Annotated in this window: 46 protein-coding genes and 1 pseudogene; 36 read left to right on the top strand and 11 right to left on the bottom strand. The window is 31.8% G+C overall.

Annotated features, from left to right (window positions below):
• Window positions 1-172: 172 nt before the first annotated feature.
• Window positions 173-1,102, bottom strand: a complete 930-nt coding sequence (locus tag CD032_RS00270) for a DMT family transporter (protein WP_019468418.1) — start codon at window positions 1,100-1,102, stop codon at window positions 173-175.
• A 250-nt stretch (window positions 1,103-1,352) separates the two neighbouring features.
• On the opposite strand from CD032_RS00270, the gene CD032_RS00265 reads away from it, so the two are divergent.
• Window positions 1,353-1,598, top strand: coding sequence for a hypothetical protein (locus CD032_RS00265; protein WP_019468417.1), 246 nt, complete (start codon window positions 1,353-1,355; stop codon window positions 1,596-1,598).
• 195 nt (window positions 1,599-1,793) lie between these two features.
• On the opposite strand, the gene CD032_RS00260 is transcribed toward CD032_RS00265, so the two are convergent.
• On the bottom strand, window positions 1,794-2,012 hold the full coding sequence (locus CD032_RS00260; protein ID WP_019468416.1) for a DUF2922 domain-containing protein: 219 nt from the start codon (window positions 2,010-2,012) through the stop codon (window positions 1,794-1,796).
• Between the two features lie 14 nt (window positions 2,013-2,026).
• Window positions 2,027-2,233: a sigS mRNA-stabilizing protein SroA gene (sroA, locus tag CD032_RS00255; RefSeq protein WP_019468415.1), complete on the bottom strand. Its 207-nt coding sequence runs from the start codon at window positions 2,231-2,233 to the stop codon at window positions 2,027-2,029.
• 146 nt (window positions 2,234-2,379) lie between these two features.
• Here sroA and CD032_RS00250 point away from each other — a divergent pair, with 146 nt between their 5' ends.
• The 9 genes from CD032_RS00250 to CD032_RS00210 all read left to right on the top strand — a co-directional run bounded on the left by CD032_RS00250 (window position 2,380) and on the right by CD032_RS00210 (window position 11,226).
• Window positions 2,380-2,931 (top strand): tyrosine-type recombinase/integrase, encoded by a 552-nt coding sequence (locus tag CD032_RS00250; protein ID WP_019468414.1) that lies wholly within the window; start codon window positions 2,380-2,382, stop codon window positions 2,929-2,931.
• A 23-nt stretch (window positions 2,932-2,954) separates the two neighbouring features.
• The gene (locus CD032_RS00245) at window positions 2,955-5,351 is read left to right on the top strand and encodes a DUF4040 family protein (protein ID WP_103211095.1); all 2,397 of its coding nucleotides are present in this window, start codon (window positions 2,955-2,957) and stop codon (window positions 5,349-5,351) included.
• Complete coding sequence (gene mnhB2 / locus CD032_RS00240) at window positions 5,338-5,763, top strand: Na+/H+ antiporter Mnh2 subunit B (protein WP_103211094.1); 426 nt, start codon at window positions 5,338-5,340, stop codon at window positions 5,761-5,763. The genes CD032_RS00245 and mnhB2 overlap by 14 nt, the downstream gene beginning before the upstream one ends.
• On the top strand, window positions 5,760-6,107 hold the full coding sequence (mnhC2, locus tag CD032_RS00235) for a Na+/H+ antiporter Mnh2 subunit C (protein ID WP_019468411.1): 348 nt from the start codon (window positions 5,760-5,762) through the stop codon (window positions 6,105-6,107). The genes mnhB2 and mnhC2 overlap by 4 nt, the downstream gene beginning before the upstream one ends.
• A complete protein-coding gene (mnhD2, locus tag CD032_RS00230) occupies window positions 6,097-7,599 on the top strand; it encodes a Na+/H+ antiporter Mnh2 subunit D (protein ID WP_103211093.1) in 1,503 nt (500 codons plus the stop codon). The genes mnhC2 and mnhD2 overlap by 11 nt, the downstream gene beginning before the upstream one ends.
• Window positions 7,599-8,081 carry a Na+/H+ antiporter Mnh2 subunit E gene (gene mnhE2 / locus CD032_RS00225; protein WP_040029960.1) on the top strand — a complete coding sequence of 161 codons (483 nt, stop codon included), beginning with the start codon at window positions 7,599-7,601 and terminating at the stop codon, window positions 8,079-8,081. Before mnhD2 ends, mnhE2 begins: the two co-directional genes overlap by 1 nt.
• Window positions 8,078-8,380, top strand: a complete 303-nt coding sequence (gene mnhF2 / locus CD032_RS00220; RefSeq protein ID WP_019468408.1) for a Na+/H+ antiporter Mnh2 subunit F — start codon at window positions 8,078-8,080, stop codon at window positions 8,378-8,380. The genes mnhE2 and mnhF2 overlap by 4 nt, the downstream gene beginning before the upstream one ends.
• Window positions 8,355-8,804, top strand: a complete 450-nt coding sequence (locus tag CD032_RS00215) for a Na+/H+ antiporter subunit G (RefSeq protein ID WP_019468407.1) — start codon at window positions 8,355-8,357, stop codon at window positions 8,802-8,804. Before mnhF2 ends, CD032_RS00215 begins: the two co-directional genes overlap by 26 nt.
• Window positions 8,805-9,174: 370 nt before the next feature.
• Window positions 9,175-11,226, top strand: a complete 2,052-nt coding sequence (locus CD032_RS00210; protein WP_064264347.1) for a cation:proton antiporter — start codon at window positions 9,175-9,177, stop codon at window positions 11,224-11,226.
• A 489-nt stretch (window positions 11,227-11,715) separates the two neighbouring features.
• Here the strand turns inward: CD032_RS00210 and mntC are convergent, their stop codons facing one another.
• The 3 genes from mntC to CD032_RS00195 are packed head-to-tail and all read right to left on the bottom strand — an operon-like array spanning window position 11,716 to window position 14,234.
• Window positions 11,716-12,648 carry a manganese ABC transporter substrate-binding lipoprotein MntC gene (mntC, locus tag CD032_RS00205; RefSeq protein WP_064264349.1) on the bottom strand — a complete coding sequence of 311 codons (933 nt, stop codon included), beginning with the start codon at window positions 12,646-12,648 and terminating at the stop codon, window positions 11,716-11,718.
• Window positions 12,648-13,478, bottom strand: a complete 831-nt coding sequence (locus CD032_RS00200) for a metal ABC transporter permease (RefSeq protein ID WP_019468404.1) — start codon at window positions 13,476-13,478, stop codon at window positions 12,648-12,650. Before CD032_RS00200 ends, mntC begins: the two co-directional genes overlap by 1 nt.
• Before the next feature lie 21 nt (window positions 13,479-13,499).
• Complete coding sequence (locus CD032_RS00195) at window positions 13,500-14,234, bottom strand: metal ABC transporter ATP-binding protein (RefSeq protein WP_103211092.1); 735 nt, start codon at window positions 14,232-14,234, stop codon at window positions 13,500-13,502.
• 121 nt (window positions 14,235-14,355) lie between these two features.
• Here CD032_RS00195 and CD032_RS00190 point away from each other — a divergent pair, with 121 nt between their 5' ends.
• Window positions 14,356-15,000 carry a metal-dependent transcriptional regulator gene (locus CD032_RS00190; RefSeq protein ID WP_019468402.1) on the top strand — a complete coding sequence of 215 codons (645 nt, stop codon included), beginning with the start codon at window positions 14,356-14,358 and terminating at the stop codon, window positions 14,998-15,000.
• Window positions 15,001-15,171: 171 nt separating this feature from the next.
• Here CD032_RS00190 and CD032_RS00185 read toward each other — a convergent pair whose 3' ends face one another.
• Window positions 15,172-15,921: a M50 family metallopeptidase gene (locus CD032_RS00185; RefSeq protein ID WP_019468401.1), complete on the bottom strand. Its 750-nt coding sequence runs from the start codon at window positions 15,919-15,921 to the stop codon at window positions 15,172-15,174.
• Between the two features lie 254 nt (window positions 15,922-16,175).
• Between CD032_RS00185 and tarA the strand changes: the two genes are divergently transcribed.
• Window positions 16,176-16,922: an N-acetylglucosaminyldiphosphoundecaprenol N-acetyl-beta-D-mannosaminyltransferase TarA gene (tarA, locus tag CD032_RS00180; RefSeq protein WP_019468400.1), complete on the top strand. Its 747-nt coding sequence runs from the start codon at window positions 16,176-16,178 to the stop codon at window positions 16,920-16,922.
• Between the two features lie 157 nt (window positions 16,923-17,079).
• Here the strand turns inward: tarA and tagH are convergent, their stop codons facing one another.
• Window positions 17,080-17,874, bottom strand: a complete 795-nt coding sequence (tagH, locus tag CD032_RS00175) for a teichoic acids export ABC transporter ATP-binding subunit TagH (protein ID WP_019468399.1) — start codon at window positions 17,872-17,874, stop codon at window positions 17,080-17,082.
• 366 nt (window positions 17,875-18,240) lie between these two features.
• Between tagH and CD032_RS00170 the strand changes: the two genes are divergently transcribed.
• From CD032_RS00170 to tagD, 4 genes are all read left to right on the top strand, one after another.
• Window positions 18,241-19,041, top strand: coding sequence for an ABC transporter permease (locus CD032_RS00170; protein WP_019468398.1), 801 nt, complete (start codon window positions 18,241-18,243; stop codon window positions 19,039-19,041).
• A 129-nt stretch (window positions 19,042-19,170) separates the two neighbouring features.
• A complete protein-coding gene (tarB, locus tag CD032_RS00165) occupies window positions 19,171-20,262 on the top strand; it encodes a teichoic acid glycerol-phosphate primase TarB (protein ID WP_026034763.1) in 1,092 nt (363 codons plus the stop codon).
• The gene (locus CD032_RS00160) at window positions 20,259-21,317 is read left to right on the top strand and encodes a glycosyltransferase family 2 protein (protein WP_103211091.1); all 1,059 of its coding nucleotides are present in this window, start codon (window positions 20,259-20,261) and stop codon (window positions 21,315-21,317) included. Before tarB ends, CD032_RS00160 begins: the two co-directional genes overlap by 4 nt.
• A gap of 91 nt (window positions 21,318-21,408) precedes the next feature.
• Window positions 21,409-21,807 carry a glycerol-3-phosphate cytidylyltransferase gene (gene tagD / locus CD032_RS00155; protein ID WP_019468395.1) on the top strand — a complete coding sequence of 133 codons (399 nt, stop codon included), beginning with the start codon at window positions 21,409-21,411 and terminating at the stop codon, window positions 21,805-21,807.
• A gap of 202 nt (window positions 21,808-22,009) precedes the next feature.
• Here the strand turns inward: tagD and pbp4 are convergent, their stop codons facing one another.
• The gene (gene pbp4 / locus CD032_RS00150) at window positions 22,010-23,302 is read right to left on the bottom strand and encodes a penicillin-binding protein PBP4 (RefSeq protein ID WP_103211090.1); all 1,293 of its coding nucleotides are present in this window, start codon (window positions 23,300-23,302) and stop codon (window positions 22,010-22,012) included.
• A gap of 241 nt (window positions 23,303-23,543) precedes the next feature.
• Between pbp4 and CD032_RS00145 the strand changes: the two genes are divergently transcribed.
• The 12 genes and pseudogenes from CD032_RS00145 (at window position 23,544) to CD032_RS00090 (ending at window position 37,105) form a co-directional block, all read left to right on the top strand.
• Window positions 23,544-25,262, top strand: a complete 1,719-nt coding sequence (locus CD032_RS00145) for an ABC transporter ATP-binding protein (RefSeq protein ID WP_103211089.1) — start codon at window positions 23,544-23,546, stop codon at window positions 25,260-25,262.
• 338 nt (window positions 25,263-25,600) lie between these two features.
• Window positions 25,601-26,830 (top strand): NupC/NupG family nucleoside CNT transporter, encoded by a 1,230-nt coding sequence (locus tag CD032_RS00140; RefSeq protein ID WP_019468392.1) that lies wholly within the window; start codon window positions 25,601-25,603, stop codon window positions 26,828-26,830.
• Window positions 26,831-27,430: 600 nt separating this feature from the next.
• The gene (locus CD032_RS00135) at window positions 27,431-28,267 is read left to right on the top strand and encodes a YitT family protein (RefSeq protein ID WP_019468391.1); all 837 of its coding nucleotides are present in this window, start codon (window positions 27,431-27,433) and stop codon (window positions 28,265-28,267) included.
• Between the two features lie 313 nt (window positions 28,268-28,580).
• Complete coding sequence (locus CD032_RS00130) at window positions 28,581-29,384, top strand: ABC transporter ATP-binding protein (protein ID WP_019468157.1); 804 nt, start codon at window positions 28,581-28,583, stop codon at window positions 29,382-29,384.
• Window positions 29,385-29,392: 8 nt separating this feature from the next.
• The gene (locus tag CD032_RS00125) at window positions 29,393-30,394 is read left to right on the top strand and encodes a FecCD family ABC transporter permease (protein WP_019468158.1); all 1,002 of its coding nucleotides are present in this window, start codon (window positions 29,393-29,395) and stop codon (window positions 30,392-30,394) included.
• Window positions 30,391-31,407 carry a FecCD family ABC transporter permease gene (locus tag CD032_RS00120; RefSeq protein WP_019468159.1) on the top strand — a complete coding sequence of 339 codons (1,017 nt, stop codon included), beginning with the start codon at window positions 30,391-30,393 and terminating at the stop codon, window positions 31,405-31,407. Before CD032_RS00125 ends, CD032_RS00120 begins: the two co-directional genes overlap by 4 nt.
• 245 nt (window positions 31,408-31,652) lie before the next feature.
• Window positions 31,653-32,622: pseudogene (gene dhaK / locus CD032_RS00115) on the top strand (dihydroxyacetone kinase subunit DhaK).
• A gap of 33 nt (window positions 32,623-32,655) precedes the next feature.
• On the top strand, window positions 32,656-33,231 hold the full coding sequence (gene dhaL, locus CD032_RS00110; RefSeq protein WP_019468161.1) for a dihydroxyacetone kinase subunit DhaL: 576 nt from the start codon (window positions 32,656-32,658) through the stop codon (window positions 33,229-33,231).
• 1 nt (window position 33,232) lies between these two features.
• Complete coding sequence (gene dhaM, locus CD032_RS00105) at window positions 33,233-33,598, top strand: dihydroxyacetone kinase phosphoryl donor subunit DhaM (RefSeq protein WP_019468162.1); 366 nt, start codon at window positions 33,233-33,235, stop codon at window positions 33,596-33,598.
• 184 nt (window positions 33,599-33,782) lie between these two features.
• Entirely contained in the window at window positions 33,783-34,283 is a 501-nt protein-coding gene (locus tag CD032_RS00100; RefSeq protein WP_040029953.1) for a hypothetical protein, read from the top strand.
• Window positions 34,284-34,861: 578 nt separating this feature from the next.
• Window positions 34,862-35,929 carry a YkvI family membrane protein gene (locus CD032_RS00095; RefSeq protein ID WP_019468164.1) on the top strand — a complete coding sequence of 356 codons (1,068 nt, stop codon included), beginning with the start codon at window positions 34,862-34,864 and terminating at the stop codon, window positions 35,927-35,929.
• A gap of 144 nt (window positions 35,930-36,073) precedes the next feature.
• Window positions 36,074-37,105, top strand: a complete 1,032-nt coding sequence (locus CD032_RS00090) for an alpha/beta hydrolase (protein ID WP_019468165.1) — start codon at window positions 36,074-36,076, stop codon at window positions 37,103-37,105.
• Between the two features lie 364 nt (window positions 37,106-37,469).
• Here CD032_RS00090 and CD032_RS00085 read toward each other — a convergent pair whose 3' ends face one another.
• Window positions 37,470-37,976 carry a GNAT family N-acetyltransferase gene (locus CD032_RS00085; RefSeq protein ID WP_019468166.1) on the bottom strand — a complete coding sequence of 169 codons (507 nt, stop codon included), beginning with the start codon at window positions 37,974-37,976 and terminating at the stop codon, window positions 37,470-37,472.
• A gap of 122 nt (window positions 37,977-38,098) precedes the next feature.
• Here CD032_RS00085 and CD032_RS00080 point away from each other — a divergent pair, with 122 nt between their 5' ends.
• The 5 genes from CD032_RS00080 to CD032_RS00060 all read left to right on the top strand — a co-directional run bounded on the left by CD032_RS00080 (window position 38,099) and on the right by CD032_RS00060 (window position 43,100).
• Window positions 38,099-39,016 carry an NAD-dependent epimerase/dehydratase family protein gene (locus CD032_RS00080; RefSeq protein ID WP_040029952.1) on the top strand — a complete coding sequence of 306 codons (918 nt, stop codon included), beginning with the start codon at window positions 38,099-38,101 and terminating at the stop codon, window positions 39,014-39,016.
• A gap of 13 nt (window positions 39,017-39,029) precedes the next feature.
• The gene (locus CD032_RS00075; RefSeq protein WP_019468168.1) at window positions 39,030-39,704 is read left to right on the top strand and encodes a response regulator transcription factor; all 675 of its coding nucleotides are present in this window, start codon (window positions 39,030-39,032) and stop codon (window positions 39,702-39,704) included.
• Window positions 39,697-40,722 carry a sensor histidine kinase gene (locus tag CD032_RS00070; protein ID WP_103211088.1) on the top strand — a complete coding sequence of 342 codons (1,026 nt, stop codon included), beginning with the start codon at window positions 39,697-39,699 and terminating at the stop codon, window positions 40,720-40,722. The genes CD032_RS00075 and CD032_RS00070 overlap by 8 nt, the downstream gene beginning before the upstream one ends.
• A gap of 739 nt (window positions 40,723-41,461) precedes the next feature.
• The gene (locus CD032_RS00065) at window positions 41,462-42,079 is read left to right on the top strand and encodes a DUF47 domain-containing protein (protein ID WP_019468170.1); all 618 of its coding nucleotides are present in this window, start codon (window positions 41,462-41,464) and stop codon (window positions 42,077-42,079) included.
• 13 nt (window positions 42,080-42,092) lie between these two features.
• The gene (locus CD032_RS00060) at window positions 42,093-43,100 is read left to right on the top strand and encodes an inorganic phosphate transporter (RefSeq protein ID WP_103211087.1); all 1,008 of its coding nucleotides are present in this window, start codon (window positions 42,093-42,095) and stop codon (window positions 43,098-43,100) included.
• Between the two features lie 594 nt (window positions 43,101-43,694).
• Here CD032_RS00060 and CD032_RS00055 read toward each other — a convergent pair.
• Window positions 43,695-44,504, bottom strand: coding sequence for a LysM peptidoglycan-binding domain-containing protein (locus CD032_RS00055; RefSeq protein ID WP_019468172.1), 810 nt, complete (start codon window positions 44,502-44,504; stop codon window positions 43,695-43,697).
• A gap of 451 nt (window positions 44,505-44,955) precedes the next feature.
• Here CD032_RS00055 and CD032_RS00050 point away from each other — a divergent pair, with 451 nt between their 5' ends.
• The 3 genes from CD032_RS00050 (at window position 44,956) to CD032_RS00040 (ending at window position 46,429) form a co-directional block, all read left to right on the top strand.
• On the top strand, window positions 44,956-45,618 hold the full coding sequence (locus tag CD032_RS00050) for a Bax inhibitor-1/YccA family protein (protein ID WP_040029951.1): 663 nt from the start codon (window positions 44,956-44,958) through the stop codon (window positions 45,616-45,618).
• A 96-nt stretch (window positions 45,619-45,714) separates the two neighbouring features.
• On the top strand, window positions 45,715-45,906 hold the full coding sequence (locus CD032_RS00045; protein WP_040029950.1) for a hypothetical protein: 192 nt from the start codon (window positions 45,715-45,717) through the stop codon (window positions 45,904-45,906).
• Window positions 45,907-46,072: 166 nt separating this feature from the next.
• Window positions 46,073-46,429: a transcriptional regulator, SarA/Rot family gene (locus tag CD032_RS00040; protein ID WP_019468175.1), complete on the top strand. Its 357-nt coding sequence runs from the start codon at window positions 46,073-46,075 to the stop codon at window positions 46,427-46,429.
• The last annotated feature ends 183 nt before the right edge of the window (window positions 46,430-46,612 follow it).

The following is a 46,612-nucleotide window of genomic DNA, read 5'->3' as shown; positions in this document are numbered from 1 at the left end:
TCCCTTCAAAGTTTACATTTTTAAGTGTCTACTTTGAAGGGAGCATATCAAATTAATTGTCTTAGCTTCTTATCATTAAAACAAACCCAAGGACTATTATTATGAGTAAGGTAGAGGGTATAATTTTTTTGAATATATTAAAATTGTATTTTACGTTCTAGGCTATTATTAATTAAAATAATCTTAAAAGTACGATACCAATCATCATAGCTACAATGCCAATGATTTTTCGCTTCGTAATTTTATTAACATAAGTACCTAACAATCCAAAGTGATCAATGATTACACCCATTAACATTTGACCTAACATCACAATAATTGTAGTTAAAGCAGCACCTAGGTGTGGCATCAATATAATATTTGTAGTGACAAAAATCACTCCAAGAATGCCACCAATGAAATAAATTGGTTTTAATTTGCCTTTTTGCTGATCATAAGCTTTCATCTTAAGTGTTCTATTGAAGATTAAAGTTAGGATGAATAATGCTATTGTACCAATCGTAAATGAAATTAAAGACGCTAAAATGGATGAATGTAATTGTTGTCCTAATGCGCTATTAATCGCAGTTTGTATTGGTGGACAAAAGCCGAATACAAAACCGATGATCAACCAAATATATACTTGAGCATTCATGTTTTTATCTTTGGGATTACTACGTACATAATTCATAAGTATAATGCCAAGCATTAAAAAGAGAATACCCAATACTTTAAACATAGTAAAAGGCTCTACATCTGCGCCAAACCAACCAAAAGTATCAATTGTAACGCCCATAATAATTTGGCCAGCAACTGTCATTACGACGGTTAAAGATGCACCTAATCTCGGCAGTAATAATAAATTCCCTGTAAGAAAAATAACACCTAATATACCGCCGACAAACCATATGTAACTCAATGATTGATTACTATAAAAATCAGTAGTAAAAACATGTGGGTTGGTAATTAAATTGATTAAGATTAAAAAGGTAGTTCCAGTAGCAAAAGAAATTGTAGATGCATAGAATGAAGACTTCGTATAAAGACTTAATCTTGAATTTATCGAAGTTTGAAAAGGAACGACCATCCCAGCAACAATTCCTACTAAATATAAAAAAATCATTAAATCACGCTTTCTCCTAAGATAATTATATTATATAGGAAAAGGTGTGGATTTTCCTATGCTCTTTTCTATTTATAAAAGAGGGAAGTATAAAATAATGTACACAACTAATGAAATATAATAAAATACTTATGTTGATGTTATAATAAAAGGAAAATTATTAGATTTAAATTGAAAATCAAGACCTATAAAAATTAGTAAGATGAATTTTTGGTGGTTTAAAAATATATAGAAGTGGTGACAATTTACATTGAAACAACTTTCAATCATACGCTTATTAGATGAAGAAACTTTTTTTATAGGTGCAGGAAGTAATGAAGGAATTCAAAAAGAACAATTTATAGAAGTATTAAATCCTAGGAAATCATATAAAAATCTTGCTCAAGTGACAGAAGTTTTTGGACAATATGCAATGTGTAAAAAATTAGGCAAAAGTAAGATTTTTTTCGGTGATACAGTTAGGTTAAGACCGATTAGAAACAAAAAACATCATTAATAATATCGTATAAGTGATAAAAAGCGAATGCAATTTGATTCGTTGATTGTCACTTTTTTTATTTAAAACAAGGTAGCAACCTAATACTTATGTGTATCAGGCTGCTACGATTGTTTATATAATTTATTTACTTCAGTTTCGCTGACTATACAAACTCACTAGAAAAATGATACGTGTGTTTGAAATTTTATTGATTTAACTTTCAAAAATTAATTTTGTAGATTTATCTATGATTTGTGCTGCACGCACTGTAGTAGGAATACCCGCTTTAGGACGCAAGATATCTAGAGCGACTAATTTGTTCATTCCATCTTTTACTGTGCTTTCATTGATGAAGTGCTCTATTTTGGGTAATTGTAATTTAATGTCTTTGTTAACAGCATCGTTGAATATAAGTTCTAAAGTTTGACTCATAATATTTAACCTCCTTAATTAACTGTTTCAGTTTTAATGATTTCCACTGTTTCAAATTTTTCTCCAGTGATTTGTTCAATGATAGATTTGAAACTTTTAATTTGATCAGTTGTTGCTTGGGTATTCAGATTTGCAAAGTGACGTTTAAATTGTGTAGCTTTTCCATCTTTGTCATATGTTATTCGTGACATAGTGACGGCTAAGTGACTGATTTGGTTCATTTGTCTAACCTCCTTTCACTATATATATCGTTATTAAATTTCAAATGGGTCAAAAAAATTTGAAAAAATTAGACAAAATACTTTCATGTGACAAAAACATGCTATATCATTAAATATGCAACATTAATTAATTCAGAGGTGAATTTATGAATCAAGTAGACCCTATTAGGAATACTAATGAGATAAAAGCGATGTATGAGGTTTTAAAAGCCAAATCCATGCGTGATTATCTGTTGTTTAAGTTTGCAATACATACTGGTGTGAAGCTTTCCTCATTATTAAATTTAAATGTAAGTGATGTGAAAATAGAGGACGATGATATCAAACACTATTGGATAGAGTCGCATGCACCTAAAATTCAGATCAGATTACCAGAAACTTTGAGAAATGAATTAATGACATATATATCAGAACAACAATTGAAGAATGATGAGTTATTATTTCAGTCTAATAGGACATTAAAAGGTCTATCACGCCAGCAAGCTTATCGCATTATTCATCTTGCTGCAGAAGATTTAGGAATGTTACATATTGGTTTGACGACGTTGCGTAAAACATTTGCCTATCATGCTTATCAATCAGGTATTTCAATATCGATTATTCAAAAGTACCTAGGACATCAAACAACCTTTGAAACAATGAAGTTTATAGGTATTTCTACAAAATCTAGCAAAACAACGATAGCTTTAAATTTGTAAATTATAGTTAAAGGGGGTATAAGATGAGTTTAGTTTATTTACTGAGTGCGATCGTTTTAATAATGATGGTACTTTTGCTCACAATGACGAAACGAAAATTTCATAAATTTGCTGGGCCGATCGCTTTAATCGCTCCAATCATTTCTTCTATTTACTTTCTATGGCAGTTGCCACAAGTAATGAAGGGGCAATTTGTATCAATTAAAATCCCTTGGCTCACATTATTAGATATAAATATAGATTTTAGACTAGATGGATTAAGTTTATTTTTTAGTTTGTTAATATCGCTCATTGGACTAGCAGTGTTTTATTATGCTACACAATACTTATCAAAAGAACATGATCATTTGCCACGTTTTTATATATACTTATTGTTATTTATGTTCAGTATGCTTGGTATTGTTACAGCAAATAATACAATTTTGATGTATGTATTCTGGGAATTGACGAGTGTATCATCTTTCTTACTCATTGCTTACTGGTACAGTAAAGGCGCAAGTCAATTTGGTGCTATCCAATCGTTTATGATCACAGTATTTGGTGGTCTTGCACTATTAACAGGTTTTATCATGATTTATATTGTTACGGGTACAAATTCTATTACATCGATTATTGCGCAAAGTGACAAAATAGCGGATAGTCAGTTGTTTATACCGATTATTATACTGTTGCTTTTAGGTGCATTTACTAAATCAGCACAATTTCCTTTCCATATTTGGTTACCAAAAGCCATGGAAGCACCGACACCCGTGAGTGCTTATTTACACTCTGCCACAATGGTAAAAGCAGGTATATTTTTACTATTTAGATTTACGCCTGTTTTAGGGCTAAGTGATTTTTATATTTATTGTGTCACTTTTGTTGGATTGATAACAATGATTTTTGGGGCGGTTAATGCCACTCGACAATATGATTTGAAAGGGATTTTAGCTTATTCTACAATCAGTCAACTAGGTATGATAGTTTCTATGGTCGGCCTCGGTGGAGGCTTTGCACAACATGCCACTGGTGAACTATCTAAAGTATACAGCCTTATTCTCTTCGCAGGTCTTTTCCATTTGATGAATCATGCGTTATTTAAAGGTGCTTTATTTATGGGTGTTGGTATCATTGATCATGAAACAGGTACGAGAGATATACGTAAATTGTCTGGATTGAGAAAAGTACTGCCAATTACACATGTAGTTATGTTACTTTCAGCTTTATCTATGGCTGGTATCCCATTTCTTAATGGTTTCTTAAGTAAAGAAATGTTTTTTGATGGTTTGGTAAGTTCATACCAATTACCTCAATTTAATATCACTTTAACAATTATTATTGCAGTGATAGGTGTTGTTGCTAGTATTTTCACGCTTATTTATGCAGTTTACATGATTAAGGAAGTTTTCTGGGGAGACTTTAAACATAATGATTCACCAGTACAAAGTCCCCATGAACCATTTTTATTTACACTACCTTCTGCAATTATGATGATTTTGTTGCCGATTGTGTTTTTTGTGCCAAATTTATTTGGACATCATATTATTTTACCGGCATTACGAAGTATCACAATTGGAGAAAAAGTAGATAATATTGCACCGCATATTTCACAATGGCACGGATTTAATTTACCACTGTTGTTAAGTTTCATTGTGATTGTTGTAGGTTTTATAGCAGCGCTTAAAATTGATTGGAAAAAACAATCCGAAAAAATCAGGGTCAAATCTATAACAGATGTTTATTTAGACTCATATAAACAGTTTGAAAATTATTCAGGTTATAGTATTCGTACATTGATGAATAACCGTTTAAATCATTATATTATATTAACGTTAGCGGTTTTCATCATAGTAGTTGTTTATGGAATCATCCAAGCTGGATTTCCTGACGTTAAACAGATACATGTCAGTGAATTTGGCCCATTAGAAATCATCACGTTAATTGTTGTTTTTATTTTAGGTATTGCTTTAACGTTTATTCGTCAACGTTTAACGATGGTAATATTAAACGGCATTATTGGTTACTGTGTAACGATATTCTTCATTTTAATGAAAGCACCAGACTTAGCGCTGACGCAATTAGTGGTAGAAACAATAACTACAATATTGTTTATTGTAAGTTTTTCACGCTTACCAAACGTACCACGTTCAAAAGTTCATAAGAAACGAGAAGCTGTTAAGATTGTTGTTTCATTAATGATGGCGATTACTGTAGTTACACTAGTTTTCATTGCTCAGCAAGGCCAAACTATGCCAACGATTTCAACTTTTTATCACGACGCATATAAACTTGCAGGCGGTAAAAATATTGTAAATGCTATTCTTGGTGATTTTCGTGCTATGGATACCTTACTTGAAGGTATGGTATTAATCATCGCTGGTTTGGGTATCTATACATTACTTAACTTTAAAGAACGGAGGGCTCAAGATGAAAGAGAATGATGTAGTCTTACGAACAATTACTAAAATTGTTGTATTTATATTGTTAACATTCGGGTTCTACTTATTTTTAGCAGGACATAATAATCCTGGCGGTGGATTTATCGGTGGTCTTGTATTCAGTTCTGCATTTTTACTTATGTTCTTGGCCTTCGACGTTAAGCAAGTATTAGTCGCTTTGCCACTTGATTTTAGAATATTAATGATCATCGGCTCCTTAGTATCATTTGCTACTGCAGTCATACCAATGTTCTTTGGTAAACCGTTCCTTTACCAAACAGATGCATACGTTCAATTACCGATATTAGGTGAAGTACATTTAACAACTGTTACGCTTTTCGAAGCTGGCATTGTTTTAGCGGTCGTAGGCGTTGTAGTAACAGTTATGCTATCCATAAGTGGTAGTCGCTCATGAATTTGATATTGTTAATGGTGATTGGCTTCTTAATATTTATAGGAACGTATATGATATTATCAGTCAATTTAATCCGTATCGTCATAGGTATTTCAATTTATACGCATGCAGGAAATTTAATTATCATGAGCATGGGTCGTTATGGTAAGAATATGGTAGAACCACTTATTGGTGAAGGTAGTAAAAACTTCGTAGATCCATTGTTGCAAGCTATTGTATTGACTGCTATTGTGATAGGTTTTGCCATGACTGCGTTTTTACTTGTACTCGTATATAGAACGTATCGAGTTACTAAAGAAGATGAAATTGATGTGTTAAGAGGTGATGACGATAATGATGAGTAATTTGTTAATTCTGCCATTACTTCTGCCAGCAATTTGTGCGCTTGTACTGGTATTTATTCGCACGCATAGCAGATTATCAAGGATTTTTTCAATTGGCACAATGTCGCTTACGACAATCATATCTTTATTGTTATTGATTTATGTAATGCAACATAAGCCAATTGCTTTAGATTTTGGTGGTTGGGAAGCACCTTATGGTATTCAATTTGTTGGTGACTCATTGAGTTTACTCATGGTCACGACATCTAGTTTTGTCGTGACGTTAATTATGGCATATGGTTTTGGTAGCAGAGAAAAAAGAGCAATTCGTTATTACTTACCGAGTTTTATTCTGTTTTTAACAGTAGGCGTTATTGGTTCGTTTTTAACTGCAGATTTATTTAATATATATGTCATGTTTGAGGTAATGTTGCTTGCGTCGTTTGTGTTAATTACGTTAGGACAATCAGTAGAGCAGTTACGTGCAGCTATTATTTACGTTGTACTTAATATTTTAGGTTCTTGGTTGTTATTATTAGGCATTGGTTTATTATACAAACTTACTGGTACTTTAAATTTTGCTTTAGTAGCACAAAGAATAACTGAGATGCAAGGGGAAAGTTCAGTAGTAATTATTTCAATGGTGTTTTTAATTGCATTTGGTGCCAAAGCTGCGCTTGTATTATTCATGTGGCTTCCTAAAGCATATGCTGTTTTAAACACTGAATTAGCAGCATTATTTGCTGCATTAATGACAAAAGTAGGCGCTTATGCTTTGATACGTTTCTTCACATTGTTATTTGATAATCATAGTGGTATTACACATCCGCTATTAGTTGTCTTATCTTGTATAACGATGTTAATTGGTGCATTTGGTGTCTTAGCTTATCGAGATATTAAAAAAATAGCAGCATATCAAGTTATTCTTTCTATTGGTTTTATAATTTTAGGCCTAGGATCAAATACAATTTCAGGTGTCAATGGTGCTATTTTTTATCTGACAAATGATATTGTAGTGAAAACACTGCTGTTCTTTATCACTGGTAGCTTGGTATATATTACTGGTTATCGACAATATAAAAACTTATATGGTTTAGCTAAAAGAGAACCATTCTTTGGTGTAGCATTTGTGGTAATGATTTTAGCAATTGGTGGCGTTCCACCATTTAGTGGTTTCCCTGGAAAAGTGTTTATTTTTAAAGGGGCTGTTGAAAATGGTAATTATATTGGTTTAACTTTGATGATTTTAACTAGTCTGATTGGTATGTTTAGCTTGTTTAGAATTTTCTTCACAATGTATTTAGGTAATTCTGATAAAGGCGAACATATAGACTTCAAACCAATTCCTAGATATCGTAAAGGCTTAATCGGCATTCTTGTAGCAGCAATTATCGGTATGGGCCTAGCTGCACCATTGATTTTCAAAGTAACTGATAATGCTACCCATTTAAATATGGATGATGGATTATATGAAAAAATGGTCAATCCTCATTTAGTGAAGGAGGAGAAATAATGAGACAAGTCTTACTTAATATGGTCATTGCATTTTTATGGGTGCTATTTCAAGATGAAGAATCATTTAAAGCTTCTACCTTCTTCTCAGGTTATCTTATTGGTTTAGTAGTTATTTATATACTACATCGTTTTTTTGGCCAACAATTTTATTTAAAAAAAGTTTGGGTAGCATTTAAATTTTTAACAGTATACTTATATCAGTTAATTACATCAAGTATGACCACAATAAACTACATTTTATTTAAAACGAAAGACTTAAACCCTGGTTTAGTTAGATATGAAACGACTTTAGAAACAGATTGGGAAGTTTCCTTCTTAACGATTCTAATTATAATTACACCTGGTTCCACAGTCATTAGAATTTCAAAGGAAAGAAAAAAGATTTTTATACATGCAATTGATATCTCTGAAAAAGAAAAACAGAAACTGCTTAAAAGTATTAGACAATATGAAGGTCTCATATTGGAGGTGGCAGAATGATCGAATCACTGATAAATTTCTTTATAACAAGTTCAATTATTTTGTTTGGTATCGCACTTATTTTAACGTTGTTTAGGTTAGTAAAAGGACCAACGACGGCTGATAGGGTGGTTGCATTTGATACTGCTAGTGCTATATTAATGTCAACGGTCGGTGTGTTAAGTATTGTTTTTGGTACTTTTTCTTTCTTAGATTCTATCTTGTTAATTGCGATCATTTCATTTGTAAGCACCGTTTCTATTTCAAGATTTATAGAGGGGGGGCATGTCTTTAATGCAAATAACAAGCGAAATCGTTAATTTAATTGCAGCTTTTATGATGTTCTTGGGCAGTATTATAGCTTTGATTAGTGCAATTGGTCTTATTAAGTTCCAAGACGTATTTTTAAGAAGTCATGCCTCTACGAAAAGTTCTACATTATCGGTATTGTTAACACTTGTAGGTGTTGTCATTTATTTCATTTCTTCACAAGGTTATTTAAGTGTTAGGATGATTTTAGCATTGGTATTTATCAATTTGACTTCTCCAGTAGGTGGACACTTAATATCCAGAGCAGCATACCGAACAGGCGCTTATATGTATAGGAAAAGTGATGCACCTAAACAAACAAGTATCTTATTAAGCGCTTCGGAAAATGACACATTTGAACAATTGAAAAAACGTGCTCAAATTCGTGAAGAGCGTAGACATAAAATTAATGAAAAAGAACAAGATAAGTATTAAGTTAAATACAATCTACTTGTTGGTTATGTATTAGACTAGGCGGGTTGGAAATCAAAATTAAGTTTGATCTCTAATCCGCTATTTCTATATATAACGTTTTAAAAGTTTTGTTAGTGTTTATGATTGTGGAATAACAAAATTTAATCATGATTGAAGTGCAATACATTTTAGTGGCTACTAAAAAAATGATAAAATTATATATATTTGTAATTGTGTTAATGTAAAAAAATATATATCAGGGAAACATCATTGCTCATATAAACAATGATATATAAGAGTTTGAGACACAATATGTTCATAAATAAACGATTGTATTTTTGTTTTAACCTCAACAATTATGAAAGTTTAAATGTTGAAAAGAGGTGAAACCATGCAAATATTCGAAACGATACTTATATTTTTAGCGGTAGTAATCGCAAGTTCTTTAGTGCATATACTATTACCTAAAATTCCTTTAGCTTTTATTCAAATTATCCTCGGTATGTTATTGTATATTACACCAGTTCCCGTAGAGTTCCATTTTGATTCGGAATTATTTATGGTTGCCTTGATAGCCCCGCTATTATTTGTTGAAGGTGTAAAAGTCTCTCGTGTGCATTTAAGGCGTTATATCAAACCGGTTTTAATGATGGCATTAGGTCTTGTAGTAACTACTGTAATCGTAGTTGGCTTATTTGTACATTGGATTTGGCCTGATCTTCCATTAGCTGCTGCGTTTGCGCTAGCTGCAATCTTATGTCCCACTGATGCTGTTGCTGTTCAAGCAATTACGAATGGTAAACTACTACCCAAAGGCTCTATGACAATTTTAGAGGGTGAATCATTATTAAATGATGCTGCTGGTATCATATCTTTTAAAATTGCTGTAGCTGCATTGATTACGGGTGGCTTTTCGATGGTGAATGCAGTTGAACAATTTTTAGTATCCTCAATTGGTGGATTTATTGTTGGTTTAATTATTGGCGTAGCACTCGTTAGGTTTAGAGTATCACTTTCCAGAAGAGGTATAGAAAATATAAATATGTTTACATTTATACAGCTTGTGACGCCTTTTATTACATATCTTGTTGCTGAAATGTTTCATTCTTCAGGTATTATTGCAGCTGTAGTAGCAGGTTTGGTACACGGTTTTGAACGTGACCGAATTGCACAAGCACGTACTAGATTACAAATGAGTTATAACCATACCTGGAATATATTGGGCTATGCATTAAATGGTTTTGTTTTTTCTATTTTAGGATTTTTAGTTCCAGAACTTGTAGGTCGAATTATAGAAAATGAACCCCATAATTTTATTTTTCTAATTGTAGTTACAGTTTTAATTGCTTTAGCAATATATTTATTTAGATTTTTATGGGTTTTTGTTTTATATCCTTATTTTTATTTACCAATCAGTCCGTTCCAAAAAATACTTACGAATTATGAAGATAATACGAAAGTCACTGAGAAACCACCGAAGCGTGGTATGTATGCTTTTATCATGACGTTGTGTGGTGTACATGGGACAATTTCTTTAGCGATTGCCTTAACATTACCTTATATGTTGGCAGATCATCATTCGTTTGTATTTAGAGATGACTTATTATTTATCGCATCTGGTATGGTCATTATAAGTTTAATTATTGCACAATTTGTGTTACCTATTGTGACACCTAATGCGGTTCAACCAAAACAACACGGTATGAGCTTTAAAAAAGCAAGGGTATATATTTTAGAAAATGTTATAGAACACTTAAATAAATTATCCTATGAAGAATCAAGTTATCTATATGGTAATGTTATTAAAGAATATCATGATAAATTGGCATTTCTTAAAACTGTTGAGAACGAAGATGAAAATACCAAAGAGTTAGAACGGTTACAAAAAATCGCTTTTGATGTTGAAAATAATACGTTGAATAGTTTGGTATCTAATGGTGATATCACAACCAATATCTTAGATAACTATATGCGCTATGCGGAACGTACTCAGGTTTATAAACAATCTTCTCTAATTCAACGTATTAAAGTGGAATTAAAAACATTTATTTTAAAAAGTAGAATTAAAACGAAAGTGAGAACAAACGCAGCTTCCTCATTATCAGTGATTGAAAACTTGAGAGAAATTTCTAATGTTATGAGAACCGTGCACTATCGTGTAGTTAGTCGTTTAGGTAAAGAAACAACTGAAGAAAATAAATTAGAAGTAGGCATGATTTGTGATAGTTATTTAATGAGAATTGAAAACTTAACCCCATCTAACTTCTTTAATCCAAAAAGTGAAACTTCTATTACTAAAATTAAATTGGGTGCACTTAGAGAACAGCGTCGTGTTCTAAATGAACTTACTGAAGACGAAGAAGTTAGTGAAGTTACTGCGCTAAAATTACGTGAAGCGATTAATTATGATGAAATGATTATCGTTGATAGTTTAACAGACTAAAGTAAATGGTTGGCAACTTTACTTCATGCACAGATGAAAAAAGTTGTGAGATACAACTTCTATTAAAAAATTAATACTAATCCATTTTGATATGCTCCCTTCAAAGTAGACACTTAAAAATGTAAACTTTGAAGGGAGCTTTTTTTATTACGATTTTGTTTGTACATAAGTCTTACTAATTCAGCAAAGCTGAAAAGTAAAAAGGGGAACGCCTGAGCAGAGCACATGCATAAGTCTTACTAATTCAGCAAAGCTGAAAAGTAAAAAGGGGAACGCCTGAACAGAGCACATGCATAAGTCTTACTAATTCAGCAAAGCTGAAAAGTAAGACTAAAAAAAATCTCCATCAATGGGGGGAGGAGCCAACCATTGATGGAGTTAAGGGAGATAGATGATTTAAGGCTTGAATACCACCATACCGTACGTCATTAGGAGGGAAACGTACGGTATGGGGCTACTCACCTACAATGTAGGTTAAATAGCCTTATTTTATTCCATACTTCCGTGAACAGTGTTGATATTTTCTTGCATCATATTAAAATATGAATCTCCTTTAGTGCCTTTCTTACCTATAGAATCGGTATAAACCTCTCCATAAATATCTAAGTTTGTTTCTTCACTTAGACTTTGCATACTTTTCTTATCTACACTCGTTTCTACAAGTAAATGTTTAAGGTTATTGTCTTGCACAAATTTTACAGCTTGTTTCATTTGTTCAGGTGTACCTTGTTTCTCGGTATTGATTTCCCAAATGTAACCAGGTTTAATATCAAACTGTTTTGAGAAATATTTAAATGCACCTTCACTTGTTATCATTGCACGTTGTTCTTTTGGTATATCATTGAATTTATCGTGACTTTCTTTTTTCAAATCTTCTAATTTAGTTATGTAATCTTTGGTATTATTTTGGATATCATCTTTATAGTTGTCATTCTTCTTAATCAAGGCTTTGCTTATTTCTTCTACATACTTAATACCATTATCTAAACTTAACCAAGCATGTGGATCCTGTTTTGATTCATCGCCTTCTTTAGCACTGTTTAAGTATAAAGGTTTTACATTTTTTGAAACTTTAACAACAGAGCCATCTTCATATGACTTATTAGCTTGTGATAATGCGTTTTTAAACCAACCGTTACCTGTTTCTAAGTTTAGTCCGTTATAGAATACTACGTCAGCATCAGTTAATGCTTGAATATCTTTTGGTTTTACTTCATATTCATGTGGATCTTGACCGATTGGAACGATACTATGAATTTCTACGTTATCGCCACCAACGTTTTTAACCATGTCATAAAGAATTGAGTTTGTTGTTACCACCTTTATTTTTTCATTGGATTGCGATGTAGAATCGTTGTTTCCTTTGCCACATGCACTTAAAAATAATATAAGAATCATTGTAATTGTTAATAACTTTTTCATTAAATTGCTCCTTTTTTTGCGAAAAATTGCATTTTATTACAAGTGAAAATAATAATATAAATGATAAACGCACATAAGACGATAGTTGCACCACTTGGAATATTATAAATGTAACTAAAGTACATACCGACGATTGAACTTATAACACTAATAAGACTGGAAATGATCATCATTGTATGTAGTTTTTTAGCGATTAAAAATGCAGCTGAAGCAGGTGTAATTAATAATGCGACAACTAATATAATACCTACTGTTTGTATGCTTGCTACTGTAACGAGTGAGAGCAATAACATTACAAAATAGTGTAAGAATGTAGTGTTTAAACCACTCATTCTACTGAAAATTGGGTCGAATGTAGAAATCATTAATGGTCTATAGAAAGTTACGATTAAAACCATAACAATCAAACCAACTACGACAGTGGACCAAAAAGTAGCGTGTGTAACTGCTAATAGATTTCCAAAAAGAATATGATATAAGTCGGTGGTACTATTAATTAAACTAATTAAAATGACCCCGGTTGCTAAAAATGCTGTAAAGCTAATACCTATAGCCGCATCAGGCTTGGTTTTACTACTTTTGGTAATGAATCCGATAAAGATACTAGCAATCATACCTGTCACTAACGCACCCACAAACATAGGAACGCCGAATAAAAATGATAATGCAACACCAGGTAAAACTGCATGACTCATTGCATCTCCCATAAGGGAAAGACCTCTTAGTACAATGAGGCAACCTACTGTACCACAAACGATTCCTACAACAATTGAAATAATCAATGCATTGCTTAAAAATTTGTATTCAAATAGGTGTTGAAAAAATTCCATATCGTGTTACTTCCTTTCTATTTATGCCGGTTCTGACTTTTCTTGATCTTCTTGTGTGGGGTTTAAGAAAGTTTCGTTTAAATGATCTGGTTGCATAGCAACATGACTTTCTCCAAAGAAACGAATTGTTTTGTTTAAAAGAATAACACGATTAAAATACTTTTCTGCTTTAGATAAATCATGATGAACAATTAAAAGTAATTTCCCGGCTTTTTTAAGCTCGTTTAATTGAGACATTATGATTTGTTCACTGTGGAAATCGATGCCTACAAATGGTTCGTCTAAAAGATAGAGCGTACTTTCTGTCATAAGTGCTCTCGCTACTAAAACTCTTTGTAATTGACCGCCACTGAGTGCAGAAATTTGTCGATTTCTTAAATCTTGCAATTCTAATGTTGTTAGCAGCTGATTAAGCCTAGCTCGCGTTTTAGGGGTAACAAACCTAAACCATCCAATATCTTTGTAAGCACCAGAAAGTACAACATCTTCTACCTTGATTGGGAAGTCTAAGTCAATATGCGCTTTTTGTGGGATGTATGTAACATTTTTAAGTGTTTGTTGTATAGCAATGTTATGTAAATTAGCAATACCTGTTGACTTGAATTCACCAATAATTGATTTGAGTAAGGAAGATTTACCAGATCCATTGGGTCCCATAATACCTATAATTTCACCTTTTACGGGAATTTCTAAATTGATATTATCTAAGACATGTTTATTCCCTAAAGTGAGATTTAAGTTATTAATTTCTAACATTTTTCTGCCTCCTTAAATTAAATTTTAGGCTAACCTAATTTAATTTATAATATAACATTAACTTTTAGCGTGTCAAGTAGATTCGTGATACAATAAAGTGAATGACTTGAGAGGTGAAACCATGCTAACTGAAGAAAAAGAAGATTATTTAAAGGCAATTTTAACCCATAATGGCGATCATTCTTTTGTTTCAAACAAGACATTATCCCAGTATTTAAATATCAAACCACCATCTGTAAGTGAAATGGTGAATCGTTTAGAAAAATCAGGATTTGTAGAAACGAAGCCATATAAAGGTGTGCAGCTGTCCGAGGAAGGATTGACATATACCTTAGATATCATAAAAAGACATCGATTATTAGAGTTATTTTTAATTAAGATATTAGAATATAACTGGGAAGAGGTACATCAGGAAGCTGAGGTACTAGAACATAAAGTTTCACACTTATTTGTTGAACGGTTAGATAAATTATTAGATTATCCAATAACTTGTCCACACGGTGGTGTTATCCCTAGAGATAATAAATACAAAGAGATTTATACTACAGATTTATTGTCATTTGAAGCGGGTGATTTAGTGACGATAAAACGTGTGCGAGATAGAACAGAATTATTAGTTTATTTATCAAGTAAATCTATATTGATTGGTGAACAAATAAAAATATTAGATAAAGATGATACGAATAAAGTGATGATGGTGCAAAAAGAAGAAAAAGTGACTGTACTAAGTTATGACAATGCTAAACATATTTATGCCGAAAAATAAAAAATTGAATACGAGCATTTTTAAGTTGGTATTTAGACTGATTTAGTAAAATTATTTGTCTAAAGTATAGAAAAAAGCGTGACATTGTAATCATATTTAAAAATTAACAGTTTAGTTGAAATGAAAAAGCGAAATCTAAATAAAAATTAGATTTCGCTTTTTTGAAGAGGTCTAAGGAATAAAATACACTCGGAATAATTGATAAATCGTAAATAAATTGATGGCTATCCAAATAAAGCTATAGATAAAAGTTGGGATATGAGTCAATGTTTTTAAAGTACTGCCATCCCAAGTGATGTCATCTGTCGATATTGTTAATTTGAATATTGTCCAAGAAGATTGAAGTACTTCTCCTAGTAAAACACCTAATATAAAATGTTGTGTGATGGTTACAACATAAAGTATCGCCAATTGGTTTTCACTTTTAAATAAGCAATATAGTAAAAAAATTAAGAGCATTACGATGAACATCGGTAACAATTTTCTAGAAGTTAAGCATACAAAATATATAAATATTAATAGATACGCAGTGATAAATAAACTTGGATATTGATATTGCGTTGATAGAAAACCTATATATAACATAAGCGGGGGCATAATGTAGCCACCAAATGTGGTAATGGACTGCCCGATGCTATTTTTTGATTGTGTTATGGCGAAGCCTTGTTGAGATGTTGCAAGACGTTCTGATGGTCTTGCGACAATCACTAAGTCTCTTGCTTTACCTCCGCTTAATTTATTAAATAATATATGGCCAAATTCATGTGTTAAGACAGGAATATAATTAAAATAGATATCTAAAAGTTGGTTTATGGATTTATTTCGATAAGTATGTATAATGATATAGATTATGGCAACCAATATAATCCAATAAAGATGTAATTGAATAGACGAGCTGAAAAATGCATGTAGTTTAGACATGAAATACCTCATTTGTATAATACGATTATTTGATGTTTTACGAGATACGGTATCGGTGAACAGCATCTCACATATAACAGTATAAAGTAAGAACACCCATAAAGCATTTGGACTTTTGTCGTATATTATCGTATAACACTGTTTGACCTAGGTTTTATGGATATTGTAATATATGCGAGAATGAATGTATTCATATTACAAGAAAAATACTATAGCGTATCGAGAAAAAGAGTTGAGTTAGGAGATAACCAATCATGACAAGAGCTAATAAATTAGAAAAGGTAAACGTATTATCTGTATTATTTGATAATGTAACACTGACAGAAATGCGTGACCGCATAAAACTTTTTTTTGAATCAGAAACGGATAAAAATTTATTTATTGTAACTGCTAATCCTGAAATAGTTGATTTCGCTACCGAAAATGCAGATTATCGTAAGTTAATCAATGGGGCAAATTATGTAATTCCAGATGGTACAGGTGTAGTTATGGCTTCAAAATTGCTTAAAAAACCATTGCAAGAGCGTGTACCAGGTATAGAATTGATGGAAGCGTGTTTAAAGATTGCTAATGCGAATTATCAAAAAGTCTTTTTATTAGGTGCAAAAGACGAGGTTGTAGTGAAAGCTGTAAAGCAATTAAGTGAAAAATATCCCAATATTTATTTTGATTACCATCATGGCTATTTTAACTTAGAAGATGAAACGGTAGTGAAACACGTTAGTTCATTTAATCCAGATTATGTTTTCGTTGGTATGGGTTATCCAAAGCAAGAACAATGGATTAAACGTCATGATGATCATTTTAAACAGGCGTTGCTGATGGGTGTCGGCGGATCTATTGAAGTTTTTAGTGGAACGAAAAAAAGAGCGCCAAAAATATTTCGCAAATTAAATATAGAATGGGTTTATCGTTTTATCATTGATTGGAAGCGGTTGGGTAGAATGAAAGCAATACCGAAATTTGTATTTAAAGTGATTAAACAAAAAACCAAGAAATAATAAAAACCGGTTATAGCATCGTTTGCGCTATAGCCGGTTTTTACTAAAATGAGCTTGATACGTTTTACCATTATTAGTCTAACTAGATGATTAACAATCCATTAAAATTGCTATGCAATTGGCAGTTGTTATCTATTACATTTAATATGCAATAATACTATTTAACTTCAAATCTTGAATTATCTAATTTATTTCTAAATGCTTTTTGTTCCTCTTTGGAATATTTTTTAAAGCCATTCAGGAATTTTTCATATTTAGGTAGGACCTCGTCTAATTTCCCAAATTCTTTTAATTTCCCAGCTTCTATCCATGCGATTTTAGTGCAAAATTCACGGACTTGTTTCATATTATGACTAACGAAGAAGATGGTTTTACCTTGCTTTTTATACTCGTAAATTTTATCTAAACATTTTTGAGCAAAAGTTTGGTCTCCAACAGATAATGCTTCATCAATGACAAGAATGTCAGGATTTGTCGTAATATTAATGGAGAAACCTAACTTTGCGCGCATACCACTGGAATATTTTTTAACAGGTTGATAAATGAATTCTCCTAATTCACTGAATTCAATAATATCAGGTGTTAATTCTTTAATTTGTTTTCTTGTGAATCCCATGCATAGCATTTTGAATTCTATGTTTTCAATACCTGTTAACTGTCCATTTAAACCAGCATTAATTGCAATTACGCTAACTTCACCGTGGCGATCAACATCTCCAGCAGTAGGAGATAGGGATCCACCAATAATATTACTAAGCGTAGATTTGCCTGACCCATTGATGCCTACGAGACCTATAACATCACCTTCGTATGCAGTTAGTGACAAATCGTTCAGCGCATAAAAGGTTTTATTTTTATTAAAAGGGACTAAAGCATCCTTTAAACGCTCTTTATTATTGCGATAGATACGGTATTCTTTAGTTACATGTTCAATGTTAACCGATACATTCATAATTTTACCTTCCTTATTTGCAGATAGTATATAGTATATTATATTATATATTAGTTGTTAAATTTATTAACCTATTGTAAAGTAAGTGAGTACAAATTTTAAGATAACGTTCTTATACAATTGTTAAAGTTTACTGAATTTAAGTTATAAAATCAACTAAAATGAAGTCATTTTAGCATAGTTGTTTTTCTATTATACAACAATCATATGTGTAAGCACATTCGCTTTTACCACATGAAATATTTAATTTACTTAATTAAATATAGGTTGTTAAGATTAATAACAAAGCGTATATTAGATTTGAATGTAATCTTTTTTATAACATAATTATGATTAGCAAATTGATTGAAAGTGTGGTTTATTTAAATGAGTGCAGTGTGGGTAGTCTTAAAAGAGCATTTTAAAAATTTCTATCTAATTCAAAGGTTAGCACAGTTCCAAGTTAAAATTACTAACACCAATAATTACCTTGGTATGGCTTGGGAATTAATTAACCCAGCAATGCAAATTATGGTTTATTGGTTTGTATTCGGCCTTGGAATTAGAACTAATAATCCAATCGAAGGTGTGCCATTTATTTATTGGTTACTCGTTGGTATTAGTATGTGGTTCTTTGTGAATCAAGGTATTTTAGAAGGTACAAAATCCATCGCAAGTAAATATAATCATGTCGCTAAGATGAATTTCCCGTTATCAATTATACCATCATATATAGTGATGAGTAGGTTCTATGGGCATATCGCACTATTAGTTGCTGTTATTTTATTATGTATGCTAGGCGGATATTATCCATCAATCTATACATTACAATTATTTTTATATGTGCCGTTTGCACTAATTTTTACTACAACAGTAGCACTGTTTACTTCTACATTAGGTGTACTAGTAAAAGATACACAACCAGCAATACAAGCATTAATGAGAATGGTATTCTTTGCTTCATCTATTTTAATTGTACCGCCAGAAGGTATCGTTAAAGATGTTATGCAACTAAATCCAATATATTATCTTGCTGAGGCGTATCGTGCATCTGTTCTATACAATGAATGGTATTTTGTTACACATTGGGAATTAACATTCTATAACTTCTTTATCATCGTATTTTTATTTGTTATAGGATCAATTTTGCATATGCGTTATAGAGATCATTTTGCAGACTTTATGTAATGGAATTTAGACAATAACGTGTTATATTAAATCCTTTGATGGCTTAAATGTCGTTAAAGGATTTTTCTATAATTTTAAATATAAAATAGCTATAATAAAAGAGAATAAATAATAACCGGCGGTGGAAATTTGAGACAGTTAATAAAAAAGCTTTATATGACAATCATTAGCTTTTTAAATTTGATATATGTAAAGAAAGAAATAGATCCACAGCATATTGTGGTCATGATGACATTTGTTGAAGATGTACTTCCAATTATTGAAGCATTAAATCAAAAATCTTATAAAGTGACAGTGATTGCCAAGGAAATAAATAGAAAACATGTTGAACGATTAGACAATGTAGCATTTATACCTGCAGGCAACAAACAAGTCTTCAAACATATAAAGGCGATGAGTACGGCAAAAATCATAGTGATAGATACATATTATTTATTGTTTGGTGGGTTCAAAAAGAAATCACAACAGACAATGATTCAAACCTGGCACGCTGTTGGTGCTTTGAAAAATTTTGGACTTACTGACCACCAAGTAGATTTAAATAATAAAAAAATGGTGAAACAATATAAAAAAGTTTATCAGGCTACTGATAAATATTTAGTGGGTGGCGAACCAATGGCGGATTGCTTTAAAGCTTCATTTGGTGCACGAGATGATCAGTTTTTAAAAACTGGATTGCCACGTCTTGTTCCATATGTGAATTTAGACATCAAACAGAAGCAACAAGCATTAAAATTACAATATGGTATCAAGGATAAATTAGCACTTTATGTACCAACGTACCGAGAACACCATCAAGCCAATCAAGTTATTGATAAAACGCGTTTTGAAACAGCGTTGCCTTCATATACACTGATTAGTAAATTACATCCGTCTTTACCTCAAGATAAGCAATATCATATAAATCTACAATCATTGATGATTATGGCGGACGTTATCATCACGGATTACAGTTCATTAGCAATAGAGGCAAGTTTATTAAACAAGCCAACGTTATTTTATGTCTACGATGAGGCAAATTATGAACAAGTACGGGGGCTAAATGCATATTATTATGAAATTCCAGAACTTTACAAAGCATATAGAGAAGATGACATCGTTCATATACTTCAAACACATGCAAGTGAATTAAACCCGCTATTTAAAAATTGGCATGATTATAATGATCAAAATAGTTTAAATCAGGTTATAAAACATATAGAGAAAATGGTGAAAACATGAAAATATCAATTATCATACCCGTCTATAATGCAGCAAATACAATTCAAAGAGCAATAAGTTCAGTAGATACAAAGCAAGATTATGAAATTATTTGTGTCAATGATGGTTCAACAGATGAGAGTAAACAAGTTTTAGAAAGATTACAAAAAGCATACAAAAACATTCGAATTATTAATCAAGAAAATCAAGGTGCAGCGATGAGTAGAAATAATGCATTGGCCTACGTCACAGGTGATGCTTTTATGTTTTTAGATGCAGACGATGTGTTTTTGCCCAATAGTATAGATGCTATGGTCGATTATTTTCACCAGGATGAACATGTAGATATTGTATTAGGACAAATTGGTAGGTTAAATAATGGTACGTGGCAAAGTTTTTATACGCATCAGCCAATACAAAAATTTGATAAAGTGAATTTAGCACAATGTCCTGAAATGATGCAGTCTATCGGACCTGGAGGTAAGTTGTTCAGTGCCATTTTCAAAGATTTACGTTTTGATGAAGATGTAGTGTTTTGTGAAGAACATACATTTGTGATAAAAGCGTATAAGAAAGCGCGGGATGTACAATTATTACCATTCATTGTGTATGGATATCATGAAGAAAAAGGGTCGGTCACAGCTCAAAGAGCAGATCGATTTGTAAATTATATGAGTGATGCGATTAAAGTAAGACATAGAGTGATGGATACATTGTTGTTAAGAGAAGAAAGGATTTATTACAGTTATCGTATGGATGAGCTCATTGTCAGTTATTTGCTGCAAGCATATCTCACAAATAATAAAAAACTAACAGATTCATTTTTAGATGTTGTAACGTCATATATGTATAATATGCAGGAAGCAGATTATTCAGGAGAGGCAATGTTTAGAATAATTAAGGTCATTGAACAATGTGGTAAGAACTGGAATAAATCATTATATAAAAAATGGCAGGAAGCATTACTTAATGTTGGCATTGGTAGACCGAACTATTACCGTTTTCAAATTGAAGTGTTACCGAAACGTGTAAAATTCAGGGGTAAGTTGAAATTAAAACAAATACTAAAAAAATGAATTTTGGGTATAGTTCGTAAACTTCAAATCAGTGTGCTATACTTTTAAAAAATGTAAATTTTAATTAAATTTTGTTAAGGAGTATGAGCGTATGAAACGTGTTATTACTTATGGAACGTATGATTTATTACATTATGGTCACATTGAATTATTAAGAAGAGCTAGAGAAATGGGCGATTATTTAGTAGTTGCATTATCTACAGATGAATTTAATCGCATTAAAAATAAAAAGTCTTATTACAATTATGAACAACGAAAAATGATGTTAGAGTCTATTCGTTATGTTGATCTTGTAATCCCTGAAAGTGGATGGGGACAAAAAGAAATAGATGTTGATCGTTATGAAATTGATACTTTTGTAATGGGGCATGACTGGGAAGGTGAATTTGACTTCTTGAAAGATAAATGTGAAGTGATTTACCTTAACCGTACAGAAGGCATTTCCACTACTAAAATCAAAAAAGAACTTTATGGTGATGCAGAAAAATAAATTGGCAATGATTTGTCGATAATGAATTGTAATTTTAATAAATCATATGTTTAGTAAATATATCAAGCGAGGCTGGGACTTCATAATGTCCCAGCCTCAATTTATTTAGTCATCGAATGATCAATAGAGGAAAAGCCCCGAGAAGATTGCTAAGTTAAAGCATCTTTTCGGGGCTGAATTTTGCTACTGATATTCGGGTACTTTATTTATGGTTTTTTCTATTTTTGAAAGTTTCGATAATAAGATAAATAATAATTGCGATTGCAGCTATGATTAAAATAGTTCCTAATAAAGTGAGAATTGGATGTTCATCCCACGTCGTTTTCACAACTGTAGTAGTTTGATGTAGTATTGGTTTACTTACATTAACTGTTGGAGGACCGTATTTTTCAGAAATGAATTTACGGTCATACTCAATATGCAATTTACCATCCTCGATTACATATTTGTAATCATTTTTATCAAAATCATTTGGAAGCACATCGTATAAGTCTTTTTCTACATAATATGTTTTGCCATTAATTTCGTGATTGCCTTTAGAAATAATTTTTTTGTATTTATATTGATCAAAAGACATGTTCATTAAAGCATTTCCCATCATATTACGTTGTTTTTCGCCGCCTAAGTTGTCATAGTTGCCGGCACCCATAATTGTTTGATTAATTCTAAAGTTACCTCTTTTTGTAGTGATAGTGTGATTGTAATCTGCAATGTCACTGGAACCAGTTTTTAAACCATCAGTACCTTCTAAGCTCATATCCGCACCTTCTAAAGAATGATTGAATGTGTAATATGTAACATCGTGTTGGGTTGGAGCTAATTGTTTAGTGAAATAAATAATTTTCGGTGTATCTTGAATGGTACGCTGAGCCAAAATGGTAAAATCTTTGGCTGTTGATGTATTATTTTCTTCATTTTTATATTTTTTAGGTGCAAAGTCTTTTAGTTGTTTGTTTTCTGCGCCAGTTGGATTAACAAAATGTGTATCTTTCATACCTATTGATTTTGCTTTTTTGTTCATTGCATCTGTAAAATCTGACAGGTTTCCGGATACTTCTTGTCCAAGTATAAGTGCTGCGGCATTGCTTGAATTTGAAACAGTGATTTGGAGTAACTCTTTGATCGTGTATGTTTCTCCAGGATAAAGCTTGGTATTACTTAATTCAGGTAAAGTAGACATTCTATAGTGTTTGTCTGTGATTTTAACTTTATCATCCAAAGATAAATCCCCGTTATTAACTGCTTCGAGTGTTAAATACATGGTCATTAATTTACTCATCGAAGCAGGATACCACTCTTTATCAGCATTATATTGATAAAGAATTTGACCAGTTTGGACGATATTTACTGCACCTTCAGGTTGATAATTATCAGTAACATTATAACCATATTGATTTGCCGCCTGTGTAGGTGTTACTGTTTCAGCTTTGGCAAAAGGTGTTACAATTGAACCGACGAAGAGTACAGTTACAATTGCCAGAATTAACTTTCTCATAATTACATTCCCTCTTAACATATTCTGTTTAATTGCAATAGAAGTATTTTAGCATATTGTATGTAGTTTATAAAATATTACACAGAAGAATATTTTTAATAACAAAATAATTGAAAATTATTGTGTAAAACATGATAAAATAAGTTGAAATTAATTTAACTTATTACTTCGAAATTCATCTGCTCATAATTAATATAAGTAAGAGGTAATTTAAAATATTTTTAGAAGAGGTAAATTAGACATGAATCAAGAAAATCCATTATTCTACTTATTTAAAAAGTTATCATGGCCTGTTGGTCTGATTATCATAGCTGTTTTAATTTCTTCATTAGGTAGTATTACAGGACTAGTAGTTCCGTTTTTTACAGGTAAACTTGTAGATAAATTTTCTTTTGAAAATATTAATTGGCTGTTTATCACTGCATTTATTTCTATATTTATTATCAATGCTTTACTTAGTGGTATAGGACTGTATTTATTGAGTAAAATTGGTGAGAAAATCATATACGCGATTCGATCTGTTTTATGGAAACACATTATTCACTTAAAAATGCCTTTTTTTGATAAAAACGAAAGTGGACAATTAATGAGTCGTTTAACAGATGATACAAAAGTAATCAATGAATTTATTTCACAAAAATTGCCAAACTTATTACCTTCTGTGTTGACTATTATTGGTTCTTTAATAATGCTATTTGTGATGGATTGGCAAATGACCTTGCTAACTTTTATCACGATACCTATATTTGTATTAATAATGATTCCATTAGGTAAAATCATGCAAAATATTTCTAAAAAAACACAGACAGAGATTGCGAATTTCAGTGGTTTATTAGGCCGTGTATTAACAGAAATACGTCTAGTAAAAGTTTCACGTACAGAAAAAACAGAGTTAAACAATGCGCATAAAAATCTACAAGAAATATACTTTTTAGGACTAAAACAAGCTAAAATTACAGCTATCATACAACCTATATCAGGCGTGATTATGTTATTAACAATTGCAGTTATCTTAGGGTTTGGTGCAATTCGAATTTCTACTGGAGCAATTACAGCTGGAACCTTAATTGCAATGATTTTTTATGTTATACAACTCACACAACCTATCATCAATTTATCAACTTTGGTTACAGATTATAAAAAGGCTGTCGGGGCAAGTAGTCGTATATATGAAATAATGGAAGAACCTACTGAAGTTTTTGAATTAGAAGAAGCTAAACCAATCATCGATGGTAACTTATCCTTTGAAAATGTACATTTTAAATACGGTAATAAACCAATTCTTACAAATGTGAGTTTTGATATACCTTCTGGTAGCATTACTGCTTTTGTGGGACCTTCAGGTTCAGGTAAGAGTACAATTTTTAATATTATAGAGAGAATGTATGACATAGAACAAGGTGATATCACTTATGGTAGCCAATCGATTTATGATATAGACCTAGGTGATTGGCGTGAAAAAATTGGTTATGTTATGCAATCTAATTCCATGATGAATGGCACAATCAGAGACAACATTTTATATGGAATTAATCGTGAAGTTTCAAATGAAGCATTAATTTACTATGCAAAATTAGCAAATTGTCATGAATTTATTACTGCGTTTGAAGACGGTTATGACACAATCGTTGGTGAGCGAGGCTTAAAATTGTCAGGGGGCCAACGTCAACGTATAGATATTGCGAGAAGTTTTGTTAAAAATCCAGACATCTTATTATTGGATGAGGCTACTGCTAACTTAGATAGCGAAAGTGAGCGGAAGATTCAAGATGCTTTAGAAGAATTGATGGAAAACAGAACAACTATCGTGATTGCCCATAGACTGTCTACCATTAAAAAAGCAGAACAAATTATTTTTATTGATAACGGTAGTGTTACAGGTGTAGGTACTCATCAGGAGTTGATTGCTAGTCATGAAAAATATCAACAATTTGTTCATACACAAAATCTAACAAAGTAATATAAAAAACACGTATAATTTGATGTTGGATAAATATATTTTTTGACCATAAACGAACCATAAAATTTTTATTTTATATAATGTACATACATGGTATAATTATTGTGAATTCATAAGTAACAATCATTTGGGGAATGATAGATTTTTATCAAGAATGAAATTAAATAAATGGGTAACAAAATTTAAGATGAGTATATTTGCCGCTATGTAATTAATCTTTACAACTTATTTAATGAGCGAGAGACAATGTACTCATCTTAATAATTCTTATACATAATCGAGTGTTGCTTTTAAATATTCAATTAATTATTTATTTAATAGGAAATGGTGGGTGTATGATGTTTTTACTAATTAATATTATTGGGTTAATTGTGTTTTTAGGTATTGCTGTGCTTTTTTCTAGAAAGAAATCAGATATCCAGTGGAAATCAATTGGTATTTTAGTCGTGATTAACTTGTTCTTAGCGTGGTTCTTTATGTATTTCCCTTGGGGGAAAGCAGGCGTTCAATTATTAGCGAATGGTATTTCATGGGTCATTGATTCAGCCCATGTAGGTACAGGGTTTGCATTTGCCAGTTGGACAAATACTGAAATGATGGATATGGCTGTGAGTGCACTATTTCCAATACTATTAGTAGTGCCACTATTTGATATCTTGATGTACTTTAATGTATTACCTAAAGTTATAGGTGGTATTGGTTGGGTTTTAGCTAAAATTACACGCCAGCCAAAATTCGAGTCTTTCTTTGGTATTGAAATGATGTTTTTAGGAAATACAGAAGCATTAGCAGTTTCAAATGAACAATTGAAACGCATGAAAGAAACACGTGTGTTAACGGTAGCGATGATGTCGATGAGTTCGATTTCTGGTGCGATTGTTGGCGCATATGTATCAATGATACCTGGTGATTTAGTGTTAACAGCTATTCCATTAAATATCATTAATGCAATTATTGTTTCTTCTATTTTAAATCCTGTTTCTGTAGAAGAAAAAGAAGATATTATTTATAGTATTCGCAATGAAGAAATTGATAAACAACCGTTTTTCTCATTTTTAGGTGATTCAGTATTAAATGCGGGTAAATTGATTTTAATCATCATTGCTTTTGTAATCAGTTTTGTTGCACTTTCTGATTTAATTGATCGTTTTATTAATTTAATCACAGGTATCGTTGGCAGTTGGGCTGGTATTAAAGGAAGTTTTGGTCTAGATCAAATACTTGGTACATTTATGTATCCATTTGCTTTATTGCTAGGATTACCATTTGATGAGGCGTGGATAGTTGCACAACAAATGGCTAAGAAAATTGTAACGAATGAATTTGTGGTAATGGGCCAAATTAAAGATGTCATTGATTCATACTCACCACATAGACGTGCCGTTATTGCAACATTTTTAGTATCATTTGCTAACTTCTCAACAATAGGAATGATTATTGGAACATTAAAAGGAATTGTAGATAAGAAAACATCTGACTTTGTTTCACAATATGTGCCAATGATGTTACTAGCGGGTATTTTAGTATCGCTAATGACTGCTGGATTTGTTGGTTTGTTTGCTTGGTAAAGCACTCTTTATTGAGTGAATCATTATAAAATGATAGATGCTGAAACAACCACAAGGGTATGTCAATCGAGTGAAACGTTGTAATAAGGTATTTATTCATATTAATAAACTATGTAAAGGAGCGTGTGAGATCAATTAATGATTGATATCAATAGCGCTCCTTTTTTTGCACTAGTAGTCGTGAGTTAGTATCACGATGTTTTGAAAATAAAAATAAAGCCAAGTAATTGAAGTGAGGAGACACATTCAATATTACTTGGCTTTTACGGGAAATGAATTAATTGTATATTAATAGTAAGGACTAGGTACTAAAAATATACTCGAGCAAAAATTGTTTTGTATGTTACTATAAACAACACAAAGGAGATGGCTTCTTATTGGCAATCAATAAGAAGATAGATTTTATTATAGCAAAGGAAAGTGTATAAGTAAACCGAAAATTCAGAATTTTTGAACTTTTAAAATAATATTAAAAACAAACCTTATAAAATCAAGCTTTTGCAAGTATGTGGTTCAGAATTTTTTACGAATGTTGTTGTGGTAAGTTCTATAGTTTGCTACTATTCAATTGATTGAAGTTAATTTGAGGGGGTCATGTGGGTGAATAAAACAGTACGAGATTTGTTATTCGTTGTAATTGGGTCATTTATATTTTCAGCAGGCGTTAATACTTTTATCATATCTGCTGATTTAGGCGAAGGAGGCGTGACCGGTATAGCTATCGTACTCTATTATGCCTTTCACATTTCTCCTGGTGTAACAAACTTTGTATTCAATGCGGTACTTATTGCTATAGGTTACAAGTTTTTAAGTAAGAGAAGTATGTATTTAACGATAGTGGCGACAGTATTGATCTCACTATTTTTGGAATTAACAGTGAGTTGGAAAATTGAGACAGGTAACATATTAGTTAATGCAGTTTTTGGTGGTATGTCTGTAGGTTTAGGTATTGGTGTTATCGTTCTTGCAGGAGGGACAACTGCTGGAACAACGATATTAGCTAGAATAGCTAATAAATATTTAGATGTTAGTACACCATATGCGTTGTTGTTCTTTGATTTAATTGTTGTGGCAATATCATTAACAGTAATTCCTGTTCCGAGTGCATTAGTAACAGTGATTTCACTGTATATCGGTACAAAAGTAATGGATTATGTTATAGAAGGTTTAAATACGAAAAAAGCGATGACGATTATTTCCAGTAAACCAGATGAAATAGCGAAAGTGATTGATGAACAGGTTGGTCGTGGTTTAACTATACTTAATGGAAGAGGTTATTTCTCTAAACAAGAAAAAGACATATTGTATGTTGTTATTACTAAAACACAAGTTAGTAAGGCGAAACGTTTAATTAAACGCATCGATAATGAGGCATTTTTAGTTATACATGATGTTCGTGATGTTTATGGTAATGGCTTCTTAATTGATGAACATTAATAATGAGATAATAAAAAATAAAACCTTGATATATGGATAATTTCCATATATCAAGGTTTTATTTTAGATATAGCTAAATAATTCGATAAATAAGAAATTAATCATGCGGCTTAAAATGCAATATAGCAAGCCTAAACATATTTATAGACCATACATATTGCATATTAACATAGAACATTTATTAGTCATCATATCTAAAAAATGATATAATATCATCTGTGATAATGATTATCATTTAAATAACGAATTTGATTAAAGTGATATAGATATAGATTGTTTTTTGGTACATTTTGTATTAGGAAGAAGGGAAATTATGACTCGATTAGAAGGAGAACAAGTTACGATAGGTTATGGGGATAATGTTATCGTTGATAATTTGGATGTTCATATTCCGACTGGTAAAATTACATCTATTATAGGGCCAAATGGTTGTGGAAAGTCTACATTACTAAAAGCATTGTCACGTCTTTTACCAATTAAAGATGGTGAAATCAAATTAGATGGTGAGAACCTGCATACACAATCAACAAAAGAAGTCGCAAAAAAAATTGCTATTTTACCACAATCGCCAGAGGTCGCTGATGGACTTACGGTTGGAGAGCTTGTTTCTTATGGTCGCTTTCCACATCAAAAAGGATTCGGAAGACTTTCTGCTGAAGACAAAAAAGAAATTGACTGGGCTATGAATGTAACAGGGACTTATGAATTCCGACTACGTTCTATCAATGATTTAAGTGGTGGTCAACGTCAAAGAGTGTGGATTGCCATGGCATTAGCACAACGCACAGATATTATTTTCTTAGATGAACCTACAACATATTTAGATATTTCACACCAATTAGAAATCTTAGAATTAATTACTCAATTAAACCAAGAACAAGGTTGCACTATTATTATGGTGTTACATGATATTAATCAAGCAGTTCGTTTTTCAGATCATCTAATTACAATGAAACATGGAGACATTGTTGCTGCTGGAGATACGGAAGATGTTTTAACTAAAGAAAACTTAGAAAAAGTATTCAATATAGATGTAGAAATTAGTACAGACCCTAGAACAGGGAAACCAATGCTAGTTACCTATGATTTATGTAGAAAAAGCTATTCAGAAATTTAGGTGTAAACATGGCTACGCAAAAAAAAGGGAAATTAAGCTTCACAACAACATTTATAATCAGTTTGATTCTTTTAGTCATTGCATTGACAGTATCAATATTGATTGGAGACGCAAAAATTCATATTTCAACAATATTTGATGTTATATTCAATTATGATAATAAGAATCAGCAACATAATATCATTAGCGAAATACGCATACCAAGAGATATAGGCGCAATGCTCGTAGGTGTAGCATTGGCGACTTCAGGTGCAGTCATTCAGGGCGTTACTAAAAATGGTTTGGCAGACCCGAGTTTAATCGGATTAAATTCAGGTGCTTCATTTATGTTAGCGCTAACTTTTGCATTTTATCCAACAGCACCATTTATAGTGTTGATGATTGCAGGTTTTATTGGTGCTATCATGGGCGGATTTATTGTACTGATGATTGGCAGATCAAGAAGTGATGGCTTTAATCCAATGAGGATTATATTGGCTGGGGCTGCCGTAAGTGCTTTGCTAACAGCTTTAAGTCAAGGTGTAGCATTGTTGTTTAGATTAAATCAAAGTTTAACGTTTTGGAGCGCCGGTGGTGTTTCTGGTACAACTTGGGGACAGCTCGTTTGGGCAGCGCCATTTATCATTATTGCACTGGTTATCATTATCGCGATGAGTAAACATTTAACAATTTTAAATTTAGGTGAAACTTTAGCGATTGGGTTGGGACAAAATGTTGCATTAACACGAGCGATTGCATTAATTATATCCATGGTTATGGCAGGTATTGCCGTAGCGATGGTAGGTCAAATAGCCTTTGTAGGACTAATGGTCCCGCATATTGTACGTTATTTAGTAGGTACAGACTATGCTCGTGTTCTGCCATTAACTGCTGTTGTGGGTGGCTTATTGCTACTCGTTGCAGATACGTTAGCACGCATGTTAGGTGAAGCTCCAGTAGGTGCAATTATTTCATTTATTGGCGTACCTTACTTCTTGTATTTGGTTAAACGAGGGGGACGCTTTTCATGATAGACCCAAAATTAAAATATAAACAGTTTATTACCATGATTATTCTTATAATATTAATAATATTCGCATGTGCTTGGAGCATGACTTCAGGTGAATATAAGATGTCGATAGGTACTTTTTTTAAAACACTTATAGGTCAAGGTGAATATACCGATACTCTGATACTTATGGAATTTCGATTTCCAAGGATGGTTATAACTATTTTAGCAGGAGCTGCATTAGCAATGAGTGGGGCTATTATACAAAGTGTGTCTAAAAACCCATTAGCTGAACCTGGTATTTTAGGTATAAATGCGGGAAGTGGATTTGCCATTGCATTATTTATTGTAGTCGGTCAAGTTAATGCGGATAATTTTGTGTACGTATTACCATTTATAAGTATGATTGGTGGTATACTAACTGCGTTAATTATTTTTTCATTTAGTTATAATAAAGGTGAAGGTATCACTCCAGCAAGTATGGTGTTAGTAGGCGTAGGTATGGCTACAGCTTTAAGTGGTGGTTCGCTAACACTAATGTCAACATTTGATGAAGATCAATCAGAGTTTATTGCTTCATGGCTTGCGGGTAACATTTGGGGTGATGAATGGGCGTTTGTAATTGCCTTTTTACCTTGGGTCATTGTACTTATACCATTTTTATTGTTAAAAGCGAATGTATTAAATTTATTAAATACACATCAACATATTGCTCAAGGTGTTGGGGTGAAAATTGGTAGAGAACGCATTGTATTATTATTAATAGCAGTAATTCTGTCTTCAGCTGCGGTATCTGTTGCGGGAGCTATTGGATTTATAGGTTTGCTGGGTCCACATATTGCTAAATCAATCGTTGGTCCGAGACATCAACTATTTCTACCAATTTCCATATTAATAGGTGCATTTTTACTTGTGTTAGCAGACACGGTCGGACAAGTGATATTACAACCTTCTGGCATACCAGCTGGAATTGTTGTATCTATTATTGGCGCACCTTACTTCTTATATTTAATGTATAAAACAAAATCAGTTTAAGTACATGAATAAAGGTTATCAAATTTTTGTACGTGTTAAATAAGTATGAAAAGAGATGCGCATATCGTTAGAGATGATCGCAAGTAAAGCATAAATTTCATATATGAGCGGGTTTTAGAATCAATTTTGAAAAAATTGGTTGTAGACCCGCTTTTTTATAAAGAAAAAAACCTTTAAGTTGTTAGCGTTTACATTTATGTGTAGGGTATACTATAAGTGAATAGTGAAAATAGGAGGTCCTCATTATGAAAAAGCTCATTAAAGATAAAACACAATTTTTACCAGATATGTTAGATGGTCTTTCGATTTCAAATAAAAATGTCGAAGTAATTGCTGACACAGTAGTTGTGCGTAAACAGAAAAAAGAAAAAGGCGTAGCAATTGTTTCTGGTGGTGGGAGTGGTCATGAACCTGCTCATGCAGGGTATGTAGCACAAGGCATGCTAGATGCTGCAGTATGCGGTGAGGTATTTACATCTCCAACCACCTGACAAAATTTTAAGTGCAATTAAAGCCGTGGACAACGGAGAAGGCGTACTGCTTGTTGTAAAAAACTATGCAGGTGATGTTATGAATTTCGAAATGGCACAAGAAATGGCGGAAATGGAAGACATTCAAGTAGAGACAGTGGTGGTCAAGGATGATATTGCTGTTAGTGATGAAGCACAACGTAGAGGTGTTTCTGGTACAGTGTTTGTGCATAAAATTGCTGGATATTTAGCTGAAAAGGGAACATCGCTACCACTAATTAAAGAAAAATTAAATGAATTATTACCAAATATCAAATCAATAGGTATGGCTTTAACACCACCGTTAGTTCCGACGACAGGACAGTATGGTTTCGATATAGATGACGAATCAATGGAAATCGGTATTGGTATACATGGAGAAAAGGGTCTAGCACATGAAAAATTTGAAAGCGTTGATATAGTTGTAGAACGATTGATCGCCGAATTATTAAAAGAGGTAGAAGATGAACAACTTATCGTGATGATAAATGGTATGGGAGCTACCCCTTTATCTGAACTAAATATTGCAACAAAATACGTGGCGCAACAATTAGAAGATAAACAAAAAGATGTGAAACTATGGTTTGTTGGAGACTATATGACTTCATTAGACATGGAAGGTTTATCAATAACCTTTTTGCCATATACAGAAGCAGTTTATGATGCATTGACTGCACCGACAAGCAGTCCTTATTTTAATGTGTAAATAACGAATATATAAGACAGGAAGTGAAGAAGAATGAATGTGTCAGAGTTAAAAGAAAGATTGCTTAATTTAGTTGATGTCTTTGAAGAAAAAGAATCATTATTAACAGAGTTAGATAGAGCAATTGGTGACGGTGATCATGGCGTGAATATGTTAAGAGGATTTAAAGCCTTACCCGAAAAGTTAGATGATAGCTCTATATCTGCATTATTAAAATCTACTGGTATGACATTAATGTCTAATATTGGTGGTGCTTCTGGTCCACTTTATGGATTTAGTTTTGTGAAAATGTCTCAAGTTGTTGGTGATGAAATTGAAAAAGAAAATTTAAAAACATTGCTAAATACATTTTCTGAGGCAGTTGCACAACGTGGTAAAGTTGAACTGAATGAAAAAACAATGTATGACGTTATTGAACGTACCAATGAAGCAGTTAATAACGGAGAAACTTTATCATTTGAAGATTTACAATCTTTTGCAGAATCCACTAAGGATATAGTAGCTACTAAAGGTAGAGCTGCCTATTTTAAAGAAGCATCAAAAGGACATGTTGATCCGGGGGCACAGAGTAGTGTATATATTTTAAACGCATTGATAGGAGCTGATTAATATGACGCAAATTATCATTGTAAGCCATAGTAAAGAGATCGCTGATGGTACTAAAGCGCTGGTAAGTCAAATGGTAGGAGAGGATATCACGATCACGGCTCAAGGTGGTGTGAACGGTAAAATCGGTACATCATATGACGATATTCAAGAAATGGTGAATCAAATAGATGATGATACATTATGTTTTTATGACATTGGTTCTGCTGAAATGAATTTAGATTTAGCGATTGAAATGTATGATGGCAAGCATCGTGTAGAAAAAATAGATGCACCGATTGTTGAAGGTACTTTTACTGCGGCTGTAAATATTTCTGTAGGAAATACCGTAGATGAAGTGATAAATGAACTAAATACGAAATTTGGTTAAATGAAAATTATGAAGTAATGTCATCATTCAAGAAGTTATAATTATATATATGAGTAGCGTATGTAATTATAACTTTTTCTATTAACTTGACAAAAATATTCTTTTTTATATGAATATATAATTAAGATATGGTAAAATGAGATTTAACTATTAAAGAAATCTGGATATCTAGGAGGACATTGCAATGAAAGAATTGATACAAAAGCATGTCTTAAACGGCGAATTTGAATCAGTATACCGTCTTATGTCCCAGACAGATTTTATGGAATTTGAAGAAGCTTATATCTCAAGCGCTCATGAAGTGGAAAGTATCATGTTTTATACATGTATTTTAGATATGATGAAAACTGAAGAAACTGCAGAAATGCATGACTTAGCTTTTCTACTACTCGTTTATCCATTAAGTGAACTACAAGGTGCTTTAGATTCTGCGTATTATCATGCGGATTCATCCATAAAACTTACTGACGGCAAAGAAGTAAAAAGCTTATTACAGATGTTGTTATTACATGCAGTTCCCGAACCAGTCATTTCTGATAAAAAAGCATTAGAGATTTCTCGCCAAATACTTAAACTAGATCCAACGAATAGCGTTGCGCGTAATGTACTTAAAGAAACAGCGAAACGTTTAGATAATGTTGTCGTTGATTTCAATAAATTAAATCGTTTTAAAAATGCACATTAACTTGAGTGATAATTAAATTTTAGTATAGTGTTTAATTCTGATGTAAAAACAAATGTATATGAAAATGACTTTTGAGGCTGAGACAAATGGATTGTCTTAGCCTTTTTGTATGAGCAAAAGGACAGGTGAAACTAAACGTTATTTTCTTAAAATATTGTGATGTCTCGTTAGGTGGTACTACGAAAGCATTTTAAATCAATGAGATTTCTATTCTGCTCATTTTTATTTATTTATTATCATATGAGTAAAATTAACACCGTAATTTACCTTTTATATTTATTAATTATAGTTAGAGATGAAGTGATGAAAAATTTTTCATTTTATTTTTAGAATTATCATGAAATTAGAAAATGTATAAAGTTGCAAAATCTTATTGTAAATTGTTCATTTTTATAGTGTATCTAGGAATATGTGATTTATTTTTAAAAGATAAAATGAATGATTAAAAAGAAATATATTGTTTGACTATTATGTTTAATTTTAATGAATTGTGCAAATCTTAATTTTCTCATGTTGCAAATTACAGTCAGTACGTTATAATTACAAAATGTGTTAACTATGAGGAGGTTATTTATCACATGGGGTTGAATAAAGAAGCTATAAAAATTGGTTTCGCTTATGTCGGTATCGTCGTAGGTGCTGGCTTTTCAACAGGACAGGAAGTTATGCAATTCTTCTCACCATATGGCTTATGGTCATATATTGGTGTTTTACTTTCTGGGCTAATTTTAGGATTTATTGGTAGACAAGTTGCAAAAATTGGTACTGCGTTTGACGCACAAAACCATGAATCAACTTTAGACTATTTATTTGGAAATGCATTCAGTAAAATTGTAGACTACTTACTTATCTTTTTCCTATTTGGTATTTCAGTCACTATGATTGCTGGAGCAGGATCAACATTTCAAGAAAGTTTCGGTGTACCGACGTGGTTAGGTGCATTGATAATGGTAATTGCAATATATATCACACTATTGATGGACTTTAATAAAATTGTACGAGCTTTAGGTATCGTTACGCCATTCTTAATTATATTAGTAGTTATTATTGCTGCGTACTATCTTTTCAATGGTAGTATTTCACTTGGGAAAGTTAACGAAACTGTACCACATGACAGCTTATGGCTCGGTATACTTAAAGGTATTAACTATGGTGGTCTTGCATTTGCTGTAGGATTCAGTACTATTGTCGCTATAGGTGGCGATGCTTCAAGACGTCGCGTTTCAGGCGCTGGCGCGTTATTTGGAGGTATTATTTATACCATACTATTAGCGTTAATTAACTTTGCATTACAGTCTGAATTCCCAAAAATCAAAGATGCAGATATTCCGATGTTAACGTTAGCAAATGCAATTAATCCTTGGATAGCGCTTGTGCTATCGGTAATTATGTTAGTAGTAATGTATAATACAATTTTAGGTTTAATGTATTCATTTGCAGCGAGATTTACAGAACCATACAGTAAAAAGTATCATATCTTTATTATAGTTATGGTAATTGTGGCTTATGGTTTAAGTTTTGTAGGTTTCGCAGGATTAATTAACTACTTATATCCAATAATGGGATATGTTGGTTTAATTGTTGTTATTGGAGTACTTATTAAGTATTACAGTAGAAAACGACAAAACAAGAAATTTATTGCTTAATCTTTAAAAGTGAAAACATAATTTATATATGATATAGCTCAGCTTGCCAACATATGCAAGCTGAGTTTTCTACTTCATTATCTCTGTAATACTATTGTGAACTTATTTATTATGGTACAATGCTTCCGAAAGGAAAGGTAATCTATGAAGAAAAAACATAAATGGACCCTTATCACAACTTTTATCATTGTCACTGTTGTAGTAGTTATGGCAGTACTTTTAAAACTACAGTATGATAGACAAAACACGGGTAAAGTACACGAAAAAGTTCAAATTAATAATAAAAATGTGAATGCTTTTACAAACATCACTTATGGTAAAGGATTGCCAAATAGTCGACTTGATATATTAACTCCGAATGAATTGGATCAAGATAATAAACTGCCAGTAATCTTTTGGATGCATGGTGGAGGATTTATTGCAGGAGATAAACAATATAAAAATCCATTATTATCTAAGATTGCTGAACAGGGATATATAGTGGTGAATATTAATTATGCACTTGCACCAGATTTTAAATATCCTATGCAATTACAACAGATTGATCAAGCGGTGAGTTTTATTAAGAGAAATAAACATGAATTGCCTATTGATTTTAATCAAGTTATCTTTGGTGGTGATTCCGCAGGTGCACAATTATCAAGTCAATTCACAGCGATACAAACAAATGAATCTTTAAGAGAAGACATGAACTTTAAGCAACAATTCGAACCGGACCAGCTTAAAGCTGCCATCTTTTTTGGTGGATTTTATGACATGAAAACAGTTAGAGCAACAGAATTCCCAAGAATTCAACTCTTTATGGAAAGCTACACTGGGAAGCGCGATTGGGAACAACAATTTAAGTATATAAGTGAGATGTCTACTATCAATCAAGTTACAGAGGATTACCCTCCAACATTTTTATCAGTGGGTGATGCTGACCCATTTTATAGTCAAAATATTGAATTCTATAAAAAATTAAAGTCAACAGACGTACCAGTTGATACATTATTTTATGACGGTTCACATAAATTGAGACATCAGTATCAATTTCATATGGAATTGCCAGAGTCGCAGCAAAATATGAAAGACGTCTTAAGGTTTTTAAGTAGAAATACTACTTCCTCAGGTGTTGAAACGGAATATCAATCTGAAGATGCAAATCCAAATGGTGTTGAATTAAACCCGTACTAGGTTGACAATGGGTAACCATGTTTGAATCAAATAACCTCAACTTTATAAAGATTTTGAAATAAAAAAGCACTTTCGTTGAATGCAAATGAGATGTATTCATACGGAAGTGTTTTTATTAATATTGAATAGATTCATATTTATTTGTTAGTTCATTTTGACTATATGTTTGAGAATAAAATAGAAGTATTATCGGTGTGAGAATCGAAAGAAGTTGTGCGCTAAGTTTGTCTTGGTATCATATATAATTCTATAATGATATTATTGCTAAAATTTTCAAAAAGAATATGTTGTTATTTGGATAATTATCAAACAACGATTAAACTGCAATTAAGGAAATATTTACTAACTCATTACATTTAATTTATTAAATTAGTAATTTGGCCATGATATATTTATTATAATAGCGATGTTCAATAAATAGTTTATCTTTAAGTTCTCCTTCGACTTGATAGTTTGCACTTTTAAATAAATCAACAGCAGTCGTATTTTCGGGAACGACTTCAACTTCAATACGATGAATGTCATGATTGAGACACCATGCTTCAATGGAATTAATTAATGATTGTCCTAATCCTTTTTCGCGATAATGCCTTATAACGCCCATAGAAAAATGTGCTTCATGCCGTGTGCGTTCGAAATTTTCGGTAGTGACAATTGCAAATCCTACAAGTTCACCATTGTTTTCTGCAATATAAATTGCATTAGAAGGAGAAGTTATATAATGTTCTAAGGTTGCGATAGCATCTGTATTAGAGGGTGCATACTCGCCGGGATTGTATATCAAATAATCAGATTCATCATAAATCGTACTTAATAGTTTTATAAAAGGTTCTATATCGTTGATACCAATTTCTCGAATTTGATGAACCATATATGTCCACTCCTCATTTTCATTTTTTAAAACTCAGTTATAGTATAACGTAACATCATTAACATGAATTTACTAGGGAATAATTAAAATAAGAAAAAATATATGATAAAGGGTGTCGTATAATGAAACCGAATATATTGCTTGCGGGCGTAACAGGATATATAGGAAAGAATCTAATTGAATCCATTAAAGATGAAGGGATCTTATACACATTGTCTAAGTATCCTAAAGAAAGAGAATATAAAGAAATTATTTGGCTTGAAAAGGACATTTATAATTATAATGATGTTTTAACTGCTATGGAAGGTATAGACATTGCAATATATTATTTGGACCCTACCAAGCATTCTGCTAAGTTAACACATGCAACTGCTAGGGATATCAATTTGATAGCTGCAGATAATTTTGGTAGAGCTACAGCAAAACAAGGTGTGAGTAAGATTATATATATTAGTGGTAGTCGTTTCGATGTTGAAACGAAAAGACGTTTATCGGCATATGGCACTGAAGTAGAAGAGACGACAGCACAAGTGGCACGCCCACACGTAGCAGTTGAGTTACAAACATCGAAATACGATGATGTAAGAAGTGCGCTAAGTATACAATTACCGATGAATTGGACATTAAATCAAATGGTCACATACTATTTTAAATGGCTAGATGAAACGAAAGGTACATTATTACATACAGCAAAACAAGGTGATAATTTTATCGTTTATATGAAAAATAAGCGTAATCCTATACTAGTACTACGTAAGTCGAAGACTGAAAAAGATATCATAACGTTGTATCTTGTAAGTGGTAGTATTGTAAAACCTAATTTAAAAAAGCAAGGGAAATTAGAGTTTCGCAAATTAAAAGATACACAACAAGTTATCGTACACCTGTTTGATTATATCCCGAAATTAACTTGGCCGATATATTATTTATTACAGTCACCTTTCCAAGATTTAATGATGAGAGGATTTGAAATTGATTGCCGTATTAAACATTACCAAGGTCGAATTAATTCTGGAGAAAATATAAAATATACAAAATAGTTGAGGTGAACTTATGGAAATCTTATTAGTGGAAGATGATATGACTTTATTTAAAGAACTTAGTGAAGAGTTGGAACAGTGGGATTTTAATGTGAATGGTATCGATGATTTTAATCTTGTAATAGAGAAGTTTCAAGCGGTGGATCCAGCCATAGTCATTATGGATGTTAAACTACCGAAATATGATGGATTTTACTGGACGAGAAAGATTCGAGAAATATCAAATACACCAATTTTATTTTTATCCTCAAGAGATAACCCAATGGATCAAGTAATGAGCATGGAATTAGGCGCAGACGACTATGTTCAAAAACCATTTAATACGAATATTTTAATTGCTAAGTTACAAGCGATATATAGACGCGTTTATCAATTTAGTATAGATGAAAAAAGGGTCATAACTTGGCAAGAAGCGACACTCGATCTTACAAAGGATAGTATCAATAAAGGTGATCAAGTCATATACTTATCTAAAACAGAAATGATTATTTTAGAGATGTTAGTAAAAAAACAAGATACGATTGTAACTAGAGACACACTGATAACTGCACTTTGGGACGATGAGGCGTTTGTCAGTGATAATACCTTAACTGTAAATGTGAATCGTTTAAGAAAGAAACTTGCAGATATAAATATGAAAGATGCAATTGAAACTAAAATCGGTAAGGGATACATGGCTCATGGATAGTATTAAATGGGTTGTGTTATTTCTCCGTTCACGGAAAAACTGGATATTTTGGTTAATCATTTTGCAATTCATCTTTTTAGGTATTGCATTTTTAGATTATGATTTAAATGTAAACAGTGTTTTATATATAATTATTTTAAATATAGGATTAAGTTGTATTTTTTTAGTATTTACATACTTAAAAGAAGTTAAGTTTTATAAACACTTAGATGATAATATAGAGCCCGAAGCGTTAAAGCATAAATCACTGGCAGATACGCCATTTCAACAAGAGATGTTAGACTATTTATATGATCAAATTACGACACAAAAAAAATTAGTGACTGAACAAAAACAACAAATTAAATCTACTGAAGCTGCGTTAACAGATTTCGTGCATGATATTAAGACGCCAGTCACTGCATTGAAATTATTGATTGAAAAAGAAAATGATGACAATAGAAGACGAGCACTACTATTTGAATGGACACGTATCAACGATATGTTAGATAAACATCTGTTTTTGACTCGATTAGAGTCACAAAATAAAGATATGTATTATGAATATGTGTATTTAAAACGCTTAGTCATAGATGAAATACAGATTACTAGGTATATTAGCCAAGCGAAAGGCATTGGTTTTGATCTTGAATTTGAAGACGATTATAAAGTATATACAGATACGAAATGGTGTCGAATGCTGATAAGACAAATTCTTTCTAATGCTATTAAATATAGTGAAAATAGCACAATTTATATAAGTGGAAGGCTGATTGAAAACCATGTGACGTTGGAAATTGAGGATGAAGGTAGGGGAATAAGTAAAAAAGACTTGCCAAGAATTTTTGATAAAGGTTTCACCTCAACGAAAAATCGTAATGAAACGACGTCTTCTGGTATAGGGCTATATCTGGTAAAAAATGTAAAAGAAAAATTAGCTATAACTGTTCATATCAATTCTGAAATCAATAAAGGAACGAAAGTACAGTTTGTTTTTCCAAACCAAAATGAAATTGTTGAAAGGTTATCTGACTTTTGAAACTGTTCATATGCAATGTATGAAAATGCGTTGACAAATAAAGATGTTTAAATATTGTATTTATCGACTATGATGGACCGAAATTTACACAAAGTGTAAAAACGCAGAGCTTGAGACATGAATGACGTGGTTAGCGCCAAAGTGGCGATCCCTAATTTTGCTAAAGGGATTGCCATTTTTTGTTATTTAGTTATATTTACTGTAATTAAAATAAACAATATATTCACATTTGACGCTATTGTGTATTAAATGAACCGTTGACGGAAATATTTATTGTCATGAATTTTAAGATAAGTGCTATCTTGAAATAATTTGACGTATGCTAATTCTGAAAAATATAGAAAAATAATTGTTGATTATAAATAATAATTATGCAATTATTGCTATTGTGCGTTTTGATGTATGAATTTATCAGTTTCTTAATCATTTTTGAAAAATTATAAATACGACAGAACAATATACACACAATTATTAATTTAACGAAAATGTAATGTTAAGAATTTGTAAACTTAATTGTAGGATTGTTAAATTTGTGCTATTTTCAAATAAGGACAAATCAACATTTGTGAGATTTTTTAAACCTAGTAAGCAAATACTCATTTACATAATATTAATAAATCAAAAAAAGTAATGGGTGTATTGTAAATCTTGCCAATTTTAATTTGTCTAGAAAAGAATGTAATTTTTTAAATTTATTGAAGGTGATTGTATTGGTCACTGTAAATGGAGGATTTTTTGAATGTTTAACAAGAAAAAAGATAAGTTCATGGTGAAACTTGAAGAAATGGTTTTCAACTTAGACCGTGCAGCAATTGAATTTGGTAAAATGGATTTTAATACACACTTAGACCTTAAAGCGTACTCAGATAACATTAAAACATACGAATCGCATGGTGATGAGCTTATGCATCAAGTGATTTCGGATTTGAACCAAACATTCATTACACCTATTGAACGTGAGGACATCCTCTCTTTATGTAACGCTATTGATGATGTTTTAGATGCAATTGAAGAAACATCAGCAATGTTTGAAATGTACTCTATAGAATATACAGATGAATATATGGCTGAATTTGTTGATAATATACAAAAAGCTATTGCTGAAATGAAATTAGCAGTAGGCTTACTTGTCGATAAAAAATTATCTCACATGCGCATTCATTCTATTAATATTAAAGAATTTGAAACTAACTGTGATGGTATATTACGCCAGTCAATTAAACATATTTTTAACAGTGAAACTGATCCTATCACACTTATTAAAATCAAAGAGATTTATGAAAGTCTAGAAGAAATTGCCGATAAATGTCAAGCTGTAGCGAATAACTTTGAAACAATAATAATGAAAAATAGCTAAGGAGTCCTAACTTATGGAATATATTTTGATTATCACAGTAGCTATCGTTATTTTTTCTTTGATATTTGACTTTATCAATGGTTTCCATGATACAGCCAATGCCATCGCTACTGCTGTTTCAACACGTGCATTAACTCCTAGAACTGCGATTATTTTGGCGTCAGTTATGAACTTTATTGGTGCATTAACATTTACTGGAGTTGCAAGTACGATAACAAAAGATATTGTAGATCCATTTAAATTAGAAAATGGTCTAGTTGTGGTTTTAGCTGCTATTTTGGCAGCAATCATTTGGAATTTAGTAACTTGGTTTTTTGGAATACCTAGTTCATCTTCACATGCATTAATTGGCTCAATCGCTGGTGCAGCAATTGCTTCGCAAGGTACATTTGCTGTACTACACTATCAAGGCTTTACAAAAATAATAATTGTATTACTTTTATCACCAGTTATTGCGTTTTGTGTTGGTTTTATTATGTATTCAATTGTTAAAGTAGTTTTCAAAAATGCAAATCTTACGAAAACAAATCGTAATTTTAGATTTTTCCAAATTTTCACTGCTTCATTACAATCATTTTCACATGGTACAAATGATGCACAAAAATCAATGGGTATTATTACTTTAGCGCTTATAGTTGCGAATATCCAAACCGGTACAAGCACCGAGCCTCAACTATGGGTTAAGGTTGCCTGTGCTACTGCGATGGGGTTAGGTACAGCTGTTGGTGGTTGGAAAATCATCAAAACAGTTGGTGGAAACATAATGAAAATACGTCCAGCTAATGGTGCAGCAGCTGATTTATCTTCTGCTTTAACTATTTTTGTTGCGTCATCATTACATTTTCCACTTTCAACGACGCATGTCGTGTCTTCATCTATATTAGGTGTAGGTTCTTCTAACCGTATTAAAGGTGTGAAATGGAATACTGCACAACGTATGATTATTACTTGGGTAATCACACTACCTATTTCTGCGTTATTAGCTGCTTTAATATATTTTGTAATCAATCTTGTTTTATAAGTATTAACAAAGGTTAATACTAAATAAATTTAAGAATGAGTTTAAGTACTACATCTTATTCTCAAGATAAAGGAGTAATCTATATACAATAGGATTACTCCTTTCAGTCTGCCGACCAAGTCTCTGATTTTGTCGGCATTTTTTTGTGCGTGCGCTCTTTTTCTTAGGTATTGCCTTATACAGCAGTATTCGGCTTGTGGACTTTCACAGAAGTCGACTCAAATCACTGGCGGAATTATAATATAAAGTAAGCAGTGGTGTTATTTGTTATGTTGCATAACTCAATTGGTAGAGGTGATTAATGAAATAATTGAACAAGGGGAAGAAAAGAGAAAGAAGTTAAAAAGCTAAAAATATATTTCAATATAAATGAGATAGTAGTACAGGTTTATCTCATAAATATATTGATTTAACATGATCACAATTTGGATGAAGGCAGTACATACTTATTTAATCAAAACAATGAATCAAGAGATGAAAATTGAGCAAAAGAAAACGTCAATTTCTATATGGTTTCCATAGAAATTGACGTATATTTGTTTGATAAAGAGGTTTAAGTCTTTCCTCTTTTTTTAATCATTTATTTTGGTTATCTTAATGAATATAATTATAACTAGAAGCAGTAGATGCTGGAATTGTACGATAATCTACTGTACCTGGAGGTGTATTATAATTCATTTCTGATATTAAAATACTGCCATCAGGGTTTACTTGCTCAACATATGCAACATGACCAATTGGACCTTCATAATTTTGCATGATAGAACCAGCAGTTGGCGTATTGTTTACTGTATAGCCGTCTGCAGCAGCATTGTTAGCCCAGTGATCAGCGTTCCACCAATATGTACTAATTGGTTGTCCAGTTTCTGCTCTACGGTTAAATACATGCCATGTACATTGACCCCAATCATATAAATTAGCGTCACTAGCAGAAGAATTACCAGTAGAAGGTGTTTGTGTAGCAGTGTTACCAGAACCACCAGAACCACCAACACTTGACCCATTAGGAATCGTAAGTGATTGACCAGGATGGATTAAATAACCATTTAGATTATTTTCTGACATTAATGCATCTACTGAAACACCGTAATTATTAGCAATGATGTTTAATGATTCACCAGATTTAACTGTATGTGAAGAACCACCTGATGTTTGTGAAGAAGTGTTTGAACTTGAGCTTTGACCACTTCCACCAATTTCGATAACTTGTCCCGGAAATACCATATTGTTATCGAGGTTATTGTTTTGTTTAATCTCATCTACTGAAACACCATATTGTTCAGAGATTGTCCAAAGTGACTCACCTGATTGTACTGTATGTTGTGTTGATGCTTCAGCTTCATGGTTAGCAATAAATGCTGCTGCACCTGAAGCAGCAGTTACTGCAAATGCGAACTTTTTCAAAAGAACTCCTCCTCACACCTATATAAATAACTCATTTTAAATTATATATATCTGTTTGATTTTCTTTATTTGAATTCATGTTACATACTAACAAAAAATAGGCGACTTGTGTTTATTGTTATAGAGATGTAACATTATTAACATTTTTGTGCGTTGGGATGTAAATATAATAAATACTTTTGTTATGGACTTTAAACGGGATTTGAGTGTTGAAATTCATTTAAAAATTTATTACTTTGTAACATTTGAAAATGTGTAAATTTCAATTAACTTAAATATCTTTTTAGAATTGATAATAAAATGTTTGATATAGCTTGGAATAGTGAAAATAAAAGTAATACATTTAAGCAAAAACAAAACTATAACGACGTTTAAGCACTTTGATTATACAAATTAGCAAATTAATTTCAATTAATGTGTAAAACGTTATAACATCTAAGGAGTGAATGGGTTGGCTGAATCAACACAACAAATTAATCAAAAGCATTCTAAATCAAAAAAAGACAAATCCAAATCCCATGCGTATGGTAAAGTATGGTTATTCTTTGTTTATTACTGGATTATTTTTGGTATTGGCTGTTATTTTGGACAGTTTTTACCTATGGAATGGAGAAAGCCACTATCTATCGTCTTACTCGTATTAGTATTATTTACAGTTTTAACTAATCGTGCACGTAAGTATGGATTAGTTATTTCGCATATATATGCAATAGTTGTGGGTTTATTGTCCTATGCTACATTTACAGCTTATTTGCAAAATTTAGGGCCAGAAGTGTTTTATAAAAATGTGTTACTAGCAATAGGTGCTTTTATCGCATTTGGTATAATTGGTTATTTTATTGTCGATAACGCTGCAGGTATGGGTAAATATTTATTTGTTACGTTAGTCGCACTGATTGTTGCTGGAATCATCGGTATGTTTGTGCATAATCCAATATTCCATACAATCATTACAGTAGTAGGTTTATTGTTATTCTTATTATATACAATATATGATTTTAATCGTATGAAACGTGGTCAGTTTTCTCCGCGAGAAATGGGATTCAACTTATTCATCAATTTATTACACATTATCAAATATGTATTAAGACTAGCGAACAAATTTAAAAAATAATATATAAGATTTAAAATTTACAAACCGTAAATAATAAATTTTAAAGATTTAAAGTTAAGAAAAAAGCATTTAATTTTTAAAGAGACTTATAATAATATGCATGGAAATATCAATTGTGTAATACCATGCAATTTACGTGAGAAATACCAATGGTCTGATTTATTTATAGAAAAAATTGAAGCATATAATAAGCCGCTAATTAACGTGTTTGAACATCCATTTAATGACGAATTTTTAAGTGTAGATATCGATTATAACACTGTCCACATTATTGATATTTATAAATAAGCATTTGAGTATGGAATATATAATCAATTTAATATGTTTTATAAAATTTAATTTACTGGTGTTCGTAATAATGACAAAGCTATAAAAATAAATGATAAAGACAGAGCTACTTTTTTTAGAGATAATGAAATTGTATTGCTTACTAGCGTTTGGAGGTGTAGCAACAATGACTGATGAAAATAAGGCGCAGTTATTAAAAATTTATAAAAAATATAATAGAGTAATGTCATATATAGAAAATAAATATAAATTAACAATGAATGATATTGCGATTTTGGAAATAATACAGCAAAATTGTAGACAGCAAAACATGCTGATGCAACCATTTTTAAAAATTGCGACGACTGAACTAGATTTGAGCCGAACAAAAGTGTTAGCGTCAATTCGACGATTAATTAACCAAGATCGTGTAAGCAAATTACGTTCAACAAAAGATGAAAGAAAAGTTTTTTTATCGATGACTGAAGAGAATAATACGAAGTATCAAACTTTGTTAGATGAAATCGAAGCACAGGTAGACTAAAATATTAAAAAATGCATAATTACATAAAAAATATCGCTATATTAAGTTACGAATATTAAAGATTATAACGGTACTGCGTGAACGAATATGAGATATTAATCTCATACGCGATATAAAGGGACTTTTCCATATTTTGATATGCTCCCTTCAAAGTAGACACTTAAAAATGTAAACTTTGAAGGG

The organism is Staphylococcus cohnii subsp. cohnii (genome assembly GCF_002902365.1).
In the GTDB taxonomy this organism is placed as follows: Bacteria; Bacillota; Bacilli; order Staphylococcales; family Staphylococcaceae; genus Staphylococcus; species Staphylococcus cohnii.
This window is presented reverse-complemented; position numbering and strand designations above follow the sequence as displayed.

Coding starts and splice junctions, on each gene's coding strand:
- CD032_RS00210 (WP_064264347.1), top strand. CDS start 9,175: ATGCAAATATTCGAAACGATACTTATATTTTTAGCGGTAGTAATCGCA.
- mnhF2 (WP_019468408.1), top strand. CDS start 8,078: ATGATCGAATCACTGATAAATTTCTTTATAACAAGTTCAATTATTTTG.
- mnhD2 (WP_103211093.1), top strand. CDS start 6,097: ATGATGAGTAATTTGTTAATTCTGCCATTACTTCTGCCAGCAATTTGT.
- CD032_RS00125 (WP_019468158.1), top strand. CDS start 29,393: ATGGCTACGCAAAAAAAAGGGAAATTAAGCTTCACAACAACATTTATA.
- mnhB2 (WP_103211094.1), top strand. CDS start 5,338: ATGAAAGAGAATGATGTAGTCTTACGAACAATTACTAAAATTGTTGTA.
- tarA (WP_019468400.1), top strand. CDS start 16,176: ATGACAAGAGCTAATAAATTAGAAAAGGTAAACGTATTATCTGTATTA.
- dhaM (WP_019468162.1), top strand. CDS start 33,233: ATGACGCAAATTATCATTGTAAGCCATAGTAAAGAGATCGCTGATGGT.
- CD032_RS00085 (WP_019468166.1), bottom strand. CDS start 37,976: ATGGTTCATCAAATTCGAGAAATTGGTATCAACGATATAGAACCTTTT.
- mntC (WP_064264349.1), bottom strand. CDS start 12,648: ATGAAAAAGTTATTAACAATTACAATGATTCTTATATTATTTTTAAGT.
- CD032_RS00075 (WP_019468168.1), top strand. CDS start 39,030: ATGGAAATCTTATTAGTGGAAGATGATATGACTTTATTTAAAGAACTT.
- CD032_RS00100 (WP_040029953.1), top strand. CDS start 33,783: ATGAAAGAATTGATACAAAAGCATGTCTTAAACGGCGAATTTGAATCA.
- CD032_RS00200 (WP_019468404.1), bottom strand. CDS start 13,478: ATGGAATTTTTTCAACACCTATTTGAATACAAATTTTTAAGCAATGCA.
- CD032_RS00245 (WP_103211095.1), top strand. CDS start 2,955: ATGAGTTTAGTTTATTTACTGAGTGCGATCGTTTTAATAATGATGGTA.
- CD032_RS00195 (WP_103211092.1), bottom strand. CDS start 14,234: ATGTTAGAAATTAATAACTTAAATCTCACTTTAGGGAATAAACATGTC.
- tagD (WP_019468395.1), top strand. CDS start 21,409: ATGAAACGTGTTATTACTTATGGAACGTATGATTTATTACATTATGGT.
- CD032_RS00040 (WP_019468175.1), top strand. CDS start 46,073: ATGACTGATGAAAATAAGGCGCAGTTATTAAAAATTTATAAAAAATAT.
- CD032_RS00120 (WP_019468159.1), top strand. CDS start 30,391: ATGATAGACCCAAAATTAAAATATAAACAGTTTATTACCATGATTATT.
- CD032_RS00140 (WP_019468392.1), top strand. CDS start 25,601: ATGTTTTTACTAATTAATATTATTGGGTTAATTGTGTTTTTAGGTATT.
- CD032_RS00170 (WP_019468398.1), top strand. CDS start 18,241: ATGAGTGCAGTGTGGGTAGTCTTAAAAGAGCATTTTAAAAATTTCTAT.
- dhaL (WP_019468161.1), top strand. CDS start 32,656: ATGAATGTGTCAGAGTTAAAAGAAAGATTGCTTAATTTAGTTGATGTC.
- CD032_RS00095 (WP_019468164.1), top strand. CDS start 34,862: ATGGGGTTGAATAAAGAAGCTATAAAAATTGGTTTCGCTTATGTCGGT.
- CD032_RS00070 (WP_103211088.1), top strand. CDS start 39,697: ATGGATAGTATTAAATGGGTTGTGTTATTTCTCCGTTCACGGAAAAAC.
- CD032_RS00215 (WP_019468407.1), top strand. CDS start 8,355: ATGCAAATAACAAGCGAAATCGTTAATTTAATTGCAGCTTTTATGATG.
- CD032_RS00250 (WP_019468414.1), top strand. CDS start 2,380: ATGAATCAAGTAGACCCTATTAGGAATACTAATGAGATAAAAGCGATG.
- CD032_RS00260 (WP_019468416.1), bottom strand. CDS start 2,012: ATGAGTCAAACTTTAGAACTTATATTCAACGATGCTGTTAACAAAGAC.
- pbp4 (WP_103211090.1), bottom strand. CDS start 23,302: ATGAGAAAGTTAATTCTGGCAATTGTAACTGTACTCTTCGTCGGTTCA.
- CD032_RS00190 (WP_019468402.1), top strand. CDS start 14,356: ATGCTAACTGAAGAAAAAGAAGATTATTTAAAGGCAATTTTAACCCAT.
- CD032_RS00090 (WP_019468165.1), top strand. CDS start 36,074: ATGAAGAAAAAACATAAATGGACCCTTATCACAACTTTTATCATTGTC.
- CD032_RS00045 (WP_040029950.1), top strand. CDS start 45,715: ATGCATGGAAATATCAATTGTGTAATACCATGCAATTTACGTGAGAAA.
- mnhE2 (WP_040029960.1), top strand. CDS start 7,599: ATGAGACAAGTCTTACTTAATATGGTCATTGCATTTTTATGGGTGCTA.
- sroA (WP_019468415.1), bottom strand. CDS start 2,233: ATGAACCAAATCAGTCACTTAGCCGTCACTATGTCACGAATAACATAT.
- mnhC2 (WP_019468411.1), top strand. CDS start 5,760: ATGAATTTGATATTGTTAATGGTGATTGGCTTCTTAATATTTATAGGA.
- CD032_RS00270 (WP_019468418.1), bottom strand. CDS start 1,102: ATGATTTTTTTATATTTAGTAGGAATTGTTGCTGGGATGGTCGTTCCT.
- CD032_RS00065 (WP_019468170.1), top strand. CDS start 41,462: ATGTTTAACAAGAAAAAAGATAAGTTCATGGTGAAACTTGAAGAAATG.
- CD032_RS00160 (WP_103211091.1), top strand. CDS start 20,259: ATGAAAATATCAATTATCATACCCGTCTATAATGCAGCAAATACAATT.
- CD032_RS00185 (WP_019468401.1), bottom strand. CDS start 15,921: ATGTCTAAACTACATGCATTTTTCAGCTCGTCTATTCAATTACATCTT.
- CD032_RS00130 (WP_019468157.1), top strand. CDS start 28,581: ATGACTCGATTAGAAGGAGAACAAGTTACGATAGGTTATGGGGATAAT.
- CD032_RS00060 (WP_103211087.1), top strand. CDS start 42,093: ATGGAATATATTTTGATTATCACAGTAGCTATCGTTATTTTTTCTTTG.
- tagH (WP_019468399.1), bottom strand. CDS start 17,874: ATGAATGTATCGGTTAACATTGAACATGTAACTAAAGAATACCGTATC.
- CD032_RS00145 (WP_103211089.1), top strand. CDS start 23,544: ATGAATCAAGAAAATCCATTATTCTACTTATTTAAAAAGTTATCATGG.
- CD032_RS00080 (WP_040029952.1), top strand. CDS start 38,099: ATGAAACCGAATATATTGCTTGCGGGCGTAACAGGATATATAGGAAAG.